The sequence below is a fragment of the Leptolyngbya sp. O-77 genome, assembly GCF_001548395.1.
In the GTDB taxonomy this organism is placed as follows: domain Bacteria; phylum Cyanobacteriota; class Cyanobacteriia; order Elainellales; family Elainellaceae; genus Thermoleptolyngbya.
Map to the genome: position 1 here is coordinate 112,953 of NZ_AP017367.1, position 57,671 is coordinate 170,623.

General features: G+C 55.2%; 52 protein-coding genes (1 of these 52 only partly in view). 22 read left to right on the top strand and 30 right to left on the bottom strand.

Annotated features, from left to right (window positions below; all coding sequences use genetic code 11):
• Nucleotides 1-312: 312 nt before the first annotated feature.
• From O77CONTIG1_RS00560 to O77CONTIG1_RS00615, 13 genes are all read right to left on the bottom strand, one after another.
• Complete coding sequence (locus O77CONTIG1_RS00560; RefSeq protein WP_068507205.1) at nt 313-639, bottom strand: hypothetical protein; 327 nt, start codon at nt 637-639, stop codon at nt 313-315.
• A 453-nt stretch (nt 640-1,092) separates the two neighbouring features.
• Nucleotides 1,093-1,425, bottom strand: a complete 333-nt coding sequence (locus O77CONTIG1_RS24060; RefSeq protein WP_156434780.1) for a hypothetical protein — start codon at nt 1,423-1,425, stop codon at nt 1,093-1,095.
• Nucleotides 1,426-1,561: 136 nt separating this feature from the next.
• A complete protein-coding gene (locus O77CONTIG1_RS00565) occupies nt 1,562-1,948 on the bottom strand; it encodes a HetP family heterocyst commitment protein (RefSeq protein ID WP_156434782.1) in 387 nt (128 codons plus the stop codon).
• Nucleotides 1,949-2,101: 153 nt separating this feature from the next.
• Nucleotides 2,102-3,466, bottom strand: a complete 1,365-nt coding sequence (locus O77CONTIG1_RS00570; protein ID WP_068507207.1) for an HlyD family type I secretion periplasmic adaptor subunit — start codon at nt 3,464-3,466, stop codon at nt 2,102-2,104.
• A gap of 401 nt (nt 3,467-3,867) precedes the next feature.
• Nucleotides 3,868-4,578 carry an ABC transporter ATP-binding protein gene (locus O77CONTIG1_RS00575; RefSeq protein WP_317134176.1) on the bottom strand — a complete coding sequence of 237 codons (711 nt, stop codon included), beginning with the start codon at nt 4,576-4,578 and terminating at the stop codon, nt 3,868-3,870.
• Nucleotides 4,579-4,686: 108 nt separating this feature from the next.
• The gene (locus O77CONTIG1_RS00580) at nt 4,687-5,652 is read right to left on the bottom strand and encodes a transposase (protein ID WP_084781952.1); all 966 of its coding nucleotides are present in this window, start codon (nt 5,650-5,652) and stop codon (nt 4,687-4,689) included.
• Between the two features lie 6 nt (nt 5,653-5,658).
• Nucleotides 5,659-7,887 carry an ABC transporter transmembrane domain-containing protein gene (locus tag O77CONTIG1_RS23145; protein ID WP_084781956.1) on the bottom strand — a complete coding sequence of 743 codons (2,229 nt, stop codon included), beginning with the start codon at nt 7,885-7,887 and terminating at the stop codon, nt 5,659-5,661.
• Between the two features lie 1,500 nt (nt 7,888-9,387).
• Nucleotides 9,388-9,792 (bottom strand): carboxypeptidase-like regulatory domain-containing protein, encoded by a 405-nt coding sequence (locus O77CONTIG1_RS00590; RefSeq protein ID WP_068507213.1) that lies wholly within the window; start codon nt 9,790-9,792, stop codon nt 9,388-9,390.
• A complete protein-coding gene (locus O77CONTIG1_RS00595; protein ID WP_197673286.1) occupies nt 9,783-10,373 on the bottom strand; it encodes a hypothetical protein in 591 nt (196 codons plus the stop codon). Before O77CONTIG1_RS00595 ends, O77CONTIG1_RS00590 begins: the two co-directional genes overlap by 10 nt.
• A 309-nt stretch (nt 10,374-10,682) precedes the next feature.
• Nucleotides 10,683-11,576: a hypothetical protein gene (locus O77CONTIG1_RS00600; protein WP_156434785.1), complete on the bottom strand. Its 894-nt coding sequence runs from the start codon at nt 11,574-11,576 to the stop codon at nt 10,683-10,685.
• A gap of 182 nt (nt 11,577-11,758) precedes the next feature.
• Nucleotides 11,759-12,364, bottom strand: a complete 606-nt coding sequence (locus tag O77CONTIG1_RS00605; protein ID WP_197673287.1) for a DUF1517 domain-containing protein — start codon at nt 12,362-12,364, stop codon at nt 11,759-11,761.
• A 108-nt stretch (nt 12,365-12,472) separates the two neighbouring features.
• Nucleotides 12,473-13,447: a threo-3-hydroxy-L-aspartate ammonia-lyase gene (locus tag O77CONTIG1_RS00610; RefSeq protein ID WP_286132479.1), complete on the bottom strand. Its 975-nt coding sequence runs from the start codon at nt 13,445-13,447 to the stop codon at nt 12,473-12,475.
• Between the two features lie 61 nt (nt 13,448-13,508).
• Nucleotides 13,509-14,270 (bottom strand): DUF4058 family protein, encoded by a 762-nt coding sequence (locus tag O77CONTIG1_RS00615; RefSeq protein WP_197673288.1) that lies wholly within the window; start codon nt 14,268-14,270, stop codon nt 13,509-13,511.
• Nucleotides 14,271-14,481: 211 nt separating this feature from the next.
• Here O77CONTIG1_RS00615 and O77CONTIG1_RS00620 point away from each other — a divergent pair, with 211 nt between their 5' ends.
• The 7 genes from O77CONTIG1_RS00620 to O77CONTIG1_RS00655 all read left to right on the top strand — a co-directional run bounded on the left by O77CONTIG1_RS00620 (nt 14,482) and on the right by O77CONTIG1_RS00655 (nt 23,380).
• Complete coding sequence (locus tag O77CONTIG1_RS00620) at nt 14,482-16,698, top strand: Calx-beta domain-containing protein (RefSeq protein ID WP_068507220.1); 2,217 nt, start codon at nt 14,482-14,484, stop codon at nt 16,696-16,698.
• A 193-nt stretch (nt 16,699-16,891) separates the two neighbouring features.
• Nucleotides 16,892-17,440 (top strand): universal stress protein, encoded by a 549-nt coding sequence (locus O77CONTIG1_RS00625; RefSeq protein ID WP_068507223.1) that lies wholly within the window; start codon nt 16,892-16,894, stop codon nt 17,438-17,440.
• A gap of 144 nt (nt 17,441-17,584) precedes the next feature.
• Entirely contained in the window at nt 17,585-18,595 is a 1,011-nt protein-coding gene (locus O77CONTIG1_RS00630; protein WP_068507225.1) for a hypothetical protein, read from the top strand.
• A 203-nt stretch (nt 18,596-18,798) separates the two neighbouring features.
• Nucleotides 18,799-19,827: a chlorophyll a/b binding light-harvesting protein gene (locus tag O77CONTIG1_RS00635; RefSeq protein WP_068507227.1), complete on the top strand. Its 1,029-nt coding sequence runs from the start codon at nt 18,799-18,801 to the stop codon at nt 19,825-19,827.
• Between the two features lie 290 nt (nt 19,828-20,117).
• The gene (gene fldA / locus O77CONTIG1_RS00640) at nt 20,118-20,630 is read left to right on the top strand and encodes a flavodoxin FldA (protein ID WP_068507229.1); all 513 of its coding nucleotides are present in this window, start codon (nt 20,118-20,120) and stop codon (nt 20,628-20,630) included.
• Nucleotides 20,631-20,852: 222 nt separating this feature from the next.
• Nucleotides 20,853-21,644 carry an alpha/beta fold hydrolase gene (locus O77CONTIG1_RS00645; protein WP_068507231.1) on the top strand — a complete coding sequence of 264 codons (792 nt, stop codon included), beginning with the start codon at nt 20,853-20,855 and terminating at the stop codon, nt 21,642-21,644.
• A 533-nt stretch (nt 21,645-22,177) separates the two neighbouring features.
• The gene (locus O77CONTIG1_RS00655; RefSeq protein WP_068507234.1) at nt 22,178-23,380 is read left to right on the top strand and encodes a metal ABC transporter solute-binding protein, Zn/Mn family; all 1,203 of its coding nucleotides are present in this window, start codon (nt 22,178-22,180) and stop codon (nt 23,378-23,380) included.
• A gap of 77 nt (nt 23,381-23,457) precedes the next feature.
• Here O77CONTIG1_RS00655 and O77CONTIG1_RS00660 read toward each other — a convergent pair whose 3' ends face one another.
• Nucleotides 23,458-23,700 carry a hypothetical protein gene (locus tag O77CONTIG1_RS00660; RefSeq protein WP_068507236.1) on the bottom strand — a complete coding sequence of 81 codons (243 nt, stop codon included), beginning with the start codon at nt 23,698-23,700 and terminating at the stop codon, nt 23,458-23,460.
• 268 nt (nt 23,701-23,968) lie between these two features.
• Here O77CONTIG1_RS00660 and O77CONTIG1_RS00665 point away from each other — a divergent pair, with 268 nt between their 5' ends.
• From O77CONTIG1_RS00665 to O77CONTIG1_RS00695, 7 genes are all read left to right on the top strand, one after another.
• A complete protein-coding gene (locus tag O77CONTIG1_RS00665; protein WP_068507237.1) occupies nt 23,969-24,184 on the top strand; it encodes a DUF4278 domain-containing protein in 216 nt (71 codons plus the stop codon).
• A gap of 287 nt (nt 24,185-24,471) precedes the next feature.
• Complete coding sequence (locus O77CONTIG1_RS00670) at nt 24,472-24,762, top strand: CTB family bacteriocin (protein ID WP_068507239.1); 291 nt, start codon at nt 24,472-24,474, stop codon at nt 24,760-24,762.
• Nucleotides 24,763-24,873: 111 nt separating this feature from the next.
• Nucleotides 24,874-25,179 (top strand): bacteriocin, encoded by a 306-nt coding sequence (locus O77CONTIG1_RS00675; protein ID WP_068507241.1) that lies wholly within the window; start codon nt 24,874-24,876, stop codon nt 25,177-25,179.
• A 57-nt stretch (nt 25,180-25,236) separates the two neighbouring features.
• Nucleotides 25,237-26,355 (top strand): cyclic nucleotide-binding domain-containing protein, encoded by a 1,119-nt coding sequence (locus O77CONTIG1_RS00680; RefSeq protein ID WP_172799615.1) that lies wholly within the window; start codon nt 25,237-25,239, stop codon nt 26,353-26,355.
• Nucleotides 26,356-26,516: 161 nt separating this feature from the next.
• The gene (locus tag O77CONTIG1_RS00685) at nt 26,517-27,935 is read left to right on the top strand and encodes an NHLP bacteriocin system secretion protein (RefSeq protein ID WP_197673289.1); all 1,419 of its coding nucleotides are present in this window, start codon (nt 26,517-26,519) and stop codon (nt 27,933-27,935) included.
• A gap of 1 nt (nt 27,936) precedes the next feature.
• Nucleotides 27,937-30,324 (top strand): NHLP family bacteriocin export ABC transporter peptidase/permease/ATPase subunit, encoded by a 2,388-nt coding sequence (locus O77CONTIG1_RS00690; RefSeq protein WP_084781958.1) that lies wholly within the window; start codon nt 27,937-27,939, stop codon nt 30,322-30,324.
• Between the two features lie 44 nt (nt 30,325-30,368).
• Nucleotides 30,369-33,341, top strand: a complete 2,973-nt coding sequence (locus O77CONTIG1_RS00695) for an NHLP bacteriocin export ABC transporter permease/ATPase subunit (protein ID WP_068507245.1) — start codon at nt 30,369-30,371, stop codon at nt 33,339-33,341.
• A 270-nt stretch (nt 33,342-33,611) separates the two neighbouring features.
• Here the strand turns inward: O77CONTIG1_RS00695 and O77CONTIG1_RS00700 are convergent, their stop codons facing one another.
• From O77CONTIG1_RS00700 to O77CONTIG1_RS00715, 4 genes are all read right to left on the bottom strand, one after another.
• Entirely contained in the window at nt 33,612-35,570 is a 1,959-nt protein-coding gene (locus tag O77CONTIG1_RS00700) for a glycoside hydrolase family 10 protein (RefSeq protein WP_068507248.1), read from the bottom strand.
• Between the two features lie 45 nt (nt 35,571-35,615).
• Nucleotides 35,616-36,437, bottom strand: coding sequence for a tetratricopeptide repeat protein (locus O77CONTIG1_RS00705; RefSeq protein ID WP_156434788.1), 822 nt, complete (start codon nt 36,435-36,437; stop codon nt 35,616-35,618).
• A gap of 150 nt (nt 36,438-36,587) precedes the next feature.
• Nucleotides 36,588-37,301, bottom strand: coding sequence for a polysaccharide deacetylase family protein (locus tag O77CONTIG1_RS00710; RefSeq protein WP_068507249.1), 714 nt, complete (start codon nt 37,299-37,301; stop codon nt 36,588-36,590).
• Nucleotides 37,302-37,506: 205 nt separating this feature from the next.
• A complete protein-coding gene (locus tag O77CONTIG1_RS00715) occupies nt 37,507-38,493 on the bottom strand; it encodes a Gfo/Idh/MocA family oxidoreductase (RefSeq protein WP_197673372.1) in 987 nt (328 codons plus the stop codon).
• A 1,178-nt stretch (nt 38,494-39,671) separates the two neighbouring features.
• Here O77CONTIG1_RS00715 and O77CONTIG1_RS00720 point away from each other — a divergent pair.
• The 3 genes from O77CONTIG1_RS00720 (at nt 39,672) to O77CONTIG1_RS26510 (ending at nt 44,517) form a co-directional block, all read left to right on the top strand.
• Complete coding sequence (locus O77CONTIG1_RS00720; RefSeq protein ID WP_068507250.1) at nt 39,672-40,343, top strand: response regulator transcription factor; 672 nt, start codon at nt 39,672-39,674, stop codon at nt 40,341-40,343.
• 200 nt (nt 40,344-40,543) lie between these two features.
• Complete coding sequence (locus tag O77CONTIG1_RS00725) at nt 40,544-44,320, top strand: CAAX protease (RefSeq protein ID WP_068507252.1); 3,777 nt, start codon at nt 40,544-40,546, stop codon at nt 44,318-44,320.
• Between the two features lie 74 nt (nt 44,321-44,394).
• Nucleotides 44,395-44,517: a hypothetical protein gene (locus O77CONTIG1_RS26510; RefSeq protein ID WP_286132482.1), complete on the top strand. Its 123-nt coding sequence runs from the start codon at nt 44,395-44,397 to the stop codon at nt 44,515-44,517.
• A 48-nt stretch (nt 44,518-44,565) separates the two neighbouring features.
• On the opposite strand, the gene O77CONTIG1_RS00730 is transcribed toward O77CONTIG1_RS26510, so the two are convergent.
• The 4 genes from O77CONTIG1_RS00730 to O77CONTIG1_RS25870 form a co-directional block, all read right to left on the bottom strand.
• Entirely contained in the window at nt 44,566-45,507 is a 942-nt protein-coding gene (locus O77CONTIG1_RS00730; protein WP_068507254.1) for an AAA family ATPase, read from the bottom strand.
• A 124-nt stretch (nt 45,508-45,631) separates the two neighbouring features.
• Entirely contained in the window at nt 45,632-46,867 is a 1,236-nt protein-coding gene (locus O77CONTIG1_RS00735) for a DUF4350 domain-containing protein (protein WP_068507256.1), read from the bottom strand.
• Between the two features lie 42 nt (nt 46,868-46,909).
• Nucleotides 46,910-47,194, bottom strand: a complete 285-nt coding sequence (locus tag O77CONTIG1_RS23155; RefSeq protein WP_225894818.1) for a DUF4129 domain-containing protein — start codon at nt 47,192-47,194, stop codon at nt 46,910-46,912.
• A complete protein-coding gene (locus tag O77CONTIG1_RS25870; RefSeq protein ID WP_068507258.1) occupies nt 47,110-47,580 on the bottom strand; it encodes a hypothetical protein in 471 nt (156 codons plus the stop codon). Before O77CONTIG1_RS25870 ends, O77CONTIG1_RS23155 begins: the two co-directional genes overlap by 85 nt.
• Nucleotides 47,581-48,001: 421 nt before the next feature.
• Between O77CONTIG1_RS25870 and O77CONTIG1_RS00745 the strand changes: the two genes are divergently transcribed.
• Nucleotides 48,002-48,712: an NnrU family protein gene (locus O77CONTIG1_RS00745; protein WP_084781960.1), complete on the top strand. Its 711-nt coding sequence runs from the start codon at nt 48,002-48,004 to the stop codon at nt 48,710-48,712.
• Nucleotides 48,713-48,770: 58 nt separating this feature from the next.
• Nucleotides 48,771-49,130 carry a thioredoxin family protein gene (locus O77CONTIG1_RS00750; RefSeq protein ID WP_068507261.1) on the top strand — a complete coding sequence of 120 codons (360 nt, stop codon included), beginning with the start codon at nt 48,771-48,773 and terminating at the stop codon, nt 49,128-49,130.
• A gap of 205 nt (nt 49,131-49,335) precedes the next feature.
• Here the strand turns inward: O77CONTIG1_RS00750 and aroB are convergent, their stop codons facing one another.
• Both aroB and O77CONTIG1_RS00760 read right to left on the bottom strand, forming a co-directional pair.
• Nucleotides 49,336-50,436 (bottom strand): 3-dehydroquinate synthase, encoded by a 1,101-nt coding sequence (gene aroB, locus O77CONTIG1_RS00755; protein ID WP_068507263.1) that lies wholly within the window; start codon nt 50,434-50,436, stop codon nt 49,336-49,338.
• Nucleotides 50,436-51,686 carry a hypothetical protein gene (locus O77CONTIG1_RS00760; protein WP_068507264.1) on the bottom strand — a complete coding sequence of 417 codons (1,251 nt, stop codon included), beginning with the start codon at nt 51,684-51,686 and terminating at the stop codon, nt 50,436-50,438. Before O77CONTIG1_RS00760 ends, aroB begins: the two co-directional genes overlap by 1 nt.
• Before the next feature lie 155 nt (nt 51,687-51,841).
• Here O77CONTIG1_RS00760 and O77CONTIG1_RS00765 point away from each other — a divergent pair, with 155 nt between their 5' ends.
• Entirely contained in the window at nt 51,842-52,231 is a 390-nt protein-coding gene (locus tag O77CONTIG1_RS00765; protein ID WP_068515791.1) for a DUF1823 family protein, read from the top strand.
• Nucleotides 52,232-52,281: 50 nt separating this feature from the next.
• On the opposite strand, the gene O77CONTIG1_RS00770 is transcribed toward O77CONTIG1_RS00765, so the two are convergent.
• The gene (locus O77CONTIG1_RS00770; protein ID WP_068507265.1) at nt 52,282-53,127 is read right to left on the bottom strand and encodes a DUF2993 domain-containing protein; all 846 of its coding nucleotides are present in this window, start codon (nt 53,125-53,127) and stop codon (nt 52,282-52,284) included.
• Between the two features lie 214 nt (nt 53,128-53,341).
• Here O77CONTIG1_RS00770 and O77CONTIG1_RS00775 point away from each other — a divergent pair, with 214 nt between their 5' ends.
• The gene (locus O77CONTIG1_RS00775; protein WP_068507267.1) at nt 53,342-55,183 is read left to right on the top strand and encodes an ArnT family glycosyltransferase; all 1,842 of its coding nucleotides are present in this window, start codon (nt 53,342-53,344) and stop codon (nt 55,181-55,183) included.
• A gap of 45 nt (nt 55,184-55,228) precedes the next feature.
• Nucleotides 55,229-55,387, top strand: coding sequence for a transposase (locus tag O77CONTIG1_RS26515; RefSeq protein WP_172799617.1), 159 nt, complete (start codon nt 55,229-55,231; stop codon nt 55,385-55,387).
• Between the two features lie 385 nt (nt 55,388-55,772).
• Here O77CONTIG1_RS26515 and O77CONTIG1_RS00780 read toward each other — a convergent pair whose 3' ends face one another.
• The 5 genes from O77CONTIG1_RS00780 to O77CONTIG1_RS00795 form a co-directional block, all read right to left on the bottom strand.
• Nucleotides 55,773-55,892: a photosystem II reaction center protein J gene (locus O77CONTIG1_RS00780; RefSeq protein WP_068507269.1), complete on the bottom strand. Its 120-nt coding sequence runs from the start codon at nt 55,890-55,892 to the stop codon at nt 55,773-55,775.
• A 121-nt stretch (nt 55,893-56,013) separates the two neighbouring features.
• Entirely contained in the window at nt 56,014-56,133 is a 120-nt protein-coding gene (locus O77CONTIG1_RS23165; RefSeq protein WP_172799618.1) for a photosystem II reaction center protein L, read from the bottom strand.
• Between the two features lie 9 nt (nt 56,134-56,142).
• The gene (gene psbF / locus O77CONTIG1_RS00785; RefSeq protein WP_068507271.1) at nt 56,143-56,277 is read right to left on the bottom strand and encodes a cytochrome b559 subunit beta; all 135 of its coding nucleotides are present in this window, start codon (nt 56,275-56,277) and stop codon (nt 56,143-56,145) included.
• Between the two features lie 16 nt (nt 56,278-56,293).
• A complete protein-coding gene (gene psbE / locus O77CONTIG1_RS00790; RefSeq protein WP_068507272.1) occupies nt 56,294-56,539 on the bottom strand; it encodes a cytochrome b559 subunit alpha in 246 nt (81 codons plus the stop codon).
• 117 nt (nt 56,540-56,656) lie between these two features.
• Nucleotides 56,657-57,671, bottom strand: the 3' portion of a protein-coding gene (locus O77CONTIG1_RS00795; protein WP_068507274.1) for a photosynthesis system II assembly factor Ycf48. 11 nt of this gene lie beyond the right edge of the window; only the last 1,015 of its 1,026 coding nucleotides appear in the window; its start codon lies beyond the right edge, outside the window; it ends in the stop codon at nt 56,657-56,659.

Here is a 57,671-nt window from a genome sequence, read left to right on the forward strand (position 1 = left end):
GCTTGAGCCTTCTCGAAGGGCTTTACACCTTGGGAATTTAGTAGAGACATCGGAAACTCTGGCCTATATCGATTCTGGATTTTAGATTGGCGATTAATGACACTACAGGTCCAACGCAGATCCAAGGCAGATCCAACACAGATCCAATTTAGAAAAGGAGCGTCCACTAAAGACAGAACATTCTCAGCCTTCAGTGGACGGCTTCCTGATCTCTCTCAAATAGAGAGCGGGTTTTGAGATGCTTGAGATGGCTCTTCTTTCATGAAAGATCCACGCAATCGAGATTGCATCCGCACTCTGAGATGGAACAAACTACCAGTTAATCAGAGCAGCCGAAGTGCTGAGCGAGAAGGAGTTGCCCTTGTCGTCAACTACAGCTAGAGTATCTGCCTTCGTAAAGGAGTAAGCATCATAGCGAACAATAGCATCACCCTTCGCACCAGCAGATGCAGAGATATTATGAACGTTGCCAGGAGCTTTGATGACAGTTTCAAAGCGATTGGTCGTGTCAAAACGAACACTTACTTTGTCATCTTGAGTGTAGGTGCTGGACAGGTTGCGACCCGGACGATAGAAGGTTCCACCCTGCACACCTGCTTCAGCAACGGTTTCCAGATAGTTTAGCTCAGCAATAATCATTGACTTTCTCCCATATAGGTGAGTTGTTTTAGATGCACATCTCTTAATTGAGATGTTGTTTATATCTTATGAGATTGACTTGTTTGAGGTTGCCATTTTGGCATATTTTGAATTTACATAGCTTTGAGCGAATGAGAAGCTTGGATAACAGATTTGAATGATAAAAATGACAGATCTGATTAAAAAACACCTGGCAAATATAGAATTCAGGAATTTAGGCTCTCTGCATAGATTTCATGTCTTGAAATTGTTGCTCCTGAGATCAGTTCTCAATCTTGAATGTTCGATTTTGTCTCGCCAGTCCCACGCTTAGAGGCTCCCAGCGGTTTCATCCGTAGTGCCACTCAAGAGAACAAATGTTCTCTTTGAGAATAATCATGATTGCCAAAACAGAGGATAGAAATGGATTTCCTATCCTCTTGATTCTAGATTGCAAATTGCAGTGCAAATTTCTTAGAAAAGGCCGGTTCGGCGGCGGGGGGGACGAACAATGGGGGTCGGGAAATTCAGCGATTGAGTGGAGAGCGTCCAGTTGGTGGTTGTCACGCCATTAATCACTTCTGTAACAGAGCTGCTGAATACAAAAGGAGAGTCTACATTCTGAAAAGAGATCGTGATTGTTTGAGGAGGTGACACAGGGCTACTAAACAAGATTGACTCTCCTTGTTTGAGGAGTAAGTTTCTACCAGAAAGCTCAATCAACAGATCGCTAGAATTGGCTGAGCCTCCGACGAGATTTGAGGCTTCGTCTACTTTTTCGAGATAATCTAGGTTGTGAATTAGCATGGTTTTTCCTGAGGGAAGGGTTTGTGCATTGAACGAAGTTGCGCCTGCTATGATTTCTAAATCTTGAGTTCCAAGAGATAGATGAGAAACAAGATGTTGGGGCTAGTTCCGGGGGAATGATGGAATTCAAATGGTGTTAATTCCAAAGGGAAACTTTGAACCAGGGGCGATCGCCCTCGATCCAACAATCTCCCCCGCGAACCTCTGCCTGAACTTCTTTCAAAGGTTCCAGATAGCCCAGGTCTTCGAGCCGGGTAATGCAGTCCTGAAGAGATAATGTTTCTTGGGGCGGCTGTGGCTTGGAAAGTTCCGATGTTGTCTTTTGCTTTTTATGCGGATTGTTTTCCTTCATCAAGCGATTGTAGGTGCGGTAGGGGATATAGTGCAGTGGATTGTATCCCGCAAACTGAAGAATCAACAGGCAAGCCCAAGAATACTTGCCCTCTAGAATGGCTGATACAACCTGATTGAATTGTTCGGGATTCATTGTCTTATCCAGGCGACTTGAGAGGTTTGAATTCACAGCAGGACTCTCCTACAAATTGGATTAAAATAGAAATTGGATTAAAATAGTGCAGAGACTTCAAGATTGGGCATTGCCGATGAAGTACTATTCTGTCCGATTGACATTCTGTCCGATTGACATAGATTTTCAGAGTTCAATCGAACCGCATTTTTACATCTTGAGGCTATCTTTTCGGAGCTTTTGAAAGGGGTCAAGCAGCACATCGAGAATTCGACGCTGCCGCAGGATGATTTCGGCGGTGGCGGTTTGCCCGGCTCGCAGTAAGATGGTCTGACCTTGATGGCGAATGGTTGAACGATCTAGGGAAATTTCTACCTCGTAAACAGGGCCCAAGCGCTGATCGTCTTTGGCAGCTGGCGATACGGTCAATACTGTGCCTGACAAAACGCCGTATTCTTGATACGGAAAAGCATCTACTTTGACCTGAGCGGGCATTCTAACCTGAACCAAGCCCGCTTGCTGATTTGGAATTTTGGCAGAAAGCACCAAGGGTGAGTCGATGGGGGCAATTTCGGCAATCGTGAGTCCGGGCTGGACGACTTCGCCTACGTTGTCGATATGTAGTGCCGATACGGTTCCCGCGATGGGTGCAGTCAGTATCGTAGACTGGATCTGGGTTTCAGCGGCATTGAGCAGTGTTTCTGTTTCCTTAATTTTTGCCTCTAGCTCAGATACGTTGACCTGGATTTGTTGGAGACGCTGACGTTTTTCTAGGTGGCTCCGCTGAACCTCCGATTGCTGCTGGGCGAATTCTGCCTGATATCTTTGGGCACTGGCGATCGCCCGCTGCAAATCTCCTTCGCTTTGAATCTGCACACGCTGGCGATCGCGCAAAGATTGTTCGACCTCAAACAATTGTTCCTGGGCGATCGCGCCTGCCTCTACCAGCGGCTTTAGGCGTGCCAGACGCGCTTGATATGCAGTCTGGTCGATTTCAGTCTGCTTCAGCAGTTCTTGCTGGGTCGCGACGGCAACCTGAGCCTCTGCAAGGGACGCAGATTGAACTTGCGCCTGACTTTTGGCGATCGCCCACCGCATCTCCGCCTCTAGCGCCGTGCGATGCAGCAATTCCTGGCTCTGAATCAGTTGCAGGCGATATGCAGAAAGGCTCTGCTGGAGGCGACTCACCTCCGCTTCAAGCATTCGGCTATCGAGCGTAGCCAAGACTTGCCCCGCCCTCACAAAATCGCCCTCCTGAACTAGCAGCCGCATAACTTCACCTTGGCTGACTGGCTGCACCTTATAGACGCGCCCCTGGGGAACCAATTGCCCCACCCCCTGGCTCACGTCTTGCACTTTGCCAAACCAGACCCAAGCTGCAAAAACACAGCAAAATGCCAGCCCAACTCCAACCATACGGCCTGGCAGCGACGCAGGAGGCTGATCTAGCACAGATTGCAGCGATTGACTCCAAGCGGGCGGGAGGGCTTCTGAAGGGGAACGAGGATCATCCGTCGTTGTTTCTGAAGTGGCATTGAGTCCTGGTTGACTGGCGGGCTGTTCGTCTAGGAACATAAGCAGTGACTTAGTATTTACCTTCTGGGGACTGAAGAAAAGTCTGAAGTGCAGACGGGGCGAAACTCAAACCAACTTTCCTGATTGGATAAAGTAAAGTTAGGAATATCCTAAGAGAATTCTGAGTGGCTAGCTGCCAAATTGGCAGTTTTCTGTATCAGCTTTTACAGGATGTAGATTGCTCAAAGAGTCTAGGCGAAGATCTTGCGATTCAAAAGATCTCCGGAATACAAAAATGACAGAATTTGCCCAAAAACAAATTTGGCTAAAAATTGCTAAAGCACGCATTGCTCCACAAAAGTGATGCAGAGTGGCATGACCAGCATGACGGTTTTGGAATGCGGTTCTGAAAGGTAGGGCTGTCACAAATCTATAACTCTGTGACAGGTCTATCGCGCAGACTAAAGCTCAAGCTGCTGTTGGGCTAGATAATGATATAGACCTTGTTGCTGAATCAATGCGTCGTGGGTTCCTTGTTCCACCAAGATGCCTCGATCGAGGACTAAAATACGGTCTGCATTGCGGACGGTGGAAAGTCGATGGGCGATCATAAAGGTAGTGCGATCGCGACTGATTTGCACAAGGTTCCGCTGAAACCGTCGTTCTGATTCAGTATCTAGAGAGCTAGTGGCTTCATCCAAAATCAAAATACTTGGTTTTCCTAAAAGCGCTCGGGCGATCGCAATTCGCTGTCGCTGCCCGCCAGACAGCGTAGAACCATGTTCTCCGACAGGGGTGTTATAGCCGAGTGGCAAAGCCTGAATAAACGCATGAGCTTCCGCTAATTTAGCCGCCTCAATTACTTGTTCCAGTGAATACTCAGGGCGATACAGCGTAATGTTTTCGAGAATTGTACCGGAGAATAGAAAACATTCCTGCGGCACCACGCCAATTTGCGACCGCAAAGAATGTAGCTGGACGTGCCGAATATCATGTCCATCCAGCAGCACACGCCCTTGGTTGGCAAAATATAGTCCCTGAATCAGTTTAACTAGCGTCGTTTTACCAGAACCACTCCGCCCAACAATGGCAATCGTTTGACCTGGTTGGGTAGAAAATGAGAGATTTTGCAGCGTGTTGCGTTCCTCGTCTTCGCCATATCGAAATGTCACATTTTCAAACACAACTGCCCCGTGCAGCCTGGGTAATGGCAGGTGAAATTGTTGGGATGCAGAAGTGTTGAATCCAGATAGAAAACTTTACATTTTAGCTTACAAGAGTCATACGAGTGTTTCGGGCAGCAGATCGTAGCTCCAATGAACCATTGAGCAGCGACGGCTCAGTTCCAGTTGTAAATACCGAAACTTGTCGAGCAATTCACTGCCATAGAATGCTGGAATTTCGATTAACAATAAGATTAAATACGTGATGAGCACCATATAAATCTGAATACTCACCCCATTCACATTCTTGGTGATGAGACGATCGAGCTTTAAGTGCATCTTGAGAAACTTCCATAACACCTCAATTTGCCAACGATGCCGATAGGTATCACTGATTTCTTCGTCGCTCATCTCATTGACATTAGTTGCCAGACGAAACTCGCTCCGACTCTCCAAATCACAGAACCAAACCACGCGGTAACGGTCGTGGTCAAGTTCAGTCTTCATATTGTTCTTGATTCGCACCACAAACTTTGTTTGAGTGAGACTCATTTGGTCGAGAAATTCCCAGCTTGCGAAGCCTCTATCCATGATGCCGATGCCGTTTTCGGGAATCATCGTGCTAATCGAATCGGCAAACTTTGCATCATGTCCTTGCCCAAAATGAATCAAGCATTCACTCGAATATCCTTGCTCTAAGTTGATTCCATTCAGTAATTTAACTTGGTGATATCCTTGCAGCCAAAATAGCTTGCTGGTAAGTGTAACGATGGTTGAATCAATCGGAAAAAGTATCTGAGCCGCGGTCGGCTGTTTGCGCTTTACTTGCTCAATCAACTGTGCATAGATTCGACAAAAGTGCCCATCCGTTCGAGTTTTGCAAGCTTTAGAAAAGGTGGATATATCGACCTCAACACCTGTACGATTTAGGCGGTAAAATAAGTCTCTCATGCTGGTTAAGCCCTTGTCCAACACAAAGGTCAACCAGATTTCAAAGAACAAGCGCGAGTTCAAAACGGGATAGTCATGCGGACAAAGCTGCATCAAGATCGATTTGACAAGCTTCGGAAATGAGGCTATCATCAGGCATCATTTTTTGTTTACTAGGGGACAGAATACTGCATTCTGTCCCTTTTTTTCGTCGCTTAATCTATCTTTCAACACTTCTGGTTGGGATGATTCTTCTGGTTTCGCTTCAAATACATCATTTAGGCGTTCAACAGAAATTAGCACTTCCTGAAGCTCATCCCACAAATTGGCTAACGTAATGACTGGGCTAATGACATAACCAATCATCATGTTAAATGCCACAAATTGGCCAATCGTTAAATCCCCCCGAATGACCAAAGTTGCGCCATACCACAGCAATGCTGTACTCCCAATCGAGTTGATCAGTCCGTTTGCTGCGCCCAGCCCAATGCCCAGTTTGGCTCCGCGAAATCCGGCATTCATCTGGTTAACCAAATGATTTTCCCAGCGCCAGCGAATTTCTTGTTCTGCGGCTAAGGATTTGACCGTTGCAATCCCTGTCATCATCTCTACTAGGGATGAGTTTTGCTCTGCTGCTTCATGAAAAATCTGGCGGGATACGCGCCGCAGAAATGGCGTTGCGCCGAGTGTGAGCAGCACAATCGGTGGAATCAGCAGCAGCACCAGCAGGGTTAGCCGCCAGTTGTAGTAGAGCATTAGGGCTAGGTAAATAAAGCCTGTCAAAAAGTCAAGCCAGGAGAGCATGACTTGGCCAATCAAAAAATTCTGAATTTTTCGGTTTTCCTGCACACGGGTGAGGATGTCTCCCACACGCCGAGACTCAAAAAATTGCAGCGGCAGCCGCAGTGTGTGGCGAATAAATCCACTAATGAGGGTCAGGTCGAGTCGATTTGCCAGATGGGTTAGCAAGTATTGCCGAACTGACCCCATGCAAATGCTCCATACACCAAACAGAAATAGACCGATAACAAAGGCGTTGAGTGTGGTTTGACTTTTTTGGACAACGACTTGATCCAGAATGATTTGGGTGAATAAGGGCGTTACTACGCTGAAGAGTTGAATCAGGAGCGAGACGAGAATAATCTGAAGCCCGATGATGCGATAGGGGATGAAAGTGCTGAGGTAGCGCCCCAGCGAGATTTGCTTAATTTCGAGGTCGTTGAGCTGGCTGGTCGGCTCTAACAGCAGGGCATAGCCTGTCCAGTGTGCTTGAAATTCTTGGCTAGAGAGCGATCGCCTGCCATGAGCGGGGTCAGCGATGATAATCCGTTTGCGGCTGGCGTGGTAGACCACAACATAGTGATTGCCTTCCCAATGGGCTATCCAGGGGCTGCTCTGGTTTAGCAAACGCCCCAGGCTGGCCCGCACGGGGCGAGCCTGCAACCCGATCCGCTCTGCGCCCTTAGCCAGGTTCTTGAGCGATGCACCTGCGCGGCCGACATTTGCCTGCTCTCGCAAAAAATGAATGGGCAGTTGTTTTCCCCAGTATCGAGCCACCATCGAAAGACAGGCGGCTCCACAGTCAGAAGAGCTTTGCTGTTCTACCCAGGGATAGCGATGAAAGGCATCGAGAATTCGCCGCTGAATGGGTTTTGGAAAGGTTAGCGGTAAATCTGGGGCCGGCTGAGATGGGGTGTTTGCTGGGGCTGGAGAAGGCTGGCTGGGGGCAGACGGAGACGGGCTACTCTGCTCTGGGCGATCGCCCGTGAAAAGGAGATGCCGTTCGTGGCTTGGTCTCTCGCCAGCAGCATCACCAGAGAGAGTCGGTGCATGGGTTGAACAAGAGTTATGCAGCAATAGGCTTAGGGCTTCCCAACTCGCCGCAGGTAATTGGTAGACCCGTAAATCGGTTTGAGCAACCCAGCTTTCGGGGATCGGATCTGGCGCACCCCAACTGTCGCCGACCTGGGGCACTGGGGATGCTGGATCGGTTGATGAAGAGCAGTTCTGAATCTTACCTTGCCGGAGCCAGAACCGTCCGCCGCTGGATAAGGCAACTCGAAGCGGTGTGCCTGTGGGAATATGACATGGGTTCCAGTCTGTAAGAAATCTCTGGATTTGGCGGCTGCTGAGCGATCGCAAATCAGGGCAATGGCGCAAAAAAATCATACGCTCCCGCATTCTAGCCTGCTGCATCAGCACGTCTTGCCAGGTTGATGATGTAGCCAGCAGCGATCGCCATATTTTATGAGAAATAGGAATCAGCTCAACCGGACTTGCGGCGATCGCCCGATGGCTTAAGGTTTCCACCCCCAGTAGAACTTCTGCCCCAAACGTATCTCCCGCTTCGAGAACCACCGCGGTTCCTTCACGCTTTCCATCAGCCATTGGACACAACAGCCGCACTCGCCCCTGCTGAATTATCCACAAAGCAACCTCAGCACTAGCAGACGAGGTATCTGCCTGTGAAGTAGAAGCCTGCGACGTAGACGTAAGAGGGCTATCAATTATGGCAGCGACCCGGACAAGCTCAGTTCCCAGCGGAAAAGAAATGGGAGCCGCAACGTTTTCCCTTTCCTGTAGCTCCTGCAAGAGATTTCGTATATCTTCTTGCAATAGCCGCCATTCAGGAGTGATCTGAAGCTTGGGGATAGACTTTAGCAATGCAGTGTGAGAGACACCCGGATGAGTGCAACTGGGGTCAGTTAAATTCATAGCGAGACAGCCCTTGAGAGTTGACTTTTGGGGGTTAAAGCAACCTATGCTGGCCGCAAATTAGGTTCGTAAAAATACGAAACCTGAGTGCTGGAGATAGATGCTAGAGATATATCGCAGAGATGGCGTAGAGATAGGCGCTAGAATTTGCTCTAAAGAACAGGAAACCAAGGATTTAGACGGTTCTGCCGATTTTTGCCGATCCTTCAAACTCAGCTCACAGCACGCAAGCCCACAAAGCTTACGCCACTCTTGTCTTCGGGGCGCTTCAGACCCAGACCGTTTCCTAAATTATTCCGGCTTATAACGGATGCACAACCAGCTTACCCTTCGCTGAAAGTTGATGAGAGATGATGAGGGTGAAATGCCTGAACCAGAATTAACGTGAGTATCCTGAACCCGCGATTTTGAGCGCGATCCTTTATGACGTACGCTGTATTATGACGTATGCTGTATCTCTCGCGTTTGAGCCAACTATTTTTTTAGAGGGCTTGCTTTAGAGGACTCGGATGGACATCAAGCGTACACTCAAGATAAACTGACGGGCCTGCCACCGCAAGTTTTTTGAGCCTGGAATCATGCGGCCCAAGAAAGCTGCATATGCACAGGAGGTATGGTTACTACACCGTTCTGCATCTTTAGATACGCTTTCCGAAAGCTTAACTGATCAGTTACAGCATTACAAGTGATTTAAAGCTCAATTCTCAAAAGTTGAGCAGGTAATCGGTTAACTCACTCGGACGAACGTAATCCATCAGGCTGAAGCAGCGTAAAACTAAAGAAAACCGGAGAACTCAGACCAAACGTTCAATGAAGACATTTCACCTGCAAGTAGGTTAACAAAAGCATGGCTAAGATATTTCTTAACATTAAAAGATCGGCACGAGTCACAGTCGAACTGACATAATTCCTTATCCATAAAAAAGCCTTATAGTCACCTCGATTCAGTGCCTTGCTCCGAAAATCAGCCAGGCTATGTCGAGCCATTCCTAACCAGCACCCCTATTTTTCGAGGTTTTCTTGCATGAGTTTTAGGTTCAGAAGTTATGCAATTGAGACGAATCTTGCAGAAAGTTGAATGATCTCTCGCAGGTGTAGCCCACCAGAAATCATTCAACTGCACCCGTCCTAAAGTTAAATTGCCTGCTATAAATTGCCTGCTATAGGTTTTGCCTAAATCATCAGGTTCATGAAGCTGCTGTGTCCTGCATCTTCTACTCGGATTGTCCAGCGGCCGCGTCTGGATAAATCCGGCGTAAACCTGTAGCGACCCTGGCGATCGCTCGTCCCCCTTTGCCAGGGCACACCGGGATTCCCCGGCGCAAAGATCAAGACCTGTGCGCCTGCCATCGGTTCCCCAGTGCTGTAGTCGGCAATGATTTCTACCGAGATAATCTGAGCATTTTGGGGCAGCGTAGATTCGCTGTAGGTAATGCTCTCCCCCTGGGCACCCCGCGCCTGCACGATGGCCCTTAAACCGACTTCGTGGGCCAGGGCTGGAACGGCTAACGTGCCCACTAGCAAGATCAGGCCGAGCGATCGCCCTAGATGCCGCTTAACCCTGGCTTCTAATCGCACGCGGTCACTCCTTCTGCACAATAAAGGCTCCACCACGGGTCAAGCTGATTGGTATCTGCTTCGCCTGTGCTGTGTCCCAACAATTCTTCAAAACTGGAATTCGGCCCGCCATAGCGCATATGCATATGAATGGGTTCGCCGTGGGGAGCGCGGAGCGCCACATATTTGAAACCACTGCAAGCCGCATCATCCGACACTAGCTCAAACAGATCCCAGATCGACGACTGAAAGCGGGGATAGTAGAACGGGTCGGGGGCTGCGCCGCGATAGGCATACTGACAGTTTTCGGCGATCGCATTTTCGCCTGCCAGATCTCGATAGAAAGAAAACTGCTCCATCTGGTTAAAGACAATGCGCCCTGGATTTCTCGGATCATTCAGCGAGGAGGGGACACTGGTATCCAGCGTGAACACGCCATTCACGCCCAAAAACGGAACACTGGAATTTGGAGAAACAACCGCTACGGGTTCGTTTGCCAATCCGCTATGCCCACTCAGGCAAGCCAGGGCCGTCAGAATTGCAACTGAAAGTTTTGGTAAATTGAGCGATCGCATAAACACCCATTTCCTCACAATGATCACTGGGACGATTATCTTTGGGACGACAGGTAGCCCTGTCGAATTAAGGCATAGCCTACCGAGTTTGCATTAAATTTGCGATGCCCCTGCTGAGGATGGGGATAATGTCGATTTGCGATTTTGGATAGGTGTTCTGGAATGGTGATTTTGGATTGGCGATTCTGGATTGCCAGTCAAGCGTCTTTGAGGCTTCCAGTAATTTTATTCGTAGTGCCACTTGGGAGAATGGGCATCAGCAGCTTACTTATTCCAAAAAAAGAGGGAGCGATCGCCCCCTCCGGTTTTATATCAAATCAAAACTGTTCGCTCAGCCTAGCGACGACGGAACCCGCCGCGCATTCCGCCACCCAAGGAGGGACGTGGACGCACGCTGCCAAAGCCACCGCCGGGGCGAACCGTCGTCTTTGGGCGGGGAGCCGTATTCGGGCGCAGGTTGGTAGAGCCAAACCCAGAGCCGCTGGGGCGATTCACCGTGGTCTTGGGTCGAGCGGTCGCTGGGCGGGCCGTAGTGGGCACTCGCAGTTGCCCTGACGTGCGAAGCTGGCGATTACGCACCGCATTGGGCACGGTCTTGTTTTGCGCCTGGTAGCGCTCGACCGCTTGTCCGTAGGTGCGACCGTAGCCGCCGTAGCCCGTCATCACGCGACCGGGGACATAGACGGGCGGAAAGTAGTAGTGCGGCGTGAACAGCAGGCTGCCAATTGCTTGACCTGCCAGCGCTCCGGCAAAGGGCGACCAGAAGCTCGGCTCCTGACGCACCACGACCACTTCCTGCTGTCCGGTCTGCGGGTTGACCTGGGTTTCGGTGACGTTGTGGACATACTCGATCCGAAAGTCTTCCGTCAGATGCAGCGAGGGCTGCCCGTTTTCAACTTTGAGGTAGCTCTTTTCGCCCGCGCTGATTTCTTCATCCGTCAGCCGCGCCATCGGCAAGTCGGCAGATTGGAAGATAGAAGACGTTCCCGGCGGCGTATTTAGCAACATCAGCGTATAGTCGCCTTCCAGGTCGTTGTAGCTGGCTTGCTGCACAGGGTACTTGCCATCGGGCAGCGTAGCTTGGGACGGCGCAGCGGCGACTACGGGTTGATCGGCAGGGGCGATCGCCTCCGAATCGCCAAAAGACGAAGAGCAAGCCAGCGTGGTGAAGGCCAGCGTGAACGCTGCCGTGAGGGCAACTAGCTTGCGAAGTACAGAAAACTGCATCATGGGAATCAATGGATGAAACAAAGAAGGGAACTTATCAGACGTTGGGGTTGACAAAGGTTTGATAAACCAAGGGAACAGGGCTGAACGCTAAAGGAAAATTGGCCCTAACTCTAATCTAAACCAGACGCAAGACCTGGCCCAAGCGCGGCCCGTCACAGCGCAGCAGCAGGCAGTTCAAAAATCTATAGGGGAACGAGTTCGGGATAATGCTGCAATAGCTCGTCGTAGGTGAGTTCATCGCCTAGTTGCGCCGGAGAAAAATGCACCTGAATCGCCCGCAGCTTTTCGTTGTGGTGCAGGTTGATGATGGACTTTAGCCCCATGCGGAGGGCGCTGGCGCTAGTCAGGTCGGTTTCCAGGGTAGGCACTTCGCCTTCATAGGCGACGGTGATCATCACCACCAGGTTTTGAGTAATGGGCAGAATCAGCGGCGTTTCTACATCCTCGGTGTCCGAGTCCAGCAGTTCTGCGCCGCTGCCATAGCGCTGCGCCGAATCGGTAAAGAGTTCCGTCACATAGTCGCCCGCCTCGCCTTCGTCCCAGAAAACATCGCCTTCGTTGGCGGCGGACTGCCAATACGCCTCATACTCCAGCAGGTGGTCGCAGAGGGTGACGAGTTCTTCCCCCAGTGCGTCCAGGTCGCCTTCGGAGGCGATCGCCCGCTGTCCTGCCTGATTTAGCACGCCCAGCAGCGGCGCAACCTCCCGTCCGGCTAAATGCAGAAAAATACGGCACACGACAAACCGCGTCTTGCCGCTGAGTTGTTGAAAGCGATCGCGCAGGGGCATAGGAATTTAGATTTTTGGATTTTGGGTTTTGGGGTTTTGGATTTGGGGTTGGGTTAAGCAGCAAGACGGCTACCCCATTCATATTTTGTCATCTGGCTTCCTGTTTCCTCACCTATCAGCAGGGAGGATTTCCGCCATCAACCGCCCAATTTGCCGAAGATCGACATTGCCGCCGCTGATGATCACGCCCACGCGCCCCGTCACCTGGGGCAAGTAGCCTTCCAGCAGGGCTGTGGCGGCCAGCGCCCCCGTCGGCTCGATCACCAGCTTCATCCGCTCCCAGAGGAAAAACAGCGTCCGCAGCAGCGCGTCATCAGGCACGGCCACCATGTCATGAACGTAGTGCAGCACCAGCGGAAAGGTAAGGCTTCCTAGCGCGTGTGTGCGTGCGCCATCGGCGATCGTGTCGGGGTTTTGCACCGTTTGCAGCGTTTTGGTGTGGAAGGATCGCGTCGCGTCGTCTCCGGCGGCAGGTTCCACGCCGATTACCCGACAACTTGGCGAGAGCGTGTGGGCGGCGATCGCACAGCCCGACAGCAGCCCACCGCCCCCGCAGCACACCAGCAAATAATCCAGCTCGCCCACGTCTTCGATGAGTTCCTTGGCCGCCGTGCCTTGACCCGCGATGACGTGCGGATGGTTATACGGCGGAATCACCACCGCACCGCGCTCCTCGGCGATTTGCTGGGCTACCTGTTCGCGCACGGCTTCGGAGCGGTCATATAGCACCACCTCTGCGCCATAGCCCCGCGTGGCATCTTGCTTGACCTGGGGCGCGTCGGCGGGCATGACGATGGTGGTGGGAATGCCCAATAGTTTGCCAGAGAGGGCGATCGCCTGCGCGTGGTTTCCCGATGAGTAAGTTAGCACGCCCCGCTGCTTTTCTGCGGGCGAAAGCTGCGACAGCGCGTTATAGGCTCCGCGAAACTTGAACGCGCCCATCCGCTGAAAGTTCTCGCACTTGAAAAACACTTCACAACCCGTGCGATCGTTTACCGTGCGGCTGGTCATGACGGGCGTGCGGTGGGCTACACCCGCCAGCCGTTCTGCCGCTGCTGCCACATCGGAGTAGGATACGGACAACTCGTTAACCTGATTGGAAGTTGAAGCAGCAAGTACCATCGTGATGTCCACCCGATTTTTTCTAAGCCTTTTCAATTTGTGACCGCAACCATTCTATTTCCAGTTCAGAGAGCGCGGGGGGCGGCGGTGGCTGGCGGTAGTCAATCGACAAGTCGTAGGCGGCCTCATCGTAGATTGCCCTCAAAGCTGCCCCCAAATCAAGCGGCACTGCCTCATCGGGCGCTTGCAGCGGCACTGGAAGGGTGGGTAGCTCATCCGCAAGGGCGATCGCCCAAACCTCCACTACTCCAGAATGGGCGCGAGTCAGCGTCACCAGATAAGGCACCGCAGGCAAGCGCGGATGATTATACGGACGAGTGCCTCTGCGGAGCAAATCGATCTCAATCAAATGAACATTGGCTTGATAGAGCCGTTGCCGCTTGCGGCGATATTCGCTCAATCCAGGTTCTCGCTTGTTGACCGGAGACAGAATTTCAATGCAGCTAATCAACCGATTCTGAGCCGTATCGCGAATCTCGATGGTTGGAATGCGGACTTCGACGGGTAGGAGCAGCGGCAGAGTTAAGAGGGCGGGCGTGGTTGCTGTTGCGCCTTGGGACGCTGGGCCTGTTTGGCGACTCGCCTCAGTCGGCTGCACCTGAAGCACTTCTACATCAGGATACAAAATGCCGATTTCACTCTCTGGCGACGCATCTTCGACTAGGTACACCTCCAATCGTGCGGTGTAGCGAGGGCGCAGCAGCGGCACGAGCATTTGCCGAATTTTGTTGGCAAGGGCGTTGTGTACATCTGACCAGAGATAGCCTTCAAGATAGGGGTCCATTCCAGGAAAAGGCGACGGCATGGCTAAAGCGTCCGAATCAACTATCCGAATCACAGATCAGTCATTTTCTCGATCATAACGACACTCCAAAGCGCTAAAAGCGTGAATTTGACAGAAGTTTGCGGAAATCTTCAGACTTTTCGATCAATTCCCGAATCATGCAAGTTTTCCCTGGAGAATATTCGAGAATTGCTTCTGGAGACAATCTGCAATGGCAAAAAAGAAGGGCAAGGGAAAAGGTGTTAACTACTCCTCACCTTATGGTGACGGTGTGGACTGGGATATAGACGACTATTTACCCGTTTGGGAACTGCCAGAAGGCGAGACATTTAGCCCCATCAATCCGCTATCTTTTAACACGGATTTGCAGGGACGCTCTCAGCTTTTTCTGCCGCTGTATGTCAACAATGACGGCATTGGCAACGATACAGACGGATTTAACACGATTACTCTATCGCTCGATCCGACAGATACAGTCGGTTTTACTCAGGAAACTTATATCTTGAAAGAATCATGGGATGCGATCGCTGGTGATGTTTCCACAGAACTCTATCGATTTTTCTATCCTCGACCAGAGCAATTGGCAGATTACCTGTCAAAGACATTTTTAGTTGATGGTGCTAGTCGCCCATTCAACACGCCTCGCCTCATTCCTGGCGGCCGCTTTAAGGAGATCATCATCATTATCGAAGATGCTCAAAGCCCGTTGCCTATTCAGCTTGGAGCAGAAAATAACACCGTTCCTGGCAGCGGCATCAGCAACACCAACGGCATCAATGTGATCTACGCGGGGGCAGGTAGCGACACAATCGACACAGGCGATAGTGATGACACGGTGCGCGGCGAAGAGGGTGACGATTTGCTGTTGGGTGGCAATGGCGACGACATGCTCTATGGTGAAGCCGGCAACGACTTACTACGTGGCAGTAATAGCCGAATTACAAATTTTCAAGACTCTAGCTATACCCGCCCAGCGGGTGATTATCTAAATGGTGGCACAGGCAACGACACGATCTATGGCGAAGGCGGCTGGGACACAATTGATGGGATGGAGGGCGATGATCTAATCTATGGCGACAATCCTGACCCTGGCTTGGATAACCCTGATTCTGAAAACCCTTTTACAGACGAACAAGATGTTTTAAGCGGGGGTAACGGCAACGATGTTATTTTCGGCGGAGCTGATAACGACAAGTTGTTTGGTGATGCAGGGGATGATTACTTATCGGGTGGCCCTGGACAAGACAGTTTAGAAGGCGGAGATGGGCGCGATCGCTTCGATTTCTACACCTATCGTCCTGGATTTGAGGATGACGATTTCATTGTGGATTTCAATTCAGCAGAAGACACGATTGGGATTTATGTAGGAACCGCAGAGCCGTCTAGTTTTCGTAATGTCGGGCTACCCATCAATGGCGCTATCTTATCTAGCCAGTTTGTGGTCGGCACGGCAGCGCTGGATGCGGGCGATCGCTTCATTTTCAACAGCGCCTCGGATATCTTATTTTTCGATCCAGATGGAACAGGCCCTGCTGCACAAGCCAGACTCGTTAGCTTCGACAATGATCCTGTGTTAACGGCTGCCAATATTGTTACCTTTGACGACACGCGCCGCCGCCCAGCGCTCAGCGCCCCACTGCCGCCGCCGCCCAGCGTGCAGTTCGCCCAAAGTACGCTGTTGGTCAGCGAAACCGCAGGCGTTGCGACCCTGACGCTGAATCGCACCGGAACGCTGGCGGGATTGTCTCAGGTCAGCGTGGCGATCGCCGGTGGAACGGCAACGGCTGGCGTAGATTATGATGCTGCATCGTTTCCGCGAACGATTACGTTCGGCATTAGCGAATCCAGCAAGACTATCGAAATTCCCATTTTGACAGATGCATTGGTTGAGGGAAGTGAAACGATTTCGCTGTCTGTTGCGCCTGTCAATAACCCACTAGCAAGAACGCTGGATACACTCACCGGGAACGTAAATTCTACAACTATCACCATTCAAGATGCAGGCGCAACGAATGGCAATGATTTGCTGATTGGCACGCCACAGCGAGATGCGATCGCCGGACTGAACGGCAACGACACGATTCTCGGCTTGGGCGCAAATGACACGCTGACAGGCGGGCGCGGCAACGATACGCTGTTTGGCGGGACGGGCAATGACACGCTGCGGGGCAACCAGGGGCGCGATGTGTTTGCGCTGGAGCGGGGGACTGGCTCCATTCGCATTTTGGATTTTCAAGACGGGGGCGATCGCCTCGGACTCGTGCCCGGTCTACGTTTCCCCCGACTCAAAATCGTGCAGCAGGGCAGCGGATCTAGCCTTAGCACACGCATCAGCCTTGGCAGCGATCTGCTGGCCATCCTCCCTGGCATCGCCAAGTCCCAAATCACCAAAGCCGATTTTGTCTCGATCCGATCGCCTGCGATTTAGCCTGCGCCTCAGGTTTCCGCTTCCTACTCCTCGTAAAGTCCTGTTGCAAACCTGAGATGACCCACGCAAAATGCGATAGCTTGAAGGTAAGCAGAAATACGCATCAACTCCATCGCGTCCTCTGCGAATAACCATCGTTTAATTCCCGCTTCGCTGCAATTTGTTAGGGAAAAGTTGGTAGGGAGAAACTGTTATGACATTCAAGAAGATTTTGGCGGCGCTGGATCAATCTCCACTGGGGCAATCGATTTATGAACAGGCGCTAGAGCTGGCGAAAACGCAAAACGCTGAGCTGATGCTGTATCATGCGTTGAACCCTGATTTGATCCTGGGTCCGATGCTGCTGCCAGGCGAAATGGGGCTGGCTCCGCAACTGGTGACGCAGGCTTATGAGGCGCAGCAAAACTACCTGGAGCGGCAAACCCAAGAGGTGCGCGACTGGCTGAATGATCTGTGTCAAGGGGCGATCGCCCAGGGTGTGTCTACCCAATTTAGCTATCGCTGCACCGATGCCGGACGTGGCATTTGCGACTTGGCGAAAGGCTGGGATGCTGATTTAGTGCTGCTGGGTCGGCGCGGTCGCAGCGGCCTCACGGAAGCCCTCCTGGGCAGCGTCAGCAACTACGTGTTGCACCATGCGCCTTGTGCAGTGCTGGTCTTGCAAGCGACACCCACGCCCTTGACTGCCGTACAGTCCGACGTGGCCCAGACCGATTTGGCGAAAACCGCGCCCTTGTCTTAGCTAAAACGTGAGTTGAACCGCTTAGAAGGCGGGAGGAGGGAGGGCCGACAAGCCTCTATCCTCACTCACGTTAAATACATAGGTGCAGCAGCGTAGGCAATAGGAATTGGCGTAACCCCATTCCTTGTCCAACGGGAGCCAACCATGAGCCATCGTACTGCACCTGCTACGCCTGCTGCGTCTCCGCGTCGCCAGCGCCCCCTGCTCTGGGTGGGTCTGGTCGGTGTGCTAGCGCTGCTGGGCGGCGTGGTTTATCCAGAACTGCGAAACTCTGGAATTTACCGCAAGGGCGAGGCCGCCTACCAGACAGGCGACTGCCAAACGGCGATCGCCCAATTTACTCGCCTGCAAGACCTCAACGCCGAAAAATACGTGACTCGCGCCACACCATTTCGTGGCGAATGCCAACAATTTTTGAAAATTGGCGCAGACCAGGAAGCCGCTGGCCCCAGCGCCACCTTGGTTAGCTACAGCCAGTTTTTGACGTTCAACCCCGACACTGCCCTCCGCGAAACCGTCCAGCAGCAAACCAGGACGCTGTTTCAGCAGCATAGCCCCGACGCGCTGGCCGATGAAAAAGTCTGTTCCAGCATGACGGCGCTAGTGAACCAAAACCTCATGGTTGACCCCGCAACCCAAGCCCCGTCACTGCACTTCGCCTGTGGCAAAAAGGATGAGGCGCAAAAAGACTACGCAGGCGCGATACAGCATTACGGCAGCGTGCTGAACGACTATCCCAACGCCGCCGAAGCGCGGGATGCTGAAGCGGCGATCGCTCGTACCCTAGTTGCCCAAGCCAATGAAACAGGCGCAGGCAAGATTCCGCCACCGCAACCCCTGGGATCTTCCGGCAACAGCAGCAGTGTGGTCAAAATTCGCAATGACTCGCCCAATGTATTACGCATTGTCTTTAGTGGCCCAGAACCGCAGTTTGCCGAATTGCCGCCCTGCCGTGACTGTCAGGTCTATAGCACGCCTCCCCGATCCTGCCCTGAAAAAGGCGCAGAGGGAACCTATACGCTAAAGCCTGGGCAATATAGCGTGCTGGTGCGGGCCGCAGACGACAGCAGCGTTACGCCGTTCACGGGCAACTGGTCGATGCAGCGAGGCAAGGCCTACAGCAGTTGCTTTTATCTGGTGCGGCGGCGCGTGTAGAACGCACTGGGCCACGCAGAAACGAAGTCTGGGTTAGAGAGGGCGATCGCCCTCTTTTTTGTGTCTGCTGCGACGATTGATACAAAACTTTATGGACTGCTATTGAGAACTATTCCGATTTGTAGGGTAGGCTTCTTATTGAGGATATTTCTCATTAATCCTCGATGACTTGCAGTTCCTAACATGTGAGGACAGTTGTCTTTATGCAAACCTACGATAATCCCGATGTGAAATATGACTGGTGGGCTGGCAACGCCCGCTTTGCCAATCTCTCTGGATTGTTTATCGCAGCCCATGTAGCTCAGGCTGCACTCATCACCTTCTGGGCCGGTGCCTTCACCCTGTTTGAAATTTCCTGGTTTGACCCGACGCGCTCAATGGGCGAACAGGGATTAATCCTGCTGCCGCACCTGGCCACGCTCGGTCTGGGCGTGGCCAACGGTGGCGAGGTGATCGACACCTATCCTTACTTCGTGGTGGGCGCGGTGCATCTCATTTCGTCGGCTGTTTTGGGCGCAGGAGCATTGTTTCATACCTTCCGAGCGCCCGAAGATTTGTCCAAGGCCAGCGGTCGTGCCAAACTGTTCGATTTCAAATGGGATGATCCAAAGCAGCTTGGCCTCATTCTGGGGCATCATCTCCTGTTTTTGGGTGCAGGGGCGCTGCTGCTGGCTGCCAAGGCAATGTACTGGGGCGGACTGTATGATGCTGCAACGCAAACCGTGCGTTTGGTCACCAATCCAACGCTTAACCCTGCTGTGATTTATGGCTATCAAACTCATTTCGCCAGTGTCAATAACCTGGAAGATCTGGTCGGCGGACATATCTATGTGGGGCTGATGTTGATTGGGGGTGGAATCTGGCATATCCTGGTGCCGCCCCTGGGCTGGGCTAAGAGGGTGCTGATGTTTTCTGGGGAGGCAATCTTGTCCTACTCGCTGGGTGGCATCGCGCTGGCAGGTTTTGTTGCGGCCTATTTCTGTGCAGTCAATACACTGGCTTATCCCGTTGAGTTCTACGGGCCGCCATTGGCGGTCAAGCTCGGTGTTGCGCCCTATTTCGCAGATACCGTCGAGCTTCCGATGGGGGCACACACTCCGCGCTGCTGGCTGGCAAATGCTCATTTCTTTTTGGCGTTTTTCTTTTTGCAGGGCCACCTGTGGCACGCGCTGCGGGCAATGGGCTTCGATTTTCGCCGTGTAGAACGGGCGCTGAATACGATTGAAGTGTAGGCTTGAAGCGCAGTCAAAAGTGCAGGTAGTCTGACAGGTTACCGAACCCTGAGCAGACTGTAATCATGAGTGTCTACAGCATTTTCTTGCGGGGTGAGGCACGCATAGTCCTGACGGGGCAAACGCTGCTTGACTATCCACGTACCTCACCAGCTTCAAAAACGCTGTAGAGAGTATCTTGCAGATAGGTTTCGCAAGTTTCGAGAAGCTTTTTTCTTGGCTCCAACAATCCATTGAGAGATGAGAACACTTTTCTTTAGAAAGTTCAATGGATAGAAGTCGGAGAGACTATGGCAAAGATTGGGCTATTTTTTGGAACGCAAACGGGCAATACTCAAACCGTTGCAGAACAAATCCAAAAGGAATTTGGCGGAGACAGCGTGGTGGAACTGATCGACATTGCCAATGCCAGTCCTGAAGATTTTGAAGCGTATGAGTGTGTGATTGTAGGCTGCCCGACCTGGAACATTGGCGAACTGCAAAGCGATTGGGAAGGGTTCTATGACGAGCTAGATGCGATCGCCTTTTCTGGCAAGAAGGTCGCTTACTTTGGTGCGGGTGATCAGGTCGGCTATGCAGACAACTTTCAAGATGCGATGGGCATTTTAGAAGAGAAGATTTCATCGCTGGGGGGCACAACAGTCGGCTATTGGCCGGTCGATGGCTATGATTTTAATGAATCGAAAGCAGTACGCAATGGCAAGTTTGTGGGGCTGGCAATCGATGAAGATAACCAGTCTGACCTAACGGACGAGCGCGTGAAAACCTGGGTTGCTCAGCTCAAGCGAGAATTTGGTGTGTAGCACTGCGAGGCTTTTCAAAATCTTCATCTTCTGAAAGCAGTTTTTCAGAACAGGGTCAGGCATTGGGAGGGGATTGGGATTGGGCAGTTTACCAATCCTCTTGACCGCCCCTCAACCCAATGCCTGACCCTCCAAAGGTCAGATAGGTCATGGCTCGACTCTAGTTGAGGGTAATTCTCGTTTACTGGTTCACCTCTGCATTCGTTTTGTAAGGAATTCTGTATGTCTTCATCGCCCGATGCGCTGTGGCTCAGCGTCAGCCCTGCGCTGCAAAAATTCGATCGCCCGCTGCTAAAGCATCTGGTGCAACATGGAGTAGTTGCTCACTGGCAATATTGCCAGACCCAGGACGAAGCCGTGTCGATGGCGGCGGCGCTGGTGCTACTGCATGACTATCTCAAGCAGGGCGATCGCCCGGTGCATCTGCTAGGGCATGGCATCAGCGGCGCACTGGCCCTGCTCTATGCGCGGCGGCACCCCGAACGAGTGCGATCGCTCACCCTGCTCTCCGTCGGCGTATATCCGCTGGTGGACTGGCAGGCGCACTATTACAGCCGCTTTGCCCTGCTGCCCTGTAGCCGCGAAACGGTGCTGGCGCAAATGGTGCCCACCCTATTTGGGCGACAGTCCTGGCCAGTCACGCAAGACTTGATTCAGCTTTTGGAAAAAGACCTAGACAGCTCGCTGTCGCCCCACACGCTTTATCGACGGGCGAGTTTGTTTCCTGGCGGGGTGCCCGTACCGCTGCTGGTCTGCGGTGGTTCAGAAGACACGATTATCGACCCCAATGCACTGAACGGCTGGCAACCCTGGCTCAAGGGTGAAGGCTTCTTTACAAAAGATGAAACAGGCTGGACACCACCGGGCGATCGCCTGTGGCAGTGTCCAGGCGGGCGCTATTTCTTTCACTATCACTTTCCTCAGTCTACGGCTGAGCAAATTCTAGATTTTTGGCAATCCTTCTCACGTTTGCCTGCTCAACACCCTGCATTCGAGATTGCGTCTGCGGGCTAAGGGGGAAGCCTTCTGTCATCATTACCTCGCTCCTTACAGCTACGCTTACCAACATCATTCTCAAATGAATCCTCTCTGCATTCTTGGAATTTGGCTGATCACAGTCTGTTTTTGTCTATCCGTTTGTTTTGCAGTTCAGGACGGGATAGCGCGACTCAGGCGACTGCATCAGGTTCCGTGCAGCCGCTGTGCTTACTTTACGGGGGAGTATCACCTGAAATGTGCGGTGCATCCCTGTCGGGCGCTGTCGGAATTAGCAATCGGCTGCACAGATTATGAACTCAAGACAATGCCACAGCCTGCAACCCTTCGAGTCGCTAATCTGATTCAACATCTGATGACACAAGTGTCGAATCGATTGGGTCGGCTTCCCAAGTTCTTTGGGCAGTGCAGATCGCTCAAGCGTTTGGTTCTGTGGTATAGTGTTAGAAAAAATGATAATCATTCTCATAGCTGCTAACTGCTTTTCTACATAGCTGCTAGCTGCTTTTCTAATCGTTTTCCCACTAGATCTGTACCTGAGGATGAGTACCATGACCCCTCCCAAAGCAACCTGGCAACAGGCAGGCTCGGCCATTCGCTATGTCTCTCCAAAGCGCATTTCCATTGTCGTTGCGTCGGCGATCGCCCTCGGTTTGGGCAGTTGCACCACTGCTTCCACTAGCAACAATGCCGAATCTCAGCCGCCGACAGCCGCCGCCGATACGCCAGAACTCCGGGTCGTCACCACGTTTATCCCAATGACCCAGTTCACAAAGGCCGTGGCGGGCGATCGCGCTGAGGTGACGCAACTGCTGCCAACCAATGTTGGCCCACACGACTATCAGGCCCGCCCTGAAGATGCCCAGCGGATTGCCCAGGCCGATGTTTTGGTGAAAAATGGTCTGGAAATGGAATCGTTTCTGGATAGCTTGATTGAAAATGCAGGAAGTTCAAATCTGAAAGTGATTGACTCCAGCGCTGGCATCGCTACAATCACAACTGAGTCTATTGAAGGAGAGGCGCACGATCACGGGCACAGCCATAGTCACGATCATGATCATAATCATGCTCATGATCATGCCCATGATCACGCTGAAGAAACAGCCGCAAACAAGCCAACTGCCCACAGCCACAGCCACGGCGAGTTTAACCCGCACATTTGGCTTGATCCAAAGCGGGCGATTCGACAGGTCGAAAATATTCGCGACGGGCTGATTGCGGCTGATCCGGATGGGCAAGCTGTTTACACTGCGAATGCAGCCGCCTACATTCAGCAGTTGCAGGCGCTAGATGAGGAGATTGCCCAACAGCTACGGCCATTTGCCAACAAAACGTTTGTTGCCTTTCATGACTTTGCGCCTTACTTTGCCGAAAGCTATGGGCTAAAGGCTGATTTTCTAGTGGATGTGCCGGATGTCAACCCGTCGCCCCAGGACGTGAAGCGCGTCATGGATACGGTAAAAGCCAGTAATCTCAAAACGCTGCTGACCGAGCCTCAAAGTGGAGAAGATGCGTTTGCGGCGATCGCCCAAGACCTGGACGTGAATATCAGCACCTTTGACCCGATGGAAACAGGCGGCCCCGAAGCCTTGCAGCCGGACTACTACATCGCCACCATGCGGCAGAACGTGAAGGCGTTGGTGTCTGCGTTTACGGGTGGCTCAACTCAGTCTACATTGCCCCATGCGCTGCCACAGTGGATGCCTCAGAAAACCACTGCTGTGCTGCCTCAGCGAGTCAGCCTGAGGTTTTAGCCCGATTTCTAGGCCGCTGTGCCACAAATCTTGGCACCACAAATCTTGGTAGATGAGGGGCTTAGCGTATGAGGGGCTTAGCGCATAAGGGCAGGGCCAAATATGCTCTGCTGTGACAGGATGGCTCCTTCGGCGAGTTTGATGGAGCCGAAGGTCAAACCCGCAAAGCCCATCGCCATCAGCATCGCTAGGACTGTAAACCCAATCCAGCCGCCATGCTCTGCTTCTGCGGGGTGGCTGGATTTTTCTGCGACAGAGAATGGAGCCGGGTCGGGTGAGGCATCGATTGACAATCCGGGAGCATCAGTGGTGTAGAACATGGGAGCGTTTGGAGGGGGTTGTAGACGGGGTTGTAGAGGAAGTTATAGAGGGGTGTCGAGGCGTACCTCTGGCTGACGAGCTACCGCTTTGGAGCCATAAATTATTTATAGGACGAAAAGCGCGATCGCTCTATTCAGAAAAGTTAAGGAGTTGGGCCGGAAAAAAGTCCTTAACTTTTCAGTATCGCGCTGACCGGGGCGATCGCTCTATAACCAAAGCATCGAACGAAACGCACTTCACACTATCTCACTTCCAGGAGACACAACCATGAATCTGACCTACCGTGGCACCGACTACATTGCCAGCAACCAACTGCCCACCAACAGCCAAAGCTTCAACGGCTGCTATCGCGGCGCAGAGATGACGATGCACTCCCCCTCTAAACTGCCTACACAGGTGTTTGTAAATCTGACCTATCGTGGCGCACAATATCGTGCCGAAGCAAAGCCCAGCTTTAGCAATGAGAACATTCTGGCTATCTAGGTTAAGCGGTTCTGGCTAAAGGTTCTGAACGCTCGACTGATCCCTCAACATACTTACCTAGTTCTTCCCACACAAGTAAATGGCGATCGCTCTTTTTGGAGGGCGATCGCTTTTTTATCTGAGTTTATCTGCCTCAAATGCAGAATTCCTGTACTCGCTAAATGACTAATCCAAAATCCAAAATCTAAAATCTGTATACCCTTCCAGCCACCAAAAATATGGCAGTACAGGAGGGCAAGATGTCCACGTCCTCCGACTGTCTGACCTTACATTAAGGAGAAATCCACATGGAATCGATGCAATCTGAACGGTTCACTGCAACCTATATCGAGGAGATTCCCCCCAGCGACCTGGCCATGACCGAACTTTCTGAGGCTGATCTGGATGAGTGCGCGGGCGGTCTGAGCCTGGGCGATTTCAGCAGCCTCATGGATGGGTCATCCAGTTTCTTCGGGCAAGAGCGCTTGTCCCTGGGCCAGGCGACCTTTGCGGGGCCGAATGGCAGTGGCACGATTTCGACCCTCGACTTCGAGCGCACGATTTCTGGCGCAAATCGATTCACATCTCTCGGTAAATAGATAAGCCCACAGGGGTCACTGCTGGTGTCGTGCGATTGTCCTTTTGAATCGATAACGCGCCAGTGTGACCCTGTGCAGTAAAACGCCTAAGTGTTGAATTCGGACAGTCCCATGTCTCATGCGCCTCAGTTTTATCCGGCGGAACCGCCTCCATCCACCGCTGCTCCCATCGAGTTGTCAGAGCAAGATCTAGCGCAAATTTCAGGCGGGGTCGATTTATCCCTCACCCTGGTCAGACTTGATGGCAGCGATGAACTGTCTTTAGTATCTACTGAGTCGGACTACGCGGCTCTGTCGCAAGCCAGCCAGTCTTCGCAGACGCGCTTCTCCGTGTTCCAGATTAATCTGACGGGATTTGACTCAACGAATAGCCTGATGAAAGCGTTGTCCAGCATTGGCAGGCTATTTGGCTATTAGAGACCGTATCTTGTCTGTTCCTTATTTCTTGCTCTCATGGCGATCGGGAGGTTGTCAATGACTTGTTTGTTGCTTGAGGAACTGAATTCCTCAGATTTGAATTGGCTAGTGCAAGCTGCAACGTATCGCAGTGTTCCCGCAGAAACGTTTTTAGTTGATTCCGATCAGCCATCTGATCATGTGTTTTTGATTCTCGAAGGCATGGTGACGATCGCCTCGCCAATTCGACAAGCAGCGATCGCCCACTTGTTCGAGAAAGCATCCTCTTCGGAATCATGGTCAGCTACTACGCTTTCGCAAGTCCTGCCGGGTGACTTTGCCAGCCTGTCTACGATTTTGGATTCTAGATTGCTTCCTTACTCGATTATTTCTGAGTCTCCGTGCCAGGTTCTTTGCATTCCGCGTGCCGTGCTGCTGCAAAAGCTTCAGGAAGACGCAAGCTTTGCATCCCGGTTTTATCGAACCATTGCGCTGTTGATGTCGGCTCGCAATTGGCGACTGGTGCGCGAGTTTGAGTATCAGAACCTTCCCGTCCGGCGATCGCCCCTGCGACAATCTATTACCTTATTTGCTGAGTTGCAAGACAGCGATTTGGACTGGCTGGCAACAGTAGGAATGGTTCAATCTCTGCCAGCACAAACGGTGCTGCTGTCTACAGGGCGATCGCCCGATGCGTTACACATTGTCCTGGAGGGAGCGCTGCTGCTGAGCCAGCCTGTCGAAATGTCTAGCCTAGTTGCCCAAACGCTTGCACCTGCTGAAAATCCCTCTGCACCCCATCAAGAAATTGCACGGCTGTCGCGGGGCGATCTGGTGGGCGAGATGCAGTTGGTCAATGCCCATGACCTGACGCTCTGTGCCAGCGCTCTGCGCGATTCGCAGGTGTTGTCGATTCCGCGCTGGCGACTGGCGGCAAAACTGCTGCACGATCCTAGCTTTGCTGCGCGGTTTTACCGGGTGCTGGCCACATTACTTGCTACGGAATATGAGGCAATGCTGCATCAGCTTTATGCCGCAACCCTGGGTTCCGCAGATGAAAGGGCAGAACCGATGGGCGATCGCGACGATTTGAGTAGCTGTTTACTGACCCGCATTTCTCTTGCCGAAGCGCGGTTTGAGTGGCTGCTCAAGCGAATTCAGGCGCAACAAGAAAACGGGAGAGACTCGCAATGGTAATGCCAGAAAACAGTTTGCTAAACCCTTCACTCAGCTCATCCGGAGGGCATTTATCTGCGAGTTCAGGATCTCCAGTAAATGCGAACTATTCTGCAAAAAACAAGCTGTTTCGTCCGGAAGCGCTTGAGCGCAGCGCCTCCCCAGAGCAACTCGATCAACTGGTGCAGGTCGTCAGTCCCAAGCGCTGGCTGTCTTTACTCGCGCTGGGTACGATTGTAATCGGCGGCGCAGTCTGGAGCGTGCTAGGGCGCATTCCCATTACTGTTCCGGGACAGGGGGTTTTAGTGCCCCTTCCCGTTGCCCAGTTGGGGCCCGATCAATGGCGCGTTGATCCGAGTCAAATCATTCGCGTTCAGGTTCCCACGTCTGGGCGTTTGCTGACGCTGCCTGTGCGAATGGGCGATCGCGTCCGTCCTGGTGACGTGCTGGCAACGGTGGATCAGTCGGAGATCAAGCAGCAGTTGCAGCTTTCGCGAGAAAAGCTGGCCCAGCTTCAGCGGCAGGATGAGGAAGCCCGCACCGCCCAACTCCAGCGCGATCGCTTTGAACAGGCGGCGATCGCCCAACAGCGGCAAGCACTCCAGCAGAGCCTACGCACGGTGCAATCCCTCACGCCCGTCATCCGCGAAAAGGGCATCGAAGCCATTCAGCAGGAGCGGACTGCGCTAGAACAGCGGCTCCAAGCTCTGCGCGACCAGTTGCCCACCTACGAGCAGCGCTGGCAAGCCCGCCAAACCGCCCACGAAGAAGGCGCACTGTCTCGCGATATGGTGCTGCAAGCAGAGCAGGAATACCTCAACGCCCGCGCCCAGCTAAATCAGGCGGAATCTCAGCTTAAGCAGCTCGACGTAAAAGAGGCCGATGCCCAGCGCGAATACCTCCGCAGCGAAAACCAGAGTAATGAGTTGCAGGCGCAAATCAAGAACCTGGAAACCCAGGCGGCGACGAGACGAGAGCAGGATTTAATCGCCAATACGGCGCGGCAAAAGGAGATCCAGGAAACCCAGCGGGCGATCGCCCAGCTAGAGCTACAGCTTCAGAGAAACAGCGAAATCACCAGCCCCTACGATGGGCAAGTGCTAGAAGTCTCCGCCAAACCGGGCGAGCGATTAGAAGCGGGCGCAAGCATCGTCACGTTGTCGGCCCAAGGCGATGCCACGCCACTGGTAGGGGTGATGTTCTTACCCGTCAGCGAAGGTAAGAAAATTATGCCAGGGATGACTGTACAGTTAACCCCTACCACCGTTAAGCGGGAAGAGTATGGCGGCATTCAGGGGCAAGTGTTTGAAGTGTCTAAGTTTCCGCTGACTCGGGCCGGAGCCGCCAGCTTAGTCGGCAATCCCGATATCTTACCTGCCTTAATGAATGAGCAGCCCCATCTGGCTATTTTTGTGCGGCTAGAAACCCGCGAATCGGGGAGGCAGTCCGACGACACGCTCCAGTATGTCTGGTCGTCTTCCAACGGGCCGCGCCAGGCGATTACAGCAGGCACAACGGCGACCGGACGCATCACGACTGAAGCGCGATCGCCCATTTCCTACGTGCTGCCCATTTTCAAATCGCTGACGGGGATGAACTAGCATGACTCCACAACTTCTACAACCTTCCCCCCCAAGCTGGGCCCAGCGATTTCAAAAGGTTTCCCAAGCCCTCCAGCAGGCTTCCCAGCACTGCAAACAGCTTCCCCAACACCTCCGCCAGCTTCCGCACACGCTTCGGCAACTGCCCACCACCCTCTGGGGGCACGGCCGCATCTATCGCGTTCCCACGGTGCTGCAAATGGAGGCGGTGGAATGCGGAGCCGCATCGCTGGGGATGATTTTGGCCTATCATGGGGCGATCGCCTCTCTGGCCGATCTGCGCCAAGCTTGCGGTATCTCCCGCGACGGCAGCAAAGCCTCGAACTTACTCAACGCCGCCCGCAGCTACGGGCTAGATGCAAAAGGCTTCAAGCTAGATCTCGCCAGACTGCAACAGCTAAAACCCCCCTTTATCGTCTACTGGAACTTCAACCACTTTCTAGTTGTACAGGGGTTCCATCGCCAGCGGGTTTATCTAAACGATCCGGCAACGGGCCCGCGCACCGTTTCTTTAGCAGAATTCAGCGAGGCGTTTACGGGCGTAGTGCTGACCTTTGCGCCGGGCGCTGAGTTTCAAAAAGGAGGGCAAAAGCCAAGCGTGCTGCGGGCGCTAAAGGAGCGGTTACGGGGTTCCGTTGGTTCGCTCTTGTTCTGCGTCGCCGTTGGATTTCTGCTGGTGTTGCCAGGACTGGCAATGCCCGCTTTTTCTCAGGCATTTGTGGACGAGGTGCTGCTGAAAGGGCGACAGGACTGGCTGCGTCCACTGGTGTTCATGATGCTGTTTACTGCGGCTGTCACTGGACTGCTCACACGCTTGCAGCTTCAGCTACTCCGCCGTTTGCGAGTCAAGCTGGCGATGGGGATGTCCAGCCGTTTTCTCTGGCATCTGCTTTACCTTCCGGTTAGCTTTTATGATCAGCGCTTTGCGGGTGAAATCAGCAGCCGCGTTCAGCTAAACGATCGCCTTGCTGGATTGCTATCCGGACAGCTTGCAACCACGGTAATCTCTGCCGTCATGGTCATCTTTTATGGACTGGTCATGTGGCAGTACGATGGCATCCTTACACTGATTGGAATTGCGTTCGTTTGTATTAACCTGCTGGCCTTACAGGCAGTCTCTCGCTTCCGTACTGATACCAATCTTCGGCTGATGCAAGAACAGGGCAAGGTAAACGGTGTGGCAATGTCTGGCTTGCAAAGTATCGAAACGCTCAAGGCATCCGGTTTAGAGTCAGACTTTTTCACGCGCTGGGCCGGCTACTATGCCAAGCTGCTGAATGCGCGTCAGGACCTGGACAGCCTCAATCAAAAACTCGGCGTGTTGCCCACCTTGCTGACCAGCCTCAGCACTATGCTGCTGCTCGTTGTCGGTGGTTTCCGCGTGATGGATGGCTACCTCAGCATCGGGATGCTGGTGGCGTTTCAATCCCTGATTCAGCAGTTCATGCAGCCTGTCAGTCAACTGATTCGGCTGGGCGGCGACTTTCAAGACTTGGAAGGGACGCTGACCCGCCTGGATGATGTCTTGCAGAATCCCAAAGATCCGCTTCTAGAACAGCACATGACACCCACCTACAACTCACCTGCCATGTCTCACGCCACTCCTGCTTCGGAACAAACCCACGCTCTCGCTGCCTCTCCCACCCTCGCCAAACTTGAAGGCTATCTGGACATTCATAACCTTACCTTTGGCTATAGCCGCACTGCACCGCCGCTGATTGAAAACTTCTGTCTGTCGCTCCAGCCGGGTCAGCGGGTCGCACTAGTGGGCGGCAGTGGTTCCGGCAAATCGACGATCGCTAAACTGGTGTGCGGCCTCTATCAGCCCTGGGCAGGCGAGATTTACTTTGACGGACAGCCGCGCCAGAGCCTCCCGCGTTCTGTGCTGGCAAATTCCCTGGCGATGATTGAGCAAGAGGTGCTGCTGTTCGCGGGCAGCGTGCGCGACAATCTGACCCTGTGGGACACAACGCTTTCCGATCAACAACTGATTCAAGCCTGTCGGGATGCTGCGGTACACGACATTATCTTATCTATGCCAGGGGGCTATGGGGCGGAACTGTCGGAAGGCGCAACGAATCTCAGTGGCGGACAGCGGCAGCGTTTGGAAATTGCGCGGGCGCTGGTCAGCAATCCTTCAATTCTGGTCATGGATGAGGCGACAAGCGCCCTGGACACAGAAACGGAACGCATCATTGATTACAACCTGCGGCTACGCGGATGCACCTGTCTCATCGTGGCGCACCGCCTCAGCACCATTCGAGACTGTGATGAAATCATTGTGCTGGAACGCGGAAAAGTGGTTCAGCGAGGCAGCCATGACCAGCTTAAAGCGCAGGAAGGCCCCTATCTCCAACTCATTCGCAGCGAAGGCGGCTCGATTGAATAACTTGCAGATTGCAATCTGAAAAATAAGATAGAAGGAACGCAGGAATGCTGACAGAAGAGAGACAGCTTGAGCCAATTCATCCCTCCCGCTCGCTGCACGGAAATGAACCCTTACTGCTAGACCACCAGACAGTTTGGCAGGTACAATCCGGTTCACTGGCGCTGTTTGCTGTGCCAATGCAAGATGGAGTTCCACGCGGGCGGCGGCGATACTTGTTCAGCGTCAACGCGGGCGAGGCTGTATTTGCAGCCGACGCAGCCGAGTTTGGCGAACCGGGATTATCGCAGCCATGTCAACAGCCGCGTCAACAGCCGTATCAACTGATGGCGGTGGCCCTGGAAGAGACGGATCTGGCAGGGCGATCGCCCTCCGAGTTCCTCCAATGGCTGCACGACGAACCGCAGGTAGCCCAGCGGCAGATCGAGGGCTGGGTTCATCGGTTGGGCACCACGCTGGCAGGAATGACCGCAACAAAGATGCCAACACCGATGAATCGATATGGCGTGCTGGGTGCGGGCGAAGTGTTTCAGCCGCCTCAGGGTGCAGTAACCTGGGTGCGCGTGCTGCAAGGAACCGCAATACTGCAAGGGGTGTCGAGTTTGCCACTGGAACTGGGGGTGTGGCTGCCGCTGGAACGACATCTCTGGCTCCAAGCTAGCGATATTGTAGAACTGGAAACCTGCACCAGTGAAGCCCGGTCGGCGATCGCCCTGATGACTGGACTAAGCCATCTGCAAGCAAAGGTGATGCACGGAATCCAGAGGCTCGAAGCTCAGGAACAACATCAGGAACTCGCACGCTATCGCGAACGGCAGCAGCTCAATACGGAAGCGGTGGCGCGGACGCTGGACGAACTATCGACCGTGTTTGATGCTACGCCCACTTCATCGGGACATACATCACTAGGACATGCAGCAGACGCGGCGATCGCCACGAACCCAGAAACGGCTCTACTGGCGGCGGCTGGGGCTGTGGGGCAGGCCCTGGGAATCGGGATTTCGCCCCCTGGCAAGTCAGAAGACCTGCGGCGGCTAAAAGACCCCATCGAGGCGATCGCCCGTGCCTCCCACATCCGCATTCGCCGCGTCACCCTGCGAGAGGGCTGGTGGCATCAGGACGGCGGCCCGCTATTGGCCTACTCCCTGGAGGACGGTCGTCCTGTGGCCCTGCTGCCTCGTTCTGCCTCGCGCTACGAACTGCTCGATCCGCTGCGCCAAACCTGCACCATTTGCGATGCCCGCGCTGCGGCAACCCTCTCTCCCACTGCCTACACCTTCTATCGCCCGCTGCCACCCGTCGCCAAGCCCCTAGCGCTGCTGAAATTTGCCCTGCGGGGACATTTCAAAGAACTGTGGGTGGTGCTACTCACAGGACTAGGCACAACGCTGCTGGGCATGGTCACCCCCCAGGCAACTGCCCTCCTGATCGACCAGGCCATTCCCGATGCCAACCGCAGCCTGCTGCTGCAAATCGCGCTGGGGCTGCTGGCCACAGCAATCGGCGCAACCCTGTTCCAGGTTACCCAGAGCATTGCCCTGATGCGGCTAGAAACGGTTGCGGATGCTGCGACGCAGGCAGCAGTGTGGGATCGGCTGCTGGCGCTACGGCTATCCTTCTTTCGACAATATTCCATCGGCGATCTGAGCGCAAGGGTGTCTGCCGTCAGCCAAATTCGGCAAAAATTGGGCAATACTATTCTCAAAAGCTTGTTCTCTGGAATATTCTCGCTGCTGAACCTGAGTCTGCTGTTTTACTACAGTCCGCCCCTAGCGGCGATCGCCCTCCTCGTTGCCCTGATTAACATCGGCGTGACGGTCATCTCCAGTATCCTGACCCTGCGAAAGGCACGTCCCCTGCTCGATCGCCAGGGCAAACTGCAAGGCATCATGAGAGAAATCATCAACGGCGTGGCAAAATTTCGCGTTGCCGGAGCAGAGACTCGCGCCTTTGCCTATTGGGGACGGCAATACAGCCAGCAGCTAAAACTAACGCTGGCATCACAAGGCATTGAGGATAATCTGGCAGTAATCAATAACTTGTTATCTGCCTTAACGCCAGCCGTCTTGTTTGCATTCGCAGTACAGTTACTTCAGCAATCCCAATCTCAGGACGGCAGCTTTTCCATCGGCACGTTTCTAGCGTTCAATGCCGCGTTTGGTACGTTTATCGGCGGGGCGACTAGTCTCAGCACTACACTAGTCGATGTGATGGAAGTGTTACCCATCTGGCAGCGGGCATTACCTATTCTTCATGCCGTACCAGAAGTGGCAGATGACAAGGCCGATCCAGATCGTTTAACCGGGCAAGTTGCTGTCGATCGCGCGGTGTTTCGCTATCGCGAAGATGGACCGCTGACGCTGGATAATGTGAGCATTCACGCCGATCCGGGAGAGTTCATTGCGCTGGTGGGCCCATCGGGCAGTGGCAAATCGACACTGTTTCGGCTGCTGCTGGGCTTCGACACGCCAGAGTCGGGCACGGTCTATTATGATGGACAGGATTTGTCTGGGCTGGATATGCAAGCGGTGCGACGACAGCTTGGTGTGGTGCTGCAAAATAGCCGCCTAATGTCTGCATCGATTTTTGAAAACATTGCCAGCGGTGCGCTGATTGGCATGGAGGAAGCCTGGGAAGCAGCCCGCATGGCGGGACTGGCCGATGACGTGCAGGCGATGCCGATGGGAATGCACACGGTCGTCAGCGAGGGCGGCACAAACCTTTCGGGCGGACAGCGCCAGCGCTTGCTAATTGCCCGCGCCCTGGCCCTGCGTCCCCGCATTCTGCTGTTTGACGAAGCCACCAGCGCCCTGGATAACCGCACCCAAGCCATTGTCAGCAAGAGTCTGGATCGCTTGCGCGTGACGCGAATTGTGGTGGCACACCGTCTCAGCACGATTCGCAATGCCAATCGCATTTACGTCCTGCAAAACGGCCGTGTCATGCAGGAGGGCGACTTTGAGGCGCTGGCCACCCAGCCTGGATTGTTTAGCCAACTGATTCAGCGCCAGCGCGTTTAGCCGATCGTCTCGCTCAGCCCCCAATACCGTTATGCAACCGTTTATTCCTCCTGTTTGCACCAGTGTTGCTTATCAGCGATCGCCCCAACCCACGCCGCCCAGTTTTCCCCTAACTACAGGATTCTGGCTGCTCACATCGCACAGCACCAGCGCAATATGCTCTAGCTTAGCGCAGTGCCGCATTAGGTCGTTTTTGGCGCAGCATAGTCCTTGTATCGCTGCTGCTTAAACCACTGCTGCTTAAACCACTGCTGCTTAAACCACTGCTGCTTAAACCACTGCTACTATGCCCGCGCTCTCATTCGCCAGCCGATCGACCGTACACAGTGCGTAGGTTCCGGGCGAAAGGGTAAGCTGTGTTGTGGCAGCAGGTAAGATACTTTGCAGCGTCCAGGTGCTTCCTGCTTGGCGATAGAGCGTCCAGGAACGGGCACTGGCGGCGCTGCTCCAGACCAGTCGATTTCCCAAGACGCGCACATTTTGCGGCGGCACGGGGGGCAAGCTGCGGAGCCAGGGCATGACGGGCGGCAGGGCGGCGGTGCGGTAGATATTGGTCTGGAGGCGATCGCCAATGCCCTCGCGATTCGTTAGCAGCGCCTTCATGCTATAGAAAATATTGCCGAGGGCGAGTTTACTTTCTAGCTGGCGCGTGATAGCCACCTGCCGCTCGATTTCGGTTACGTCCCAGGCTTTGCCATCAAGCTGAGATAAGTTATTGCCAGGGTAGATATGGCGCTTCTGGATATTCTGATCTGCCCACCATTCCAGCAGCACGGGATAGCTCTGGGCGGGTGGGTCAATGCGCCAATACAACTGCGGCGCGAGATAGTCTACCCAGCCCTGTTGGAGCCACTTCAGCGCATCGGCGAAAAGTTGGTCGTAGGCATCGAGTCCTTGGATTTGCGGCGGCTGGCCGGGGCGATAAATTCCAAACGGGCTGATGCCAAATTTTACGTGCGGTTTGGTGGCTTTGATGCCGCTGGAAAGGCGCTGCACCAGGCGATTTACATTATCTCGCCGCCAGTCCTTGAGCGAGAGCGTGCCGCCGCCGTTGCGATAGGTCTGATAGGTTTTGTCGTCGGGAAAGCTCTGCCCAGCGATTGGGTAAGGATAAAAATAATCATCCAGGTGAATGCCATCTACGTCGTAGCGGCGCAACACGTCCAGAATCACGGCGTAGGTGCGTTCCTGCACAACGGTCGCGCCAGGGTCCATCCAGAGCTGGTTGCCCCAAGGATAGACCACATCAGGATTCGTCGCCGCTAGGTGGGGCGAAACGTTGACCGTTTGCTGGGACGTGCGGGCGCGATAGGGGTTGAACCAGACGTGAATTTCCAGGTTGCGCTGGCGACACTGGGCGATCGCCCATTGCAGCGGGTCGTAGGCGGGGCTGGGCGGTTTGCCCTGAGTGCCCGTCAGCCAAAAGCTCCACGGCTCCAGCGTGGAGGCATACAGCGCATCCCCTTCGGGGCGAATTTGCAAAATTACGGCGTTGAAATGGAGCGATCGCAATCGGTCAAAAATGGCAATCAGTTCTGCCTGCTGCTGGTCGGTGGTCAGCGTGCGGGTGCTGGGAAAGTCGATATTCCACACGATTGCCACCCACGCCGCCCGAAACTCGCGCCGATGCGACACTGCGACCGTCCGCACCCAGCGCACAATCCACACCGACTCGATTACGGGAACCTGGCCCAAACGCACCAGTGCTTGATACACGAAGCTAGCCGCCTCGGCCCGTGTAGCTGCCTGCTGCGATCGCACTCGTTTCAGGTCGGGATGGTTTACCACCAGCCCCGTTTCTGTGGCCGTGGCGATCGCCCGTCGTGCCCAGTCGGGGATCTCGCCCGCGTCCGCATATAGGTCGAAGAGCGGAGCCTGACCCGATGCCGCAAACCCCAGCCCGCTCACCAGCGCCACCCAAACCTGCACACGGGCGATCGCCTCTGCGGGACGAAACGATCCGTCAGGATAACCGGCCATGAACCCGGTTTCATAAGCCCAGCGAATCGCAGGGGCAGCCCAAAAACTCTCTGGCACATCCTGAAACGGCACGTAAGGTCGCTTGGGCGCAACGGAAAAGGCAGAACGCAGGAGGGATGCAAACTCAGCGCGAGTAATCGTCTGCTCAGGGCGGAATGTGCCGTCCCCAAAGCCCCGCACAATGCCACGCTCGGCCAACGCCTCGATAAACGCTTTTGCCCAATGATTTTGGATGTCAGAGAAACTCATCACTCGTCAGGCTCCGGGCGGGGCTGGATTCAGTTTTACTTCGTTTTACTTCAACGTCAAAAACTTCTCTAGGGCGCTGACTAGCGATGGACTCCAGCGGCGGACATTGGCAACCCAGTCCAGGTCTTTGTATCGTGCATCCAGCCCGACGGCGGCGTACCAGTTGCTCTCGGCCTCGCCCTGATTACCCGCGACCCAGAGGGCGGCCGTGAGGGCGGCCCGCATGTCGGCAAAGCGGGGGTATTTGCGGACAAGGTTTTTCATGGTGCGAATGGCTTCGTCGGTCTGCCCGGTTTCGTAGAGGGCGATCGCATAATTCGCCCTGGCAAAGGCAAAATCGGGCGCTAGATCTGCGGCTTTTTTGTAGTCTTCGATCGCCGCCTGCCAGTTGCCCTGTCCTGCCTTGGCGTTTCCCCGATTGTTATAGGCAGCCGCGTCGTTGGGGTCGAGTTCTAGCACTTTGTTGTAGTTGGCGATCGCCTCTTCCCAGCGTCCCAATCCCTCCAGCGCCGCACCCCGATTGAGGTAGGGATCGGGGGCATCGGGAGCCAGTTCGGTGGCTTTGTCAAAATCGGCGATCGCCGCTTGCAGTTTGTTCTGGCTGACCCGCGAGTTGCCGCGATTGCTCCACACGGCCGCGTTGTCGGGCAACTGTTTCAGGATTTCCGTCCAATAGGTTTCTGCCTCTGCGAAGCTGCCCCGGTTGGTTGCGTCAAAGGCTTTTTCGCGCAGCTCGCTCAGCGATGGAAGCTCGACCGGAAGCGGCTCCGGTGGTTGTGTCGGGGCTGCCTCAGCCGCGATTCCAAAGGGCAATGCGCCCAGCCAGAGCAGCGCTGCCAGCAAACATGAAAAAATGTAAATCAGCATAGGCTGATCATGACAGGTTTGGGAGTGCAATGCAAAGGGCAGGAGCAATGGAAGCCAATCGCAGGGTTTAGGTCGATTCTTGATTTTGGCTTTGCGATTTTGGATTTTAGATTTCCAAGGCCTAATTCCACAGCCTACCCATTCCACAGCCTAATAGTTATCCCAAAGTTCGGATAGCGTGACCACGCGATAGTCTTTACGCTGCAAGTAGTCGAGCAGCAGGGGAATGGCGGCGGCGGTTTTTTCGGAGCGCTCGGCAGAGCCGCCGTGCATCACCAAGATAGCGCCGGGAAACACGAAGCGCGACACATACCAGGCGCTAAATAGGGCGTTGTCCGTTGGCTTGAAGGTGTCTACCGGAATCATGGAGGCCAGGGCAAACCGGGGTTCGTAACCGGGCATGGCTTGCAGCTTGGGCACCATGCTCTTGGCATATAGCCCGCGACCTGGGCGATACCAGCGGATGGGTTGATTGCAGTCTTTGCAGATGCGGTTGTGGGCTTCACGCATTTGCAGGGCAAACAGTTCGGGGTGCTGGAGGGCGGTTGTGTCGTCTACGATGCCGTGGTTGGCGACTTCGTGCCCGTAGGCGCGAATGCGAGGAATGATGGTGCTTTCGGGGCTGAGGTGGCTGGTGATGATGAAGAATGTGGCCCGTACATGACGGTCTGGATCTTCAATCTGGCGATTGTGTTCGGCGATCGCCTCCAAAATCTTTTGGGTAGACTCATCCTCTGGTTCACCGGGCGTGGGCACATCGTCAATGGTCAGCGCCACCACGCGCTCGGTGGTTTCTTTATAAAACAGCCCATCCGGAAAAGCCCGCGCTACCTGCTGCACAAGCCGCTGCTGAGCAAGCCCCATAGCCTCTCGCACTCAAAACAACTTACCTTTCCATAGTAAAGAGTGGGGAGCCTGTCGATAAATCCCAAAGATCCGACCCTGATTGGTTGCCTGAATTTGTCGCCTGATTCGTGATCAGCGCCAGGTTCGTCAGAAGACTTGCCCAGCCCAAGGTAGCGCCTGAAGCCACCTGCGACGACCAGAGGCTAAAAGAGGCCAGAAGGGGCTAGAGGGCGATCGCCGACACCTCCGACTGCACGCTGCTCAGATCATCCGGCTGCCACACCTGCCCATCCAGCGCCATCTGCTCAATGCGACTAGCCAGCCGCAATGCCTTGAGGGCCTGTTCGCCGCCTACCGAAGGCTGTTTGCCACCGCGCACACACTGCACAAAATGCTCTAGCTCGGCGTGCAGCGGCTCGATGTTGCTGGTGTACACTTTCTCGATCAGCCCATCCTGACGGTAAAGCACCTGCCCGTAGTCGGTTCGATAGTTGGCCGTCGTCTGCCGATGGATCAGAATTTCATTGTTCAGAAAATCGGCTTCCGTCAGGGAATTTTTGCAGTGGGCGGCGATGCGGCGAATCTTGCGGTGGGTGACCTTGCTAGCAGTCAGCGTGGCCACAATGCCGTTGGCAAAGCCCAGCGTCGCCGTCACATAGTCCAGATAGCCAGAATCCGACGCGCGGCTGCCGCTGGCGGTCAATCGTGTGACCGGTGCAGCGGCCAGTTCCAGCAGCAGGTCGATATCGTGGATCATCAGATCCAGCACCACCGACACATCGTTTGCTCGCTGGGAATAGGGACTCATGCGGTGAGCCTCCAGCGCCAGCAGTTCTTCTGTTTTCAGCACCTTGCTGAGTTCCTGAAACGCCGGGTTAAACCGTTCAATATGCCCCACCTGCAAGATGCAGTTAGCCTCGGCCGCCGCGTTGACCAATAGCTCTGCCTCGGCAATGCTGGCGGCAATTGGCTTTTCAATCAGCACATGCACCCCCCCCTGGAGACAGGTCAGCCCCACAGAGTAGTGCAGCCGGGTGGGAACTGCTACACAGACGGCATCTACGCATTTGAGCAGTTCGCGATAGTCTTCAAAGAACCGAACCCGATACTTGCTTGCCGTATCCAGCCCCCGCTCAACGTTGACATCAGAAATGCCCACCAGTTCTACGTCCTTGAGCAAGCTGAGGACGCGGGTGTGATGCTGGCCCATATTGCCAACGCCGATCACGCCAACTCGAATGGGATCATGCGAGCCGCGTGGCACTGAGGTATCCGCAGTTCCAACAAATCCGTTTTGCACGCCTGCAATCTCCTACACCACAATCGCTAACTTGGAGCCGCTATCTCAAAGCGCTAACCCAATCCGTTGCTCAGGACGGCTCAGAGCCGCTAGATTTGAACGGGGTAGTTTGAAGAAAACTTACAAATCTTGACAAAGTTATGATATCAGCAGTCGTCTTTATTCTGGATGGCTGATGATCAAGATATAGTTTCACTTGTGTCAGTTTTTCGTGTGTCAGTTTTTCGTGTGTCAGTTTTTCGTGTGTCAGGTTCCTGCTGGCTTGCTTCCCTCTATAACCTGTCCGCATACAGCGTTTTTGAAGCTAGTGCAGTGTCACGGTTTAGTTTTAGGGTGATGCCTCGGCTTGTAGTCAGCGCTTCAGCGCTAAAGCGCTGACTACCAACCTAAGTCCTAGCTGTGACATAGCACTAGTGAGGTCGGTGGATAGTCAAGAAGCGGTTGCCTTGTCATGACTGTGCGTGCCTCACCCTGCAAGAAAATGCTGTAGCTGTCTGTTCTGTCTTGTCTCGCAGTCCTTCAGGTTAATCCCAGGTTAGCTTTGGAAAGGTTAGCTTTGGAAAGGTTAGCTTTGGAAAGTGGGTTCCTAGTGGCGGCGGATTGTTGATTGCCCTGACCAACTCTGCTCCAGAAAGACCGCTGTTATGCTCTAAGAGTTCCGTTCTGAAAGTTTCATATTGCTGGGCTACGCCACAAATGCTCCGTCAAACAGCCCCCACAGTCTCAAAGTCCCCATAGTCTCAAAACCCCTACGGTCAAAGACGTAGCCTTTAGCCTAGTTCCAGCGTTTGCCAGAACAAAGGTGGGAGGGCGCTGCACTGCTCAAAGTCTGCACTACTTAAAGTAAAGTCAAGCTAGTAAAGTCAAGCTAAAGTCGAGCTAAACAAGCACTCAGTAAGCAAAAACTCAGTCAGCAAAGGTATCTAGATTTAGCAATGGGCAGATTGAGAGAGCAGGAGACAGGCAGTTGTCGTCTTTGGCTTCTCAGTTAGGAATGATTGACGAATTCCGATAGTTTTGGCTTAGGTGAGTGAAAATTATTGTATTTATTGTATTAACTCAATGGTTCTGAACTCAGGCTCTCCGCAATGCCTCTGACGATTCTGGTGGTGGATGATGATCTGGGCACCCGGCTTTCGATTGGCGACTATTTAGAGTTGTCTGGCTATCTGGTGGTGATGGCGGAAAACGGTGAGCAGGCCCTGGCCCTGGTCGATCAAGTGCAGCCGCATTTGATCGTGACTGACGTGGCCATGCCCCGCATGGATGGGTTTGAGCTGGTGCGCCAGGTGCGATCGCAGCCCGCGCTCCGGCTCTTGCCCGTGATTTTTTTGACGGCGCTGAGCCGCACAGAGGAGCGCATTCGGGGCTATCAGCTTGGGTGTGATGCCTATTTGCCGAAGCCGTTTGACCTGAAGGAACTGGGGGCGGTGGTGCGAAATTTGCTGGAGCGATCGCAGCTGATCCAGACCGAATGGCGACGACAGATCCGCGCATCGGAGGCGGCGGAATCCAGCCCGCATCGGTCAGCCGAGGAGCCTTCCGCTGCGGAACCAGAGAGCGATCTGGGTCTAACGCTGCGAGAACAGGGGGTGCTGTCGCTGCTGGCGGATGGTCTGTCGAATTCGCAAATTGGCGATCGCCTTCACCTCAGCCCCCGCACGGTCGAAAAATACGTCAGCAGCCTCCTCCGCAAGACCAACACCAGCAACCGCGCCGAACTCGTCCGCTACGTGATGGATCACCATCTGGTGGAATAGCGGCTAGTGGAATAGCGGCTACTGCACTGCTGCAATAGCCTTGCCGAAGGATCAGTTTCGGCCTGAGCGCTTGCCTGAATTTGCTTTGCGGCAATTTTTTATGGCAATTTAACTTTTGAATTTGCGCGGCGCGGTCTATCATCGCAGCAACGGCTTAGCGGTCGGCAGAATCGCCCATTGCGCCATTCAGGAGTGAAATCATGGCTGAGACAGCGTGGAACCAGGCGGCTGAGCTAATCGGCGGGGCTTTTTCGCTACAATTCGATGCATTTCGGCGGGTTGTGGCGCTGCCCGGCGGCTTCTGGCTGGCGCTGCTCATCGTGCTGCTGGCAGGGCTATCGCTGGGAGTAGGGCAGAGCATCATTCTATTTGTCAATCGCGTCAAGCCCAGCCGCTTTGTCTTTAGCCTGCTGCTAAATGCCATCCTGTTTGCCTTTGGGTTTCTGTTTCTTGCCCTTAGCACTTGGCTAATTGGGCTGCTGCCGGGGTTTGTGCGAGTGCCCTTTTCAACGCTGGTGACAGTGCTGGGACTGGGCTATGCGCCGCTGCTGTTTGGATTTCTAGGAGCGCTGCCCTACCTGGGCTACCCGATTCAGAATTTACTGTCGGTGTGGAACTTGCTGTCGATGTTGGTGGGGTTTGCGGTGGTGGCCCGGCTCAGCGCCAGCGAAGCCCTGACCTATGTGCTGCTGGGCTGGGTCGTAAAGCAGCTTTTGGAAGGCACGATCGCCCAGCCGATTGCCGAGTTTGGTCGCCGTCTGGCCGATCGCGTGGCGGGGGTCGAATTGGCCAAAGACTCTCGTGAACTGCGGGAGCGCGTTTTGTCTGGGGCCCGCCCCGCAGAGCCAATTATCCCCGCGTCGGATGTGGCTCTGCCGGAGATGCGTCAGTTGGTGGCGGCTGCGGGACGATCGCATCCAGAGGCGGCTCGCAGCGTGTCTCAGGCGGTGCTGGAGCGGCCGTCTTCTGGCTATTCGCTGCGTCCGCTGGACGTGCCAGAAGCCGATGACCCCGTGTTGCAGCTTGACTATCAAACACGCGGCGTTCCTCAGGCGGTAAAGGTGGTGCTGGGGCTGCTGGCGCTGGCGATCGCCTTCTGGCTGATTTTTGTGCTGATGCGCCCAGTGCGGGATGGGCTGTTTGGCTGGTATGACGGCCTGCCGACCCCGTTTCGCCTGACGTTTGATTTAGCCTGGATTGGTGTCGTAGCGACGGTGTTCGCAGGGATCATCGCGCCGCTGGAGTCGCTGGGCTGGTGGGCAGGCTGGTATGGCGACGACCTAGACACGACGGCGGTTAAGTCGTCGTTCTACGAAACGGCTCAAACGGGGTCGGAGGGGTTGCAGGCGGGCGATCGCCCCGGCGTTGCAGAGCAATATCGCCCTGACCCCTATTTTCCGCAAATCAATCATTACCTGGTGTATTTGGACGGCATTGCCCAGTCGGGCGAAGAATATACCCCCGATATCGAAGACTTTTTGAATGCCCTCAAGCCCGCTCTGCCCAGAGGGATAGAACTGGTCGAGGGACTGATGCTGTATTCGGTGCTGAATCGTCCGCTGTATGAAGACCGTCCGCTGGCGTTTTTGTGGCGACTGGCAGACAAGATGCGGTGGAACAACCCAGCGGCGCTGTTGGGGATGTTGGTCAATCTGCGAAACGTGCTGATCGTGGCGGTGTCGTCCGATAAGCGCTATGGCCCAATCTACAATCAGGGCATTGCCCAGGTGATTTTCGACGGGCTGGTGCGGCGGGGCTATCGGCCCGGCAGCCGCGTGCCGATTACGCTGCTGGGCTATAGCGGCGGCGGTGAAATGTCTGTGGCGGCTGCACCCTACCTGAAGCGGTCTACCAATGCCCCCATCGACGTGATTTCTCTGGGCGGCGTAATGAGCGCCAACAACAACGTGCTGGTGCTGGAGCATCTTTATCACATCGTCGGCGATAAGGATGTGGTGGAGCGGGTCGGCCCCATGATCTTTCCCGGCCGCTGGAAGCTGTTCCCGCTGTCCTACTGGAATCGGGGCAAGCGCAAGGGCAAAGTCACCGTTCTCTCGGCTGGGCCGGTGGGGCATCAGGTTCCTGGCGGCTATATGGACCCCCAGGCAACGCTGCCTGACGGCCGCACCCATTTGCAGCAGACCATCGAGACGATTCTGCAAATTTTGCGGGGGGAGGCGCTGCGGGCCGGCGACAGGATTCCCCAAACGCCCAGCAATTATGCCCTGTACCAGGCAGCCGCGTTCAACCGACCTGATTATTACCCAATCGCCCAAACCGTTGACCCCCAGTGGTATCGCCCCATCGGTGAGTGGATGGGACGGCTCATTTTGCCCAAGCCAGAAGAGCGATCGCACGTCCAGGGAACCTGGCTGGAGGTTCACCACGCCCCAGAAGGCTACCGCTACTTGGTGGGAGAGCGGGTGCGGTTGCGCTGGGTGGACTACCCCAACGTGCAAAAGAGCATGAACTCGGTCGTGAAGGATGTCCACTTTAGCGCCGAGGCAGAATTCAGCAGTCGCTACGGCGGCATGGTGCATCCCGATCGGCTCAACCACTGGCGCGGAGTGAACGCGCTAGAGTCGCTGGCAGCGGGGCATCCGGTGGATGATCTGATTGTGCGGCTAGAACCGCCTGTGGTGGTGCAGGGCGACGTGCTGCTAGTTGCCGATACGCCCGTGCAAATTACGGGACGGTTCTACGCGCTGGTGCGGTTTGAGCGGCCGGTGGCGGGCAGCGACCAGTTTGTGGTGACGCATTTTGACCGGGCGACGCGGCAGTTTAGCGGCAAGCTGGAAACGATGCGGCTGCCGGAGGTGATGCTGGCCAAGGCCTATGGCAGCTATCCCTCGACCACCCGCGACCTGGAAAAATCGCCCTACAACGAGACGGGCTGGTATGTGTATGGCGCGAAGGACGCGGCGGGCGCGTTTGTGGTGCAGGCGATCGCCCCCCGTGCCCTGTTCCGCCTGCAACCCGAATCGGTGCTATTTGGCGGCAAGGCGGCCTACCGCTACATCCGCAAGCAGGCCTGGGCGGACATTGCGGCGCAAAAAGGCAAGATTGCGTCGGTGCTGTGCAGCGGCCTGTCCAACGGGTCGGATGCGGCAATCCAGGCGGCGATCGACGAATGGCGCGTGGGCGACGAGGCGCTGGTGCTGCACACCTACGGCGGCATCGGCGGCGAGAAAAAGGAACCCGCCGCGGCCACGCCGATTTTCTTCGGGCATTTTGCCTATGGTGTGGCAACTGTGATTCACGAACCCCTGGCAGACGAGCGCCAGTTCGATATCTGCTATTACCAGGTTTATACGCAAAACACCGACGGGCTGGTGGCGGGTACGCTGCACTGGTCGCGCTACATGGGCGATCGCCAGTTTGGCTGGCTGGGCACCCGCCCGATCTGCGATCTACTGATCAAGCTGCCCGCCTACACCGACCCCTACAAAATCGGCAATGTTCTGGTTTCGCCGCTAGACTTGCTAGAGCGACAGTTGCAGGTGATGACGGCCCGCTATCGCATTGGCGACGGCACTGGTGGAACCTATGTGAATGCGGCCTACAACTGTTCTCAAGATTCTAACCAGGCGCTATTTGCCAGCATTCGTGGTACCGAACGCACCCTGCGCGAGAATCCCCGGATTCTGGAATTGCTGCTGCAAGAGCCGGAACAGGCGCGGCAGTTTCAGCAGCTTCGAGCGTTGGGTAAGGACTTGGAAGGCAAACTACAATCCTTTGGGAGTCCGCGACGCGACTGGGAACGCAGTGAGTACAATCTGGGCAGCACGCTGGAAGACTATCCCTTGCGGAACCTGCGGATGGGGTTGGGCAGTTGGCGAACCATTCTGCCGCGCAAAGCCAGTGATGCGATCGCCCATGCGTTTCTGAAACATGGTGCATCGGTATGGGTGCTGCGAACGAATCAGGTGGGTGGATACGACCCGGATATTGCACCGATTGCGCCGATGACGCTATAGAACAGAGGATAGAGCAGAGATGGCGAATAAGACGCGGCATGAGATGCAGCATGAGATGCAGCATGAGATGCAGCATGAAAAATGCATTCCTGGAGGAGTCCCTGTGTCGCGTTTTGCTGATGCCTGATCCCACATCCTGGATTCCCGAATGGCGCTGGTGGAACTGGTCGGCTGGCAGCAGACACAGCCTGCATTGAAATGGGCAAAGGGCTAGCGACCTAATCTCTCTTCCCTTCTTTCTCTGCTTATCGGGGAACCGCCACCTGACCCAACAGCGAGGTAATCACCTCATCCACCTGCTGCCCGTCAAGCTGGGCTTCGGGGCGGAGGATGAGGCGATGGCGGAGGAGCGGACGGGCGATCGCCTTCACGTCGTCTGGGGTAACGAAATCGCGCCCCTCCAGCCAGGCCCTGGCTTTGCTGGCTTGCAGCCACGCCACCGCCGAACGGGGCGATGCGCCCAGGGACAGGTCGGGATGCTGTCGGCTGCGCTGCACCAACGCCAACAGATAATCGACCAGAGCATCGGTCATTTGCACAGCTCGCACCTGCTGACGGGCTTGCAGCACTTGCTCAACCGACATGATGGGCTTGATTCGGCTCAGGTCGAGCCGCCGATTTTGCAATCCTGCCTGAGCATTCACCAGCATTTGCCGCTCAGCTTTGGGATCGGGATAGTCCACCACTAGCTTGAACAAAAAGCGATCAAGCTGAGCTTCGGGCAGTGGATAAGTCCCCTCAAACTCCAGGGGATTCTGTGTGGCGATCACCCAAAACAAATCCGGCAGCAGCAAACTTTCACCATCCAGCGTGACCTGCTGTTCTTCCATTGCCTCCAGCAGCGCGGCCTGGGTTTTAGGCGGCGTGCGGTTAATTTCGTCTGCCAGCAGGATTTGTGTAAAAATCGGCCCTTTTTTGAGGCTAAAGCTGCGGGTATTCAGGTCAAAAATATTCGTGCCTAAAATATCCGATGGCAGAATGTCGGGTGTGAGCTGAATCCGCCGAAAGTCGCCCTGCACCAGCCGCGCCAGTACCTTCACCATCAGCGTTTTGCCCGTTCCTGGTACGCCTTCCAGGATGACGTGACCGCCACACAGCAGTGCCACTAGCAATTGCTGCGACAGGGCAGATTGTCCAACAACGACGCGATCGAGCGCCTGGGCCAGGGCTTGGAAAGGATTGGGCATAGAGCGTGGGGTGCTGGGGTAAGGGCTTTGGAAGGACGCTTTGCAGGAGACTTGGACAAGCAGGGCATCTGAATTCTACTCTCTTCCTCTCATCCTCCTATCATCTCCTCACCCGCTGTCCGCGTCACTCTGTTACTCTTCTCTCAACAGCTGTACCTCTCAACTGCTGTACCCGACTCACCCAGTCCAGCAAAGCGCGATCGCCCAGTCGTTTCTTTCGCTCTGGGTTCAGCAAGCGGCGGAGTTCGGCGGCGGGACGGCCCGTATGCTGTTCCCAAGCGCGGGAGAGGGTGAGCAGGTCGGCCGGGGTGCTGCCCAGACCGAGCGATCGCTGGAGGTGAATCTGCTCGGCTTTGCTGAGCGTATCCACAACAAATTCGGTCGATTCGGCTTTGCGGAGAACCGTACCGAGGGCCTGGATATAGGCTTCGCTGTTGTCAACTTTGGGCGGTGGGTCGGGCAGCGGCTTCCCCATGCGGCGATTGCCAGCCCACACCGCCAGCGCCAGCAGCACCAGCGCTTGCACGGCCAGCAGCGCAATCGGCGTGCGGCTCAGGTATGCCCAGACGGATTGGGGCGATCGCCCGCTTGCAGCCTCTCTTTGGGGGTCACGATAGCCGTGGATATATTCATCTACCCAGACGGGATGCCCCGGCTCTGTCACCAAATTGGCGAGAAACGGGAAGTTTCCCGGCTCGTCCTGATAGGCATTGGCGGCGAGGTAGGACGTGGCAACGCGGATCACTTTGCCTGCACCCACGGCTTGTTCCCAGGCAAGCAGCCCAAACTGATCGCTCAGTTGGGCGTTGAATTTGGGCAACGGGGCTTGGCGGCGGGTGGTTTCCACGGTCACGTCGCCTTGGGGGGTGGGCAAGACCGAGCGAAAGGGTGCGCCTGTGACGGGCGACCGCACGCCCACCAGCACCAGCACGTTGCCCCGCCGCAGCCAGTCCTCGTCGGGGCGCAACCATTGCTCCACGAGCGGCGCAATGCCCACCAGCGTCATCGGCTCCGCTGGCCGGTTGTCGAGGGAGGAGCCTGCCCCCGGATTTTCCTCGGAGCCAGGGGCCGGAGGATTGCTAGCGCCGCTCCCCAGACTCTGAGCATGGGCTGAAATGGGCATGGCTTCGGGCAGGCTGGAATCGGGCGGCTCCAATAAGTCCTCAAAGGGGCGCTGCCACCGCTGCACGGGGGTTCCCTGCGCCTGCATATAGGCAAACCAGGCTCCGTAGCCGTCGGGGGCACGTCCGTAGGTCGATCCGGTTCGCAGGCGGGTGCTGGGAGCAGCGATCGCACTCAAGACCACCAGCATCGCCAGTGCAACTGATAGAGCAATCCAAGCGCGACGGTTCAGCTTCATGGCAAAATTTCCGCAAGGTTTCCGCAAGATTTCGCAAGATTGCTACTGGGAAGCGGAAATTTCCCGGTAGGCCCGCTCACACTGCTCGAAGGCTGCTGCTGACACCGGAGTCGGGCTGAAACAGAGCCGCTCGTGGGTGCGAATCAGCACTGCATAGGGCTGAGCATTGGGCAGCGCATTCAGCAAGTTGAGATATTCGCCATCGGTGCGGCTGGGCAGGGGCGAAATCTGGTGGCGATCGCTCAGTCGATGCAGCGCGGCATGATACAGCGCTCGGCAAGCTTCTCGATAGTCGCCTTGGCGCTGGGCCGCCTGTGACCGCGCCAGCCATTCCGCAGTGCTGAGTTCCGGCGCTGGGGCTGGGGGGCACGGGGGGCGATCGCCCGGCCCTGCTGCCGCTGAAATGCCTCCCAATAAGGCCGAAGCCACTGCACAAGCCACCATGCAGCCCAAATCCCCAGCAGCCCCACAATCACCCAGAACAGCGCCTGCAAAACCCACTCTGGCGGTATCCAGCCTGAAAAATTGGGGCGGTTCGGGCTTTCACCAAACAGCACCCACTCAATCCACTCGCCCACCTGCCGGAGCGATCGCTGCACCTGCCAATCCAGACTCGTTTTGGCAAAGGTGCCTGCTGCCTCTGGCGCTGCGGGGGCGATCGCCCCTGCTGAATAGACTGCTAAATAGACCGTAAGATTCCCTGCAATACTCATCGCATCGGCTGTTCACTCTCTTCCTAAAGTATCAGGAGGTAGGAGAATCGACACGATTGCCGAATCAATGGATGCTCTCTAGAAGGGAAACAAGTCGGTTTACTCAAAAAATGAGTCAAAAATGAGTTGCGGGCTGGAAGCCGCAATTCTGCGTTTTCTGTCGGAATATAACTTTAGGATCAATTTGGGATCAAGAATCTTCCCATTTTGGCGAAATTAGCATTGGCTGAATATGCAGGAACCTGTATCCTGTAACACGAAGGGAGTTTTGATCCCTGCTGTGGTTGGCTCAAAATCTGACTGGTTTTGATGCTGATCTTACAGACCAGGATTATGCTGCCCGGTTCGCCCGCTTGACGGACTTGCCTCCGTAACCGCTGCCACTGTACCCCCTTAAGCTCCCGACTTGGCTCCTGATCTCATGCGTGACGACTGGCTTACCTCCAGCCATTTTGTAATGTTTGGGCTTTTGATCGGGTTTGCGATCGCCCATAGTGGTCTTGCAGCCCTGCGTCCTTATGCCGAAAAACGCATCGGGGCACGTCCCTATCGCGTCATTTTTGCGCTAGTCAGCCTCCCCCTAGCCACGTTGCTCATCGTCTACTTTGTTCAGCATCGCTATGACGGGCTGCGATTGTGGAATGTGCAGGGTGTGCCAGGAGTGGAACCGTTGGTGTGGGTGCTGTCGGCTATTTCGTTTCTGTTTCTCTATCCGGCTACGTTTAATCTCCTAGAAATTGCGGCTATTCAAAAACCTCAAGTTCATCTCTATGAAACGGGCATTATTCGCATTACCCGCCATCCGCAGATGGTAGGACAGGTGATCTGGTGCATTGCCCACACGCTGTGGCTGGGGACGACCTTTATGCTAGTCACGTCTGCGGGGCTGATTTTACATCACCTGTTTGGCGTGTGGCATGGCGATCGCCGCCTGACCCAGCGCTACGGCGAAGCGTTTTCAGCGGTCAAAGCCCGCACATCGGTCATTCCCTTTTTGGCAATTCTCGATGGTCGTCAAACGCTCGAATTCAAAGAGTTTCTTCGTCCCGCCTATGTCGGCGTGGCGATTTTTGTATTGTTATTCTGGTTTGCCCACCCGCTACTCATCCAAGCAGCAGGTAATCTAGGGTAATAGCATGATCCCCGATTGATCCCCTACTGGTTTTCAACTTTTCTTCTTAAAAACTCCTATGCTACTCTCTGTTAACGAAAGCAATTTCTCGAAAGAAGTTTTGGAATCTTCGACCCCAGTTCTGATCAACTTCTGGGCCCCTTGGTGTGGGCTATGTCGGCTCATGAACCCGATGCTGAATCAGCTTCAGGCAGAATGGAGGGGACAGATCAAGCTGGTAACGATCAACGCCGACGAAAACTTTAAGCTGGCAAATACCTATCGGCTGACGACGCTGCCCACGCTGCTGCTGGTGGAAGGGGACAGGGTGCTGCATCGGTTTGATCATTTCGCCAGTCGAGACGACATCCGCAATGCCTCCGAGTCTTTCCATGCGGTGCTTGCTTCTCTGCTGGGCAGCTACAGCTACACGGCATAGCAGGTTTGGCGAATTTGCTAGACTTCGTTGCTAGAACTCACTAGAACTCACTAGAACTCACTAGATGCACTCTAGCTGCACTTCGTCGCTGCATGGATGAGCCTGTGCAGCGATTGCCCCACAAGTTGCCCCGCAATTACGTCTCTTCAAGAGAGCCTTTATACCCAGGGTAGTTAAGTAAAGCCTGTCTGAGCCTCTTTCACGCTTACGCTTCAGCCATTGCCAGCAGCACCTTGCGAATCACCGCTGGCGTAGCCTGGTCAGTCTCAATCACCGCGCCGATTTGCGTCGGCAGGATAAACCGCACCTGACCCGCCTTCACCTTCTTGTCGGTTTGCAGGGCAGCGATGATGTCTTCTAGGTCGAGTCCGGCGGGCAGGCGCGTGGGCAGACCTGCTTTTTGAATCAGCGCGGTTTGGCGACGGTTAGAGTCTGCATCCCATAGGTTCAGTTGGAGGGCGATCGCCCCTGCCGCCACCATGCCAATGCCCACCGCCTCGCCGTGATTCACCAATTTGTAACCCGTCAGGCTTTCCACTGCGTGCCCAATCGTGTGCCCGTAGTTGAGAATTGCCCGCAGGCCCGCCTCCTTTTCGTCCTTGCTAACGACGTGCGCCTTTGCCTGGCAGGATCGCGTCAAGATCGTCTGCATGAGTTCTGGCGAGACATAGCGCTGCTGATCCAGCCGCTTGGCCTGCTCTAGCTGTTGAAACAGGTCGGCATCCCAGATTACGCCGTACTTGATCACCTCCGCCATGCCCGCGCGAAACTCGCGGGGCGGCAGCGTCGCCAGCACCTCCGGGTCGATCAGCACCAGGCGCGGCTGGTGAAACGCGCCGATCAGGTTCTTGCCGTGGGGATGGTTTACCCCCGTTTTGCCGCCAATGGACGCATCCACCATCGCCAGCAGCGAGGTTGGCACTTGCACAAACCGGATGCCCCGCAGCCAGGTGGCCGCCGCAAAACCCGCCATGTCGCCTACCACGCCGCCACCCAGCGCCACAATTGCCGACGATCGCTCTAGCCGATGGGCCAGCGCTGCGTCATACAGCTTTTGAATCGAACCCAGCGTCTTGTAGCGCTCGCCCGCCGGAATTAGCGCGTGGCACACGTCGAAGCCTGCCGCCTCCAGCGAGGCGATCGCCCCTTCGCCATAGCGCCGAAAAATCATCGGGTTCGACACCAGCATCAGCTTGCGCCCCAGTCCCAACGGCTGAAGCCAGGTTCCCAATTGCGACACACTACCAGGGGCGATCGCCACCTCGTAGGAATTTTGCGGCAGATCCACCGAAATCACAGCGTTCATCAATCCTGCTTCGCTCCGTAGGACTGCCAATAGCCTAGGGTTTCATCCTTGGGCGGCCCCCCTACAGGCGGCGGTATGACCTGTCCCGCAGCATGGGTCGGCGGCACCCAGCTAATCGGCGGTGGCAGCACCTTTTCGGTCGAGCCACCCCCCACCGGCGGCGGCACTGCGTGGGGTAGCGGCTGGGAACCCACTGGCGGCGCAATGCTGTAATCCGATGGGTATGCGCCTACCGGCGGCGGCAGGTGCGGCTGCGGCGGACGTGAGCCAATCGGCGGCGCAACCGCGTATTCCGCAGGCGTAGCACCGACTGGGGGACGCACAGACATTCCCGCAGGCTGGGCCCCGTGCGCTCCAACTGGGGGGGCGATCGCATAATCCGACGGATACGCCCCCACCGAGGGCGGCCGGTGATAGTCCACTGGCGAAGCTCCTATCGGCGGCGACACAGGCGACCCGACCGGGCGCGACCCGATCGGCGGTGTTATGTAAGAATCCACTGGACGCGACCCAATGGGGGGTGCAATGGGCAAATCCATCGGGCGCGACCCAATCGGGGGCTGAATTGGCAAGTTCGCAGGAGTCGAGCCAATCGGCGGCTGAATCGTTGAACCGACCGGGCGTGACCCAATAGGGGGTGCAATGGGCAAATCCACTGGACGCGACCCAATCGGCGGCTGAATTGGTAAATTCGCGGGAGTCGAGCCAATCGGCGGCGGCACAGTTGCGCCCACCGGGCGTGATCCAATCGGCGGCTGAATTGGTAAATTTGCAGGAGTTGACCCAATCGGCGGCTGAATCGTTGTACTCACCGGACTTGACCCGATCGGCGGCTGAATCGGCAAGTTTACAGGACGCGATCCAATCGGCGGCTGAATCACTTCGCCCACCGGACGCGACCCGATCGGCGGTACGATTGGCAACTCTGTGGGACGCGATCCGATCGGCGGCTGAATCGTTGCACTCACCGGACTTGACCCGATCGGCGGCTGAATTGGTAAATTCGCAGGAGTCGATCCAATTGGCGGCTGAATCGGCAAGTTTACAGGACGCGATCCAATTGGCGGCTGAATCGGCAGGTTTGCGGGGGTTGACCCGATCGGCGGCGAAATGGGTCGATATTCGATTGGGTAAAGCGGCAGATTCGCAGAGGTCTGGTGTGCGGATGCCTGGGTGGGGGGAACAGGCTCCACGGGTGGCGACCACCCCTTGGGCGGCGGAATCTGGTAGGGACCGTTGATGAATTCCACGGGATACCTCGGAAGAAATCTGAAGAGACAAAGCTCGAGGGACACTAGGCGATCGCCCCTCTATCCCAATCGGCGAAACGCTGCAATGCGCTTCACTGCGTGTCATGATTTTTGCATATTTCGCAGACCGACTGCACCGACAGACGCAATTCGCCATGAGTGCCACGAATCTACCGCCCCTCACGGTCGAAACCGTGTGGGCCATCCTCAACGACACCCTCGACGATGCCACTGCCAATCGACTGGTGTGGCAGTGCCTAGGCTATCGCCAGCGCGAAGACGGCTCCTGGGACACCGCCGCCGTATCCGAAGACTGGCGCAGCGCCTATCCAGAGCCGCCCGACTTTATCGACAGCCGCCCGGCTACCGTCAAGCTGACCCGCTCCATCGCGCCCGAAAACAAGCAGCTTTTGAAAGAGCGACTCGGCTTTGGCGGCTATAAGGTGGGTGAACTCGTGCCCCGCAAAACGCGCCGCGCCACGATCGCCAACTGGCTATTGGGCTACATGAAAGACCAGCAGACCGAGCAGAATCTCTCCGGCTAACCTGCCGCTATGCGGTTGGGCATTATTCGAGCAAAACTATTCGGGCAAAACTATTCAGGCAAAACGTTGATCTTGCCGCGACAGACCAAGTGGCGATCGCCCAACTCTAGGTCTTGAATTTCCACGTCGCTGCCCAACTCCAGCGGAAACCCGTCCAGATCGTGCAGCGCCAGTCCGCGCTTTGCCTTGGGCGTAGGCAGCCACTCCGGATTCACCAGATGAAGTTGCTGCCCGTTCGTGGTGCGGAGTCCGGTGCGGATGATGAAGGGAACCGGACTGCCCTGATTGCTCGACACCAGCGCCGCACCCAGCGTCAACAGTCCTGGGGCAATTTTGGCGCGAAAATCATCCAGCAAAATCGGCGTTTTTCCATCGGGTGTCACCAAATCTGGTGCGGCTCCCGCCTTCAGCAGATTCAGCAGCAGATCGTTCACCACGCCCGCCAGCAGCGGCCCCTGGAGCGAGTCGTTCAGGTCTTGCTGCGACAGGCGCACCTCTGCCTGCACCGGGACGGCTCGCTCTAGCTGAAGCGGCTTACCCCGCAAGATTTGCCGAAAGTTGACCTTGATGCCGCGACCGACCAGCGTGATGCGCTCCAGGTATAGCCCGCGATAGACCACGTTTCGCGCCGAAATCGTGACGCGGGGAATCAGACCCGTTAGCAACTGGCGATCGCCCCCCTCTATCAACAAATTTAGGTCGTCTACGTGTTCGACCTGCGATCGCAGCCATAGCCGCAGCGCCGGAGTCAGAATCGTGCTGATGATGTGGCTCTGGCGCGGCACGGGCAGGTTGCGATCCGGATCGGGCAAACTTACCGGAGCCTGCGGGTCGAGCGCCGGAGCCTCGTAGTCGGCCGTAGTCGGGTCGGAGGATTGCGGTTGAAAATGGGTCATCGGGCCTACAGATTCGCTTTCTCCAGTGTAGCGCCCGCGTCATCCCCCCCTTCCAGCCGCATCCGAGTAGGGATTGCCCCACCTTTGGGGTTTGGTTGGATGCAGGAACCCGTGTCTTACAGCCCATACAACGGATTGAGGATGTGGCAAAGAGGACGATGATGCGATGATGGGAACGGTAATTTTTCCACCTCTCCCCCGCCGGCGCTGACCCATGACCTCGTTCGCGTTCCCCCACCTCCGCCCCTGGCTCCAGCACCTCGACAAACGCCCGACGCTGAAATGGGGGCTGGTGGCGGCGTGGCTGGGGCTGCTCTGCGGGTTGGGCTTCTTCTGGCAACTGGGCAGCATTGGGCTAGTGGACGAAACCGAGCCACTGTTTGCCGAAGCGACGCGCCAAATGGTGGAAACGGGCGACTGGATCACGCCGTACTTTAATGAAAAGCCGCGTTTCGACAAGCCGCCGCTGATCTACTGGCTGATGGCGATCGCCTACAAAACGCTTGGGGTCAACGAATGGGCCGTCCGGCTGCCCTCTGCCCTATCCGCTTCGGCGCTGGTGGTCTTCGGCTTTTTCACCCTGCTGCGGTTTGGCTATTCTCGACCCGGCTTGTCCGCAAAGGCAGAGCAAGATGGTGAAGCGGCGATCGCCCCATCCCCGCCATCCCCCAAGTTCCACTGGTTCCCCGCCTTCCTCGGCTCTGGGCTGATGGCGCTGAATCTGCAAACCATTGCCTGGGCGCGGACGGGTGTTTCGGATATGCTGCTGAGCGCCTGCGTCGGCGGGGCGCTGCTGGCGTTTTTCTGGGGCTATGCCTCGTCGCCAGATTCACTGAGGGCAAAAGAGCGCTGGTATCTGGCGTTTTTTGTGCTGTGTGGGCTGGGCGTGCTGACGAAGGGGCCGGTGGGCGTGGTGCTGCCGGGGGCGACGGTGGCGGCGTTTTTGCTGTATCTGGGCAATGGGCGAACTGTGCTGAGGGACATGCGCCCGGTGCGGGGCGGGCTGGTGTTTTTGGCGATCGCCCTACCCTGGTATCTCCTCGTCACCTATGCCAACGGTGAGAAATTCATCAACGCCTTCTTTGGCTATCACAACGTCGAGCGCTTTACCCGCGTCGTGAACCAGCACCGTGCGCCCTGGTATTTCTACGTTGTTGTGCTGCTGGTGGGGTTTGCGCCTTATTCCGCGCATTTGCCTGGGGCGATCGCCCGGTTGCGGTTTTGGCGACGAGGCCGCTGGCAGGCAGAAGACCGCCGCACCCAGCTTGGGCTATTTGCGCTGATCTGGGCGGCGGTGATTTTTGGCTTTTTCACTATCGCCGTCACTAAGTTGCCCAGCTATGTGCTGCCGCTCTATCCGGCGATCGCCATTCTGGTCGCGCTGTTTTGGCGTGATCTGCTGCTGCATCGACCCCGCGCTGGCTGGGGCATGGCGCTGAGCAACGGGCTAAATCTGCTGCTGCTGGCGGCATTGGCGATCGCCAGCTACAACAGCGCCCCCTGGCTGGATAGCGACAACGCCGTGCGGGGGCTGGAGGAAGCCATCACCCGGTCGGGGCTGCCCATCGTGGGCACACTGATCTGGGGGCTGGCGCTGCTGGGGGCGATCGCCCTGCTAATCCGACGACAGGGGCGCTGGCTGTGGGGCGTAAACCTGGCGGCACTGGCGCTGACGCTGCTTCTGTTTGTGTTTCCGCTGATGGATATTCTAGACATTCATCGCCAACTGCCCCTGCGTCAGCTTGCCGCCGAAATTGTGGCACAGCAGCGCCCCGACGAGCCAATCATGATGGCGGGCTTGCACAAGCCGAGTCTGGTGTTTTATGGACATCGACCGATTTTCTTTGCCCAGCGCCAGGAAACGGCGATCGCCTACATTCGTCGCCAGTCAAGAGAGCGAAGCGATCCGCCGTCGATGCTGCTGGTGGGGCTGGGCTACAAAATCGAAGACCTGAACCTGCCACCGGAGCAGATGACGCTGCTAGCCGAAGCCGGCAAGTATGACTTGGTACGCCTGCAACTGCCTGTGGCGCTGCCGCCGCCCCCGTCAAACTAAACGCTTCTCCAAAATCCGCTCAGAACTTGCGGCCCCGATCTGCCTTTGCTGTTCGAAGAGTCGTATGAGCCGGGGTTGCAGTTGATTGCCAAAAGCAAAAAGAACATGAAAAACCGCTTGGTGAAGCTGATGGGCAAGATTTTGCTTCACAAGCGGGCCTTGCTTGAAACCGTCAAGACTACTCAAGAACTTTTGTTGGCTTGAACATTCGCAACACCGTAGCGTGTTCAACTTCCTCGTGAACCTATTGGCAGGATTGACGGCCTATCCCGACCAGCCCCCAAAACCTGCCCTTGATCCAGAGGATAAAGGCTGGTCTGCTCTCCCTCCTACTGCCTTCCAAGCGATCGAACTCACGTTAACCAACCATCCAAAATTGCTAATCCAAAATCCAACATCGCAATCAGTCAGGTTCCACACTGGATTCACACCAGAGATTTTATACAAAAAGGCTCCAGGGTTGCAGCAATGCCGCCAACTGGAGCCTACGATTCAAGACAAATATTTAAGACAAATTCTGAGCGCAAACCTGCTAAATCAGGGCGTACTTCAATCGTCAACTGTCGTCAACTTTTCTCAGTCGATTTTTCTAGATCGAAGAACCAATGCCTGCATAGGCACCATAGAAAAACAGACCCACGATTGCAATCACGCCAAGGCCCGCAATCGTCCCGACAACCCACAGCGGAATTCTGCCATTTGACAACATAATGTCTCTCCGAAACTCTCCTAACCTGACCAAAAACACAGCTAAATCAAATCTGAAAGTTGAGTACTAGAACAGCTTGTTAGCAGGCATGAAGACTCATTTCGGCTAACAAGCGATCGCCCTAGTTAAAGAAGTAGCTAGAAAAAAGGATGCCGAGCGTAAAGACTAGCAAAAGACCCAAGTACAAAGAGGTGCGGTTTAGCTCGACAGGCTGATTGTTTGGATTGGGTGTGCGCTCCATGATACTCTCCTATCGCTGGATAAACTGCATTGCGGCGATCGCCCCCAGGAAGAATACTGAGGGCACGGCTAGCGTGTGAACCGCCAGCCAGCGAACGGTAAAAATGGGGTAAGAAACTGGTTGATTCGGGTTATTGCTCGTCATAATAAGCCGTCACTTGCTACTTCAAAAATTCTTGGATTTGTTCTTTTGCCATGAACCGATCTCGCACAATGGGCAATTCCTGACGTTCTTGTGTGAAGTATTCATTCGGACGGGGCGTACCGAACACGTCGTAGGCCAAACCCGTGCTGACAAACAGCCACCCAGCAATAAACAAAGCCGGAATGGTAATGCTGTGAATTACCCAGTACCGGATGCTTGTAACAATGTCTGAAAATGGACGTTCTCCAGTGCTACCAGCCATTCAGATCCCTCCCAAAGAAACAACGAAATACTAACTTTCATCATACGAGAGCAGGGGAAGAGTCACAACCTTATGAACCTACCTCTTGTTCATCCTCGAAGTGAAATTTCTCTAAGCTCAAGCTGCCTTTGCTTTTGCGGCTGTGTCTGCATCGTAGCGCAACAGAGTCCCTTCCTGTCCAAGAATAAAGCCGCGATCGGGTGAATCGAACACAATCCTATAGAAGTTAGAAGGCACATCTTCGACCGCGCGATCCTTCTGCCAAGTCTGTCCACCATCGTTGCTGTAAAGCAAGTTGCCGCTGCCACCCGCAACCCAAATCTCGTTAGGAGTCCGATAGGCTAGATCAAGCAAGCCCCAGCTTGTGGCAAACTCTGGTGCAACCTGCTCTCCCCAGGCTTCGTAATCTTCAGAATCGCTGAACTGTACCAGCCCGCCCCGCGCCAGCAGCCACAGCCGACCATCCTTCGCAAAGCCCATATTTTGCAGGCGACGGGAACTAGTGCGGTTGTGGGGCTGCCAAGCATCTTGACCCGGCTCCCAGGTGGAATAGAAGTTTCCACGGGCCGAAACCGCCACATAGCGTCCATCGTCCGACCGAGAGATGTTGCGAACCACGCCGACTGCTTCCTGCACCATTGCCTGCCAAGAGCGTCCGCCATCCTTGGTCTGGTAGATGGCTCCGATATCAGTGGTCATTTCAGCGGTATTGGGGCCGAGCGCTTTCACCGTGTTTGGCGAACCCGGTAGCTGGGCGCTCAGCGGCACCCGCAGCCAGGATTTGCCGCCATCGGTCGTGTGCAGCAAGATCGAGGGTTGCCCCGCAATCCAGCCTTCCTCTCCAGCAAAGCTGACGGATGTGAAGCTGTAGGACAGATCATCGCCCAGATCGAGCGATCGCAGTTCCCAGGTTTTTCCACCGTCCTGCGTTTCCAGCAGCGTTGCCGATTTGCCCACTAGCCAACCGTGAGGCGAATTGCCAACAAACGCCACGTCTGAGAGCGTCGCAGTAGTTGGCAACTCGACCACCTGCCAGGGATTAAAGCTCATCGATGGCAGGTAGCCCCGCGAGCATCCGGTAGACAGGATCAGGACTGCCAGCAAAATGAAAATGCGTCGGAAGGAGAGGAAA

Coding starts and splice junctions, on each gene's coding strand:
- O77CONTIG1_RS00660 (WP_068507236.1), bottom strand. CDS start 23,700: ATGTTCTACACCACTGATGCTCCCGGATTGTCAATCGATGCCTCACCC.
- O77CONTIG1_RS00680 (WP_172799615.1), top strand. CDS start 25,237: ATGACTTGTTTGTTGCTTGAGGAACTGAATTCCTCAGATTTGAATTGG.
- O77CONTIG1_RS00700 (WP_068507248.1), bottom strand. CDS start 35,570: ATGAGTTTCTCTGACATCCAAAATCATTGGGCAAAAGCGTTTATCGAG.
- O77CONTIG1_RS00780 (WP_068507269.1), bottom strand. CDS start 55,892: ATGTTGTCAAATGGCAGAATTCCGCTGTGGGTTGTCGGGACGATTGCG.
- O77CONTIG1_RS25870 (WP_068507258.1), bottom strand. CDS start 47,580: ATGAGTATTGCAGGGAATCTTACGGTCTATTTAGCAGTCTATTCAGCA.
- aroB (WP_068507263.1), bottom strand. CDS start 50,436: ATGAACGCTGTGATTTCGGTGGATCTGCCGCAAAATTCCTACGAGGTG.
- psbF (WP_068507271.1), bottom strand. CDS start 56,277: ATGACGAGCAATAACCCGAATCAACCAGTTTCTTACCCCATTTTTACC.
- O77CONTIG1_RS00665 (WP_068507237.1), top strand. CDS start 23,969: ATGAATCTGACCTACCGTGGCACCGACTACATTGCCAGCAACCAACTG.
- O77CONTIG1_RS00745 (WP_084781960.1), top strand. CDS start 48,002: ATGCGTGACGACTGGCTTACCTCCAGCCATTTTGTAATGTTTGGGCTT.
- fldA (WP_068507229.1), top strand. CDS start 20,118: ATGGCAAAGATTGGGCTATTTTTTGGAACGCAAACGGGCAATACTCAA.
- O77CONTIG1_RS24060 (WP_156434780.1), bottom strand. CDS start 1,425: ATGCTAATTCACAACCTAGATTATCTCGAAAAAGTAGACGAAGCCTCA.
- O77CONTIG1_RS00630 (WP_068507225.1), top strand. CDS start 17,585: ATGAGCCATCGTACTGCACCTGCTACGCCTGCTGCGTCTCCGCGTCGC.
- O77CONTIG1_RS00690 (WP_084781958.1), top strand. CDS start 27,937: ATGACTCCACAACTTCTACAACCTTCCCCCCCAAGCTGGGCCCAGCGA.
- psbE (WP_068507272.1), bottom strand. CDS start 56,539: ATGGCTGGTAGCACTGGAGAACGTCCATTTTCAGACATTGTTACAAGC.
- O77CONTIG1_RS00715 (WP_197673372.1), bottom strand. CDS start 38,493: ATGGGCCAGCATCACACCCGCGTCCTCAGCTTGCTCAAGGACGTAGAA.
- O77CONTIG1_RS00725 (WP_068507252.1), top strand. CDS start 40,544: ATGGCTGAGACAGCGTGGAACCAGGCGGCTGAGCTAATCGGCGGGGCT.
- O77CONTIG1_RS00730 (WP_068507254.1), bottom strand. CDS start 45,507: ATGCCCAATCCTTTCCAAGCCCTGGCCCAGGCGCTCGATCGCGTCGTT.
- O77CONTIG1_RS00765 (WP_068515791.1), top strand. CDS start 51,842: ATGAGTGCCACGAATCTACCGCCCCTCACGGTCGAAACCGTGTGGGCC.
- O77CONTIG1_RS00615 (WP_197673288.1), bottom strand. CDS start 14,270: ATGGACCCCTATCTTGAAGGCTATCTCTGGTCAGATGTACACAACGCC.
- O77CONTIG1_RS00580 (WP_084781952.1), bottom strand. CDS start 5,652: ATGATAGCCTCATTTCCGAAGCTTGTCAAATCGATCTTGATGCAGCTT.
- O77CONTIG1_RS23165 (WP_172799618.1), bottom strand. CDS start 56,133: ATGGAGCGCACACCCAATCCAAACAATCAGCCTGTCGAGCTAAACCGC.
- O77CONTIG1_RS00710 (WP_068507249.1), bottom strand. CDS start 37,301: ATGGGGCTTGCTCAGCAGCGGCTTGTGCAGCAGGTAGCGCGGGCTTTT.
- O77CONTIG1_RS00775 (WP_068507267.1), top strand. CDS start 53,342: ATGACCTCGTTCGCGTTCCCCCACCTCCGCCCCTGGCTCCAGCACCTC.
- O77CONTIG1_RS00560 (WP_068507205.1), bottom strand. CDS start 639: ATGATTATTGCTGAGCTAAACTATCTGGAAACCGTTGCTGAAGCAGGT.
- O77CONTIG1_RS00570 (WP_068507207.1), bottom strand. CDS start 3,466: ATGTTCCTAGACGAACAGCCCGCCAGTCAACCAGGACTCAATGCCACT.
- O77CONTIG1_RS00720 (WP_068507250.1), top strand. CDS start 39,672: ATGCCTCTGACGATTCTGGTGGTGGATGATGATCTGGGCACCCGGCTT.
- O77CONTIG1_RS00635 (WP_068507227.1), top strand. CDS start 18,799: ATGCAAACCTACGATAATCCCGATGTGAAATATGACTGGTGGGCTGGC.
- O77CONTIG1_RS00735 (WP_068507256.1), bottom strand. CDS start 46,867: ATGAAGCTGAACCGTCGCGCTTGGATTGCTCTATCAGTTGCACTGGCG.
- O77CONTIG1_RS00620 (WP_068507220.1), top strand. CDS start 14,482: ATGGCAAAAAAGAAGGGCAAGGGAAAAGGTGTTAACTACTCCTCACCT.
- O77CONTIG1_RS00605 (WP_197673287.1), bottom strand. CDS start 12,364: ATGCCCCTGCGCGATCGCTTTCAACAACTCAGCGGCAAGACGCGGTTT.
- O77CONTIG1_RS00670 (WP_068507239.1), top strand. CDS start 24,472: ATGGAATCGATGCAATCTGAACGGTTCACTGCAACCTATATCGAGGAG.
- O77CONTIG1_RS00655 (WP_068507234.1), top strand. CDS start 22,178: ATGACCCCTCCCAAAGCAACCTGGCAACAGGCAGGCTCGGCCATTCGC.
- O77CONTIG1_RS00645 (WP_068507231.1), top strand. CDS start 20,853: ATGTCTTCATCGCCCGATGCGCTGTGGCTCAGCGTCAGCCCTGCGCTG.
- O77CONTIG1_RS00695 (WP_068507245.1), top strand. CDS start 30,369: ATGCTGACAGAAGAGAGACAGCTTGAGCCAATTCATCCCTCCCGCTCG.
- O77CONTIG1_RS00705 (WP_156434788.1), bottom strand. CDS start 36,437: ATGCTGATTTACATTTTTTCATGTTTGCTGGCAGCGCTGCTCTGGCTG.
- O77CONTIG1_RS00750 (WP_068507261.1), top strand. CDS start 48,771: ATGCTACTCTCTGTTAACGAAAGCAATTTCTCGAAAGAAGTTTTGGAA.
- O77CONTIG1_RS00600 (WP_156434785.1), bottom strand. CDS start 11,576: ATGATGCAGTTTTCTGTACTTCGCAAGCTAGTTGCCCTCACGGCAGCG.
- O77CONTIG1_RS00675 (WP_068507241.1), top strand. CDS start 24,874: ATGTCTCATGCGCCTCAGTTTTATCCGGCGGAACCGCCTCCATCCACC.
- O77CONTIG1_RS00625 (WP_068507223.1), top strand. CDS start 16,892: ATGACATTCAAGAAGATTTTGGCGGCGCTGGATCAATCTCCACTGGGG.
- O77CONTIG1_RS23145 (WP_084781956.1), bottom strand. CDS start 7,887: ATGGCTGATGGAAAGCGTGAAGGAACCGCGGTGGTTCTCGAAGCGGGA.
- O77CONTIG1_RS00770 (WP_068507265.1), bottom strand. CDS start 53,127: ATGACCCATTTTCAACCGCAATCCTCCGACCCGACTACGGCCGACTAC.
- O77CONTIG1_RS26510 (WP_286132482.1), top strand. CDS start 44,395: ATGAAAAATGCATTCCTGGAGGAGTCCCTGTGTCGCGTTTTGCTGATG.